This window comes from Mycobacterium simulans, from assembly GCF_900232995.1.
Lineage (GTDB): Bacteria > Actinomycetota > Actinomycetes > Mycobacteriales > Mycobacteriaceae > Mycobacterium > Mycobacterium simulans.
This window is the reverse complement of the sequence record NZ_OCVX01000003.1, coordinates 481,286-535,928: the sequence shown is the minus strand read 5'-3', so window position 1 is coordinate 535,928 and position 54,643 is coordinate 481,286. Positions and strand designations below refer to the sequence as shown.

Genomic DNA, 54,643 nt, shown 5'->3' with positions numbered 1-54,643 from the left:
AGCGAATTCAGCGGCAAGGTGCACTTCGTCGAGCAGGATCGTGACCAGCATCGCGCGATCATCGACGCCAAAGGCAAGGAGGCTCGCGGCACCGGCAACGCGGCCGCCACGGTCACTGCGCAGCTCCACGAGGCGGGGGAGTGCACTCACGTCACCGTCGACACCGACCTGAAAATCGTTGGCAAGCTGGCCCAATTCGGCAGCGGGATGCTGCAGCAGGTGTCGGAGAAGTTGTTGGGCCAATTCGTGGAGTCGCTGGAAGCCGAACTCAAAGCCCAAGGCCCCGAACCTGCTCCACCCGTGGCCGAGCCCGAGCCCATCGACCTGCTAGACCTCGCCGGTGGCGACCAGCTCAAGAAGTACGGCGCCGCGGTAGCGGCGGTGCTCGCCCTGTTGGTCCTGGTCTGGGTGCTGCGGCGCCGAGCTTGAACATGACCACCCCAGCGCTGCTGCGGGGCGTCGATCTCGCGGCGTTCGCCGCCGCGATGGTGACGCGCCTGCGCGGCGCGGGGGTACTGGTATCCGCCAGTGGCCCAGCGAGTTTCGTGCAGGCACTGCGGCAGCTGGTGCCGAAGACCCCGTCGGCACTGTACTGGGCCGCCCGGTTGACGCTGGTCAACCGGATGGAGGACCTCGGTGCGTTCGATGAGGTATTCGCTGCGGCGTTCGGCGACCTCGCTCCCGACCGCACCATGAGACTGCCGTTGCCCGGTCCCAGGACCCCCGCGACCGGCACCGTGCTCCGCGCGCCGAGCCGATCTTGCACCACCGACCAAACCCTGCCGTGGGCCACCCGTGCTGCCCCCGAGCAGGACGGCGCCGTGGCCGCCAGGCTCCAGCTCGCAGACGTGCTGCCCAGCCGTATCGCGGCCCTGGCCGAAGAACCGTTCGACCAATTCGATCCCGACGATCTGCGTCTGCTCGGCTCCTGGCTGGAGACCACCGTGGCGCGCTGGCCCCGGCGGCGCAGTCTACGGTTCGAGTCCAGCCCGCATGGCAAACGCATCGACCTGCGAAAGACGATGAGCGCGTCGCGGGCGACCGGCTGGGAGTCGGTGCGGTTGGCGCACACCCGGCCGCGGTTGCGCCCCCGACGCGTGGTCCTGGTCTGCGACGTGAGCCGCTCGATGCAGCCCTACGCCGCGATCTATCTGCATCTGATGCGCGCGGCGGTCCGGCGCCAGGCGGGGATGCGCCCCGAGGTCTTCGCGTTTTCGACATCGCTGACCCGGCTCACCTCGGTGTTGGCGCACCGCTCGGCCGAGGTGGCGATGGAACGGGCCAATGTCAAGGTGACCGACCGTTTCGGCGGCACCTCCATTGGCCGCAGCCTCGACGCGCTGCTGGCCCCGCCGCACGGCAACGCGCTGCGCGGTGCGGTGGTGATCGTCGCCTCTGACGGCTGGGACAGCGACCCGCCCGAGGTGCTGGACCGTGCGCTGGCCCGGCTGCGTCGCCGCGCTGAGACGCTGGTCTGGCTCAACCCTCGTGCGGCGCACTGCGAATACCAGCCACTGGCGGGTTCGATGGCGGCCGCGCTGCCCTATTGCGATCTGTTCCTGCCGGCGAACTCCCTGGCTGGTCTACGCGAGTTGGTCGAGGCGCTCGGTGGCGACCACCTGGCGGGAGATCGAATACCCCGGTGAATCAGTGATCGGGAGTTATTGGTGCGCAACATAAATCGGGCACGCTGCACCGTCACAACAGTCACATGTGTCGCTGCACCGGGGGACACCCGATGCGGGTTTCGAGGTGGCGTTGACCTGCAGAAGCCGACGGCACCCATGGCGCCGCTGCGCTTTCGCCATCACGTCGACCAGGCCAGCTCACGCCAACGGGCCACGGGGCGACCGGTCCCGAGTCCGCTCCGCAAGTCCTGCCAAGGTTGTTGCGGGCTGGATGAGGAGCCGGCGACGTTGATTCAGGAATCGAGGGAGAAGTAGAAAACCTGGTCTGCCCCGAATGAGGCAGGATCGGCAGGTATGGATCAGGTATGGGCCAACCGGGCGGCCAGCTCCGAAGCTGCGGGCACACAGCGGCACCTGAAACGGCTCTGGGTGCTGCCGGGCACCCAACTGGGAGTCGTGGCATATCCTCCGGATCGCAAAGACCGGCTGTTCGGCACCTGGCATTACTGGTGGCAGGCGCATCTACTGGACTGCTTGGTCGATGCGCAACTGCGGGACCCGCAGCCGCAACGGCGCACCCGGATCAATCGGCAGGTCCGCTCCCATCGGGTCCGCAACAGCTTCTCCTGGATCAACAACTACTACGACGACATGGCCTGGTTGGCGCTGGCCCTGGAACGTGCCACCCGGATAGCGGGCGTCGAGCGCAAACGTGCATTGCCGAAGCTCGCCGATGAGTTCGTCAAAGCATGGGTGCCCGAGGACGGCGGCGGCATCCCCTGGCGCAAGCAGGACCAATTCTTCAACGCGCCCGCCAACGGCCCGGCGGCGATCTTCCTGGCCCGCTATGGCGACCGGATGCGGCGGGCCCAGCAGATGGCTGACTGGATCGACGAAACCCTGATCGACCCCGTCACACACTTGGTGTTCGACGGGATCAAGGCCGGCTCGCTGGTCCGCGCGCAATACACCTACTGCCAGGGCGTGGTGCTCGGACTGGAAACCGAACTCGCCGCTCGCACCCATGACGACCGGCACGCTCCGCGCGTGCACCGACTGGTCGCCGCCGTCGGCGAACACATGGCGCCCTCGGGAGTGTTGCGGGGCGCCGGCGGCGGGGACGGCGGCCTATTCGCGGGCATCATCGCCCGATACCTCGCGCTGGTGGCGACGACGTTGCCGGGTGACTCCGCCGACGGCGTCACCACCCGCGACGCGGCCCGCGCAATAGTGCTGGCTAGCGCCAAGTCGGCGTGGGACTACCGGCAAACGCTGGACGGGTTACCGGTTTTCGGAGCGTTCTGGGACCGCGACGCCGAACTGCCCACCGCGGCCGGCAAGCAGGCGGAGTTCGTCGAGGGCGCGGTGATGAGCTCCGAAATCGCCGAGCGGGATCTCTCGGTACAGCTTTCCGGATGGATGCTGATGGAGGCCGCGCACGCGGTTTCCTGACTCAGTCGGGTAGGGCGGGCTCGGACGCGCTCCCGGCAGCGCGTCGTCGCGCCCGGTAGCCCCGCCAGGCCGCGATCAGCGCCGGCAGAATCGATAGGAACACGATGGCCAGGATGATCTTTTCCAGGTGCTGGTGTACGAACGGCACATTGCCCAGAAAGTAACCCGCCAGCGTCGCACCCGCCCCCCAGGCGATACCGCCGACGATGTCGAACCCCAGAAACACCGGATAGCGCATGTAGGACACCCCAGCGACCACCGGGGTAAACGTCCGCACGAACGGTATGAACCGGGCCAGAATGATCGCCTTTGACCCGTACTTCTCAAAAAACGCATGCGACTCGGTCACGTAACGCTTCTTGAAGAAGCGCGAGTCTTCCTTCTTGAACAGCGCCGGCCCGATACGGCGTCCGATGAAGTACGCGGTTTGGTCGCCCGCCACCGCAACCACCGCGACGGCGGGCGCCAGTACCCAAATGCTGGCCGGCGGATTGGGGTGCGCGGCCAGCAAACCCCCGGTGAACAACAGTGACTCGCCCGGTAGCAGCGGAAACAGCAAGCCGGTCTCGATGAAGACGATGATCAGGATCCCGGGCAGTACCGCGGAGCCGAAAACGCCGTCGGCGCCCAGCCAGTACATCGGGTCGAGGATGTCCCCTAGGGCCACCACCGCGGTGCTCATGACGCTTCAACATACCGGCGTTGTAATACTGATGTGACCCAGCCGTCAGGAGGAGAGTTTCATGCCCATCGCAACACCCGAGGTCTACGCCGAGATGCTGGGACGTGCCAAGGCCAACTCGTACGCCTTTCCGGCCATCAACTGCACCTCCTCGGAAACGATTAATGCCGCCATCAAGGGCTTTGCTGACGCCGGCAGCGACGGCATCATTCAGTTCTCCACCGGTGGTGCCGAATTCGGCTCCGGCCTGGGAGTCAAGGACATGGTGACCGGTGCCGTAGCGCTGGCCGAGTTCACCCACATCATCGCGGCCAAGTACCCGATCAACGTCGCGCTGCATACCGACCACTGCCCCAAAGACAAGCTCGACGGCTACGTACGGCCATTGCTGGCGATCTCGTCGGAAAGGGTGTCAAAGGGCAAGAACCCGCTGTTCCAGTCGCACATGTGGGACGGCTCGGCGGTGCCGATCGACGAGAACCTGGTGATCGCGCAGGAGCTGCTCAAGGCGGCGGCCGCCGCCAAGATCGTCTTGGAGATCGAGATCGGCGTGGTCGGCGGCGAAGAGGACGGCGTCGCCAACGAGATCAACGACAAGCTCTACACCACCCCGGATGACTTCGAGAAGACCATCGAGGCGCTGGGCGCCGGTGAGCACGGCAAGTACCTGCTGGCCGCGACGTTCGGCAACGTGCACGGCGTCTACAAGCCCGGCAACGTCAAGCTGCGCCCCGACATCCTTGCCCAGGGGCAGAAGGTTGCCGCGGCCAAGCTCGGCCTATCGGATGACGCGAAACCCTTCGACTTTGTCTTCCACGGCGGCTCAGGCTCGGAGAAGTCGGAGATCGAGGAGGCGCTGCGCTACGGCGTCGTGAAGATGAACGTCGACACCGACACCCAGTACGCGTTCACCCGCCCGATCGCCGGACACATGTTCAGCAACTACGACGGGGTGCTCAAGGTCGACGGTGAAGTGGGCGTCAAGAAGGTCTACGACCCGCGCAGCTATCTCAAGAAGGCCGAAGCCTCCATGACCGAACGGGTTATCGAAGCCTGCAACGACCTGCACTGCGCGGGCAAGTCCCTGAGCGGTTAGCTAGTTGCTGGGGGCTTGGCAGATCTTCCACTGATCGTCGCGGAACTGCAGGTCAAGGCTGCGTGTCGAGCGAACCTGTGGATCGAAGGCCATGAACGTGGTGATGTTGGCCTCGGCGTGCTGGCCGTTGACGACGATCTGATCGATGCTGGCGATGACCGGATACTGCTTGGCCGCCGAAACCCGGCTATAGGTTTCGGCCCAGGCCTTTTCGTCGTACTCCACGTAGCCATCGCGGGTGGTGCCGCAGGTGATGCTGCGCAGCGCGGTCAGGTCGCCGGTCTGGATCGCGATGTCAAAGCTCTGGATGGTGTGACGCACCTGGTCTTCCTGCGAAACCTTCGAATGCTTGGTGCGGGTCAGCAGGACGGTTCCCAGGATGGCGATCGCCGCCAACGCCAAGACGATCACCACGATCGCCAGTACCCAGCCCCACTTATGTTGCCTGGAGGTCGGCGGCTTCATCCCGCCTCGTGGTGGGATCGATTGTGGCACAGCTGTTTTCGGAGGCATTCCGGGCGGCGGTGGTGGTGGACCACCGGGCGCCGGGTGGGTTTGGAACACTTCGGTGGCGGCCTCCGGGGCCGTGGCGATGATCTGGGTCTCTTTTGCGTCGAAGCCCGGCGCGGTGAAGCGGCGTTCGCGCGGCCCCTCCGGATTGACGGGCTCGGGATCGCTCTGCGCATCGGGTTTGCTGATCACCACGGTCTCGGTTTCCGAGTCCGGCGGAATCAACGGAGCGTCTGTGCCGGGGTCCGTCGTCTGCTCGTCGTCCGGTTCGCCCGTGGATTCGGTGCCCTCGCGGTCGGGCTCGGGTGCGTTAGGCATGAGGCGAGCTTAGCGACCGCACAGCCGCTGCGCGGAACGGCACAATAGAGCCCATGACGCAGATGGGTGACCTCCTGGGACCTGATCCGATCCTGCTGCCTGGCGACAGCGACGCCGAAGCGGAGCTGCTCGCCAACAAAAACCCGAGCATCGTCGCCGCCGCGCATCCGGCGGCGTCGGTGGCCTGGGCGGCACTCGCCGAAGAGGCGCTAGCTGACGACAAGGCCATCACGGCCTATGCATATGCCCGTACCGGTTATCACCGCGGGCTGGACCAACTGCGCCGCAACGGGTGGCGGGGGTTTGGACCGGTGCCGTATTCCCACGAACCGAACCGGGGTTTCTTGCGCTGTGTTGCCGCGCTGGCGCGTGCGGCCGACGCTATCGGCGAGACCGATGAGGTGGGACGCTGCCTGGATCTGCTCGACGATTGCGACCCGGCAGCTCGCCCAGCTTTGGGTCTTTAAGGGCTCTAGAACGCTTCCGAACAGTGGGCGTCGCCGTCCGCGGAATCGACCTGCACGGTGGCGTGATCCAGGCCATGTGCGTGCAGCACCGCGCGCGCGTCCTGTAGCACCCTGGCGGAGTCGCCGTCACTGGTCAGGTGCGCGGTGACGATGTCTTTGCCCGGTGACAGCGTCCACACATGCAGGTCGTGCACGTCGGTCACGCCGGGAACGGCGTGCAACGCCGAACGCAGCTCAGCCACGTTGATGTGGCTCGGCGACGACTCGGAAAGGATCCGCAGCGCGGCGCGGGCCAGCAAGATGGCCCGGGGCAGCACCCAGAGCGCGACCAGCACGGCCACCACCACGTCGGCGTAGGGCCAGTGTGTCGTGATGGTCACCACACCGGCGATCAACACGCCTAAGCTGCCGACGGTATCGGCGACGACTTCCATGTAGGCGCCCTTGACCGCAAGGCTGCCCTCGGCGTGCGAGCGCAGCAGGAGGGCTACCACGAGGTTGGCGGACAGGCCGGCCAGGGCCACCACGACCATCGGCACGCCGGGGATCGACGGCGCATCGCTGAGCCGGTCGATCGCTTCGAAAAGGATGAACACCGAGACCCCGACCAGCAGCACCGCGTTGGCCACCGCGGTGAACACCTCGGCGCGATGCCAGCCGTACGTGCGGTCGGGCGACGAGCTGCCCCGCCTGGCCAGTACGACGGCGGCCAGCCCCATGAACACGGCAACCACGTCGGTGAGCATGTGCCCGGCGTCGGCCAGCAGCGCAATCGAATTGATCAGCAACGAGGTGGTCAGTTCGACGACGAAGAACGTCGCCAGAATCCCCGCGGCAATGATCATCCGCGGAATCATCCGAGACGCGTCCGCCTCGGCGGGTGTGTGACTGTGACCGGCGCCCATCGCGAGTAATATATGCGTGTTATCGCATATATTGCAATAGCGTGGTCAGAACCAGATGCTCCAGAAGCGGGTAAGGGGGCTACCCGCGGACGCCAGCCAGTGCGGAACGCCCGACAGCTCAAATAGCGAATACACAATCCCGAAGAACCAGCGGCTAAGTGCGGGTGCCAAGAACAGGAACAGCAGAAAAATCATGCCGAACTGCTTTGCCGGTGCCAGCGCGCGCTGCGTCTCAGGACTCAGATGGGGCTCTAGCGCGTCGTAGCCGTCGAGACCCGGGATCGGGAGCAGGTTCAACACCACCGCGGTGAGCTGAAGGAACCCCAGGAAGGCCACGCCAGCCCACAAGACCGCGTGCGCCGGGTCGTACAGCAACCGGGTGGCCACCAGCAGCAGCACCGCCAGCAGCAGATTGATCGTCGCTCCGGCCAAACTGACCAGGGTTCGGCGGGTAGCCGACATGAACCACGTCCGCACGTATACCGCGCCGCCGGGCAGGCCTATCCCGCCCAGCGCGATGAACAACATCGGCACTCCGAGCGAAAGCATCGGATGGCTATAGCGCCGCGGGTCCAGCGTCAGATAGCCGCGCACTGCGACATCGTGGTCGCCGAAGCGCCACGCGGTGAACGCGTGCCCGAACTCATGCAGGCACAGCGACACCAGCCAGCCCGCGATCACGAAGGTGAACACCCCGGCATAGGCCAGGGGCCGCACGCTCGCGCCAGCCACCCAAGCCAGCGCGCCCCCGACTGCCGTTAATACGACCAGGCCCAGAAAGATCGGGCTGGGTCGCACCGACTCGCGCGCACCCCTTTCTCTCACCTCTCGAAAACCTACCGGACCAGCAGCCAGCCCTCGACGTTGCGGTAGAACGTCGATCGGCGCGCTGTGCGGGGTGCGAGGAGGCCGTCACGTAGCACCGCGGCACCGGTGGTGCCCAGCTGGGCGGCGCGCCCGCTAGTCCACCGGCCGCCGTTGACGCGGGCTCGCAGGCCAGGGACAGCCAGCGTCGGCTCGATGCACACCCCGGCAACTTCACCATCGAACAGGACGGTGTCGTCAACGACCGCCTCCCCGCGGATCGCGGGCTGGTCACCGGCCGGCAGCCACCGTGCCCGACCCACGATCACCGACCCGGTCTCGTCGCGGATCAGCGGTACGCGCTGCGCGACGCCACGCCGCGCGCGCCGCGCAGCGCGGCGCCCGGCCGGCAACCGGTAGACCCGGGTAGCGGCGGTGCGCCGACACGGCGCATAAGCCACCTCGACGTCGAGTCGATCCGCTCGCAGCAGCCGGGTCAGCATCGTCGCCAGGTCCGTGTCGCAACCGACCACCACCACACGACGGTAGGGGCCAATAGCGCTGTCCGGGTCGTCTCGATGTGCCGGCAAACCGATCAACGGCCGCGGCGTGCAGGCGTCACCAAACAGCAACACCGCCACGCTCGGGGCGTTCTCACCCGTTTTCATGACACTCCTCGTTAACCGCTGGGTAGGGTAGGTCACCGGCTGGACCACAATAGGCGGCGTAATCCGCGAGAGCAGGTGGGAGCAAGGCATGCCGGCAGTCGTCCTCATCGGCGCCCAGTGGGGCGACGAGGGCAAGGGTAAGGCCACTGATCTCCTCGGTGGGCGGGTGCAATGGGTGGTCCGCTATCAGGGCGGCAACAACGCCGGGCACACCGTCGTCCTGCCCACCGGCGAGAACTTCGCGTTGCATCTCATCCCGTCGGGGGTGCTGACGCCCGGGGTCACCAACGTCATCGGCAACGGCGTGGTGATAGACCCCGGTGTCCTGCTCGATGAGCTGCAGGGGCTGGCCGACCGCGGCGTGGACACCTCCAAGCTGCTGATCTCCGCCGACGCGCACTTGCTCATGCCCTACCACGTCGCCATCGACAAGGTCACCGAGCGCTACATGGGCAGCAAGAAGATCGGCACCACCGGCCGTGGCATCGGGCCCTGCTATCAGGACAAGGTTGCGCGCATGGGAATCCGGGTAGCCGACGTGCTCAACCCGGAACAGCTGACCCATAAGGTGACGGCCGCGCTGGAATTCAAGAACCAAGTGCTGGTCAAGATCTACAACCGCAAGGCGCTGGAACCGGCGCAGGTCGTGGATGCGCTGCTGGAGCAGGCCGACGGCTTCCGGCACCGCATCGCCGACACCCGCCTGCTCCTCAACGCCGCCCTGGAGGCCGGCGAGACCGTGTTGCTGGAAGGCTCCCAAGGCACTCTGCTCGATGTGGATCACGGCACCTACCCGTACGTGACGTCGTCGAATCCGACGGCAGGCGGCGCAGCCGTCGGCTCCGGCATCGGCCCGACCCGGATCACCACGGTGCTCGGGATCCTCAAGGCCTACACCACCAGGGTGGGATCCGGCCCGTTCCCCACCGAGCTGTTCGACGAGCACGGCGAATATCTGTCCAAGACCGGTGGCGAATTCGGTGTCACAACCGGACGGCGTCGGCGCTGCGGCTGGTTCGACGCCGTCATCGCGCGCTACGCCACCCGGGTCAATGGCATCACCGACTACTTCCTGACCAAGCTCGATGTGCTGTCCAGCCTGGAAACGGTGCCGGTCTGCGTCGGGTACGAGATCGACGGCAAGCGCACCCACGACATGCCCATGACCCAGAGCGACCTTTGTCGTGCCCAGCCCGTGTATGAGGAGCTGCCGGGCTGGTGGGAGGACATCTCGACGGCAAGGGAATTCAACGACCTGCCGGCCAAGGCGCGTGATTATGTATTGCGACTGGAAGAGCTTGCCGGAGCACCGGTTTCGTGCATCGGTGTAGGTCCGGGACGGGATCAGACCATCGTGCGCCGCGACATCCTGCAGGCCCGCCCGTGACCCACTATTCTTCCTTCGGGTCCGAAGTGCGCCCAGAAGATGAAGATCCTGAATACGAACACCACGGCGGCTTCCCGGAATACGGCCCTGCCAGCCCCGGCGCGGGTTTTCGGCAATTCGTGGCGACCATGCGCCTGTTGCAGGACTTGGCGGTGTCGGCCGATCCCGGTGACGACGTCTGGGACGAAGCGGCCGAGCGCGCCGCCGCGCTCGTTGAGTTGCTCGGCCCATTTCAGGCCGAAGAAGGCAAGGCGCCCGCGGGGCGAACCCCCGACATGCCCGGTATGGGCAGCCTGCTGCTGCCGCCGTGGACGTTGACCCGCTACGAACCCGACGGCGTCGAGATGACCGGATCTTTCAGCAGGTTCCACGTCGGGGGTAACTCCGCGGTGCACGGCGGTGTGCTGCCGCTGCTGTTTGACCACATGTTCGGCATGATTTCGCATGCGGCCGGACGGCCGATCAGCCGGACGGCGTTTCTGCACGTCGATTACCGCAAGATCACCCCGATCGATGTGCCGTTGGTGATCCGCGGGCGGGTCACCAGGACCGAGGGTCGCAAGGCATTCGTGTCGGCGGAGTTGCTGGAATCGGTCGACAGCGACGAGACGGTGTTGGCCGAAGGCAACGGCCTAATGGTGCGGCTGCTGCCCGGCCAGCCCTAGCGTTGGCCGCTATTGCTGATTCGGGTTCGGCGGTACCACGATGATGGTCGCGCCGGGGATCGCCGCCAGCGTTGCGGCAAGGTTGGCGACGACGCCGGGCGGCAGTCCGGACGGTAGGCCCGGAAACTGCGCTGCGGTGGCCGCAGCCGGGACCGCGGGTGCGTTCGCGGCAGGCCGGGCGGCTGCCGCGCCGCCCCCCGATCCGCCCGCTGCCGGTGCAGCGGCAGCAGGCGTCGTCGGGGAGGCGCCGCCCCGCGCCGCAAGACCTGCCAGGCTGGTCCCGGCCAAACCTGCCGCCGCCACCCCCGCGTAGGAGCCGTCCGCGCCGCCCGTCAGGTACATCGGGGTTGCGCCGGGGAACATCGCCGCGACTTGGCGCACCGCCGGCGGCAGATGCCAGCTCTGGGGCACGGATAGCCCGCCGACGTTGGACGAATAGCCGGACAGCGCGGCGATCGGCGGCTGAACCGGGGTCGTCAGCCTTCCCCCGCCTTGGGACGTCGACTCTTCCCCTGCCGAACCGGGCATCGCTCCCAGTTCCACTTCCTTGTCGTACTCGTCGATGACGTCGTGCCGATAGACCTCGCCCAGCTGCGCTCCCGATACGGCTAAGGCACCTGCCGCGACTACCACGGCTCCAAGCACAAGAACGTCAAGATCCTCGAAGGGGTTCGGGATGGCGTTGAAGGGCGGGGGTAGGAACGATTGCAGCGTGGGTAGAACGCTTGTTTCAGCTGGTGCGGCTGCGGCTGCGGCTGCGGCAGCGGCTGCTGGTGCGGCTGCGGCCTGAGCTAGCGGCGCCGCGGCGTCGCTCACTGGCTCGGCCCCGGTGGTGGTCGCCGGTGGCGGAGCGAACGGCGTCAACTCCGACGCTGCTGCTGAGGTACCTGCGTAGCCGTCCATGGCGACGATGTCCTGGGCCCACATTTCCGCGTAGTCCGCTTCGCTGTTCGCGATGGCCGGCGTGTTTTGGCCGAAAATGTTCGTCTGGACCAGCGACATCATGGTGCTGCGGTTGGCCGCGATCGCCGCCGGGGGCACGGTAGCCGCGAATGCCGCCTCGTAGGCGTTGGCCGCGGCCACGGCCTGGGCTGCGGCTTGCTCGGCTTGGGCGGCCGTAGCTCTCATCCACGCCACGTAGGGGGCGGCCGCGGCTGCCATCGATAGCGAAGCGGAACCTTGCCACTCCACTCCGGTTAACCCGGAAATCACCGAAGAGTAGGAATCAGCCGTTGCGTTCAGTTCGTTGGCCAGTCGCTGCCAGGCCGCGGCCGCTTGTATTAACGGAGTCGAGCCCGGGCCGGAATACAGTCTGGCTGAATTGATTTCCGGAGGTAGCTCACCGAAGTCCATAGCTACCCCTGGACGCGCCACTCACTCGCCCCCACCTCCTCATGGGCAAATTACACAGGCACCGATTAGCAGAGTTACACAAAAATCAAGAAAATTAGCCCAGACGCGTAGTTCTCTTATGACGCCTCGGCGAAAGTGCCGGCGCAGGACTGCACGCTGCCTCACCATGCGCCCCTATCCTTGAGCGGCGGGACAACTATTTCAGCGAGAGGGTGAGCTGGTGACTGACGGCCTGACCGCAGGACAGGACGAGCCGACCCCCCCGGACAAGACGGGCCTTCATGGGCCGCGGGTGCTGCTGCTTGGTTCCGGTGAGCTCAGTCGCGAGCTGACGATCGCGCTGCAGCGTCTCGGAGCGGAAGTGATTGCCGTCGACGGGTACTCCGGTGCGCCTGCGCATCGAGTGGCAGACCAGTCGCTGGTGGTTACGATGACCGACGCCGACGAGCTGGCGGCACTTTTCGGACGGCTGCAGCCGGATTTCGTGGTTACGCTCACCGATGCGGTTTCGGTGGACGCCCTCGAAGCACTCAGCGCCAGTGAAGCCGAACAGGCCGGTTCTGAAGGCGGCTTCACCGAACTGGTGCCCAGTGCCCGCAGTGTCCGGCTGACGGCCGATCGGGAGGGTCTGCGCAAGTTGGCCGCCGACCAGCTCGGGCTGCCCACCGCGCCGTTCTGGTTCGTCGGATCACTGGCTGAACTCGAGGCAGTGGCCGTCCATGCAGGGTTTCCGTTGCTGGTCAAACCGGTGTCAGGAGTGGCGGGTCAGGGGCGGTCGGTGGTCGCCAGGCCCGACGAGATCGAGCGTGCCTGGCAGCAAGCGGGTGGTGGCGCGGACAACCGGGTATGGGCCGAGACGACGGTCGAGGTCGAGTTTTTAGTCACCATGATTGTTGTGCGCAGCGAGGGCCCAGCGGGTCCAGTAATCGAGTTTTGCGCACCCATCGGTCATACCGGAGCAGACGCCCGTGAGCTGGAATCCTGGCAACCGCAGACTATGAGCACGGCCGCGATGGATGCGGCCAAGTCAATCGCCGCACGCATCGTCAAGGCACTCGGCGGGCGTGGCGTTTTCAGCGTCGAATTGATGATCGACGGCGACGAGGTGTACTTCGCCGATGTCGCCGCGCATCCGACCGAGAGCACCTGGGTCACCATGCGCAGCCAGCGGCTTTCGGTGTTCGACCTGCAGGCCCGGGCGATCCTGGGACTGGCGGTGGACACCATGATGGTGTCGCCAGGTGCCGCCCGCGCAGCCGGGGGTGCAACGCCGAGCGCCGACGCGCTGACCGCCGCCCTTGCTGTGCCGGAAAGCGATGTCAGGGTGGACCACACCCTTGGGGTGGCGCTGGCCACCGCACCTGACGTGGCGACCGCCCGTGACCGCGCCCGCGACGTCGCGACTCGGCTGAATATGCGAGACTCACGCGGGTGAGCTATGCAGGAGATATAACGCCGCTTGAGGCATGGAAGATGCTCAGCGACAACCCCGAGGCAGTGTTAGTCGATGTGCGCACCGACGCCGAATGGCGCTTTGTCGGTGCGCCCGACTTGTCGAGCCTTGGCCGTCAGGTGGTCTTCATCGAATGGAACACGTTCGACGGGAAGCACAACGACAATTTCCTCGCCGACTTGCGGGGCCGGATTTCCGCGGGTGCAGAGGAGCGACCGGTGATCTTCCTGTGTCGCTCCGGTAACCGCTCGATCGGCGCCGCGGAAGTCGCGACGGCGGGCGGCATTGCGCCGTCCTACAACGTGCTGGACGGGTTCGAAGGACAGCTCGATGCCCATGGCCACCGCGGTGAGACGGGCTGGCGCGCGGTCGGCTTGCCTTGGAAACAGGGATGAAGCAAGGATGACCGACCAGCCCTCGGTTCGCACGCCCAAGGAACTACCCGAAGGCGTCGGCCAGGCCACGATCGGCGTGCGCGGCGGGCTGTTGCGGTCCGGGTTCGAAGAGACCGCCGAGGCGATGTATTTGACGTCTGGCTATGTCTACCCCACGGCCGAGGTTGCCGAGCAGTCGTTCAGCGGCGAGCTGGACCACTTTGTGTACTCACGCTACGGCAACCCGACGATCACCATGTTCGAGGAGAGACTGCGTCTGATCGAAGGCGCCCCGGCGGCGTTCGCCACTGCCAGCGGCATGGCCGCGGTGTTCACTTCACTGGGTGCTTTGCTGGCCGCCGGTGACCGGTTGGTCGCGGCGCGCAGCCTGTTCGGGTCGTGCTTCGTGGTGTGTAACGAGATCCTGCCGCGCTGGGGGGTAGAAACCGTCTTCGTCGACGGCGATGACCTTTCGCAATGGGAACGGGCGCTATCGGTACCCACCCAGGCGGTGTTCTTCGAGACACCATCGAATCCGATGCAATCGCTGGTGGACATCGCCGCGGTGACCGAATTGGCTCATGCGGCGGGCGCAAAGGTGGTGCTGGACAACGTTTTTGCGACACCTTTGTTGCAGCAGGGCTTTCCGCTCGGGGTGGACGTGGTGGTGTATTCGGGTACCAAGCACATCGACGGTCAGGGCCGCGTGCTCGGCGGCGCCATCCTCGGGGATAAGGAGTACATCGACGGTCCGGTGCAGAAGTTGATGCGTCACACCGGCCCGGCGATGAGCGCTTTCAATGCCTGGGTGCTGTTGAAAGGCCTTGAGACGCTTGCGGTTCGGGTCGAGCACAGCAATTCCTCCGCGCATCGGATCGCGGAGTTTCTCGAGGGACATCCCGCGGTTCGGTGGGTGCGCTACCCGTTTCTGCCGTCACACCCGCAGTACGACCTGGCCAAGCGTCAGATGACCGGCGGCGGAACCGTTGTCACCTTTGAGCTCGACGCTCCCGCCGGCTCCAACAGCACCGCCAAGCAACGGGCCTTCGAGGTTCTCGGCAAGTTGCGGCTGATCGACATTTCCAACAACCTCGGCGACGCCAAATCGCTTGTCACGCATCCGGCGACGACGACTCACCGGGCGATGGGCCCCGAGGGTCGCGCCGCGATCGGGCTCGGCGACGGTGTGGTCCGCATTTCCGTCGGGCTCGAAGGTACCGACGACCTGATCGCGGATATCGACCAAGCTCTCCGCTAGCCGGCGGCCTTCCGTTCGGCCGCTTCGGCGCGTTCGGCAGCGGCCAACGCCCCCTCTTCCGCCCGCGCCTGCACAAAGCGCATCGCCAATCTGGCATAGACCATCTGGCTGGTGATGGCCATCTGGCCGCGAGTGCGGCCCAGGAAGGAGATCCCCCAGGAGAACATGGCGGCGATGCGGTTCCGGTGGCCGACCAGGTAATAGAGATGCAGTACCAACCATGCCAACCACGCAATGAAACCCCCGAACTCGAGCTTGCCGACCTGCGCGACGGCGCTGTACCGGGAGATGAGGGCCATGCTGCCCTTGTTGAAGTACTTGAACGGCTTGCGATTGGCCGGGTCGTCGTGTCCCTTCACGGCATGTTTGATCACTGTGGTGGCGTAGTGCGCCCCCTGGATCGCGCCTTGCGCCATCCCTGGCACGCCGGGCACAGACATCAGATCGCCAACGACAAAGACGTCCGGGTGACCCTTGACGGTGAGGTCGGGTTCTACGATTACCCTTCCGGCACGGTCGGTTTCGGTGCCGTCGGATTGTTCTGCGATCATCTTGCCCAGCGGGCTGGCCGCAACGCCGGCCGCCCATACCTTGCATGCGCAGTCGATCCGGCGTTCACCGCCGTCCTTCTCCTTGATTGTGATGCCCTTGTAGTCGACGGCCGTCACCATCGCGTTGAGCTGGACCTCGACGTCCATCTTTTCCAGTCGCTTTTGCGCCTTGAGACCCAATTTCGGGCCCATCGGCGGCAAGACCTGGGGTGCCGCGTCGAGCAGGATCACCCGGCACTCACTCGGTGTGATGGTCCGAAATGCGCCGGCCAGCGTGCGCTCGGCGAGTTGCACGATCTCGCCGGCCACTTCGACGCCGGTCGGCCCGGCCCCGACCACGACGAAGGTAAGCCGGCGTTCCCGTTCGGCGTGGTCAGTGGCGACTTCGGCGGCTTCGAATGCGCCCAGGATGCGGCCGCGCAGTTCCAGTGCGTCGTCGATGGTCTTCATGCCCGGGGCGAAAATGGCGAACTCGTCGTTGCCGAAGTATGACTGCTGCGCACCGGCGGCCACGATGAGACTGTCGTACCGAGTCACAGTCTCCATGTCCATCAATTTCGAAGTGACCGTCTTCGTCTGCAGGTCTATCGCGTTCACTTCACCCAGTAACACCCTCACGTTTTTTTGCTTACGCAGAATCAGCCTGGTGGTCGGGGCGATGTCGCCTTCGGACAAGATTCCGGTTGCCACTTGATACAGCAGCGGCTGGAACAGGTGGCTGGTTGTCTTCGAGATCAGGGTGATATCGACGTCGGCTCGCTTGAGCGCCCTGGCTGCATTCAGGCCACCGAATCCACTTCCGATGATGACGACTTGGTGGCGTCTGCCTTCGCCGGATGGGGGCGTCATGGTCCTCCTTCAGTCTGGTCAATGCAGCGCATGTACACCGTACGACTCCACCAGCTCCGACACCACAAGCGTCTCATTTACGGCATACAGGTAGGGGGTATCCGCTGGTCTGGTGCTAGCGAGGCTGTGTGAGGCCCACCTGGCGTGGATGAATGCCACTGCGACACGAGCTCAACACACGGCGGCCCAAATACGCTCGGCTGCTGGGGCATTCGAAATCGCGTTCGCGGCGACGGTGCCTCCGCCGGTCGCCGGCCAGCTCACTGGCCACCTTAGCCGCGCACATTATCAGCGAAGTGAAGACACTTGACTTGGTGCTGGGCGGATCGATATCCGTGGTATCGGTTGACGTGGGCAAGGCGGCGTCGCTGGGGCCGTTGTCGGTGCCGCAGAGCCTGGCCTCGACCGCGTCGGCAGCCAGGTCGGTTGCCGTCCCGTTAGCGAGTAGTGGCCGCCTTGCAACCGGGACGGCGCTCCCAAGTGGCGCCGGAAACATGTTGGGCCGCCTACCGATCGCCGGAATGGCGCCGCGCGGCGGGGGGCGGTCTGAGCACCGCCCCGACGCGGGCGGGCGTACCGCGGGCGCGTCATCGGGCCACTGCGCGATCGCAAGACGGACACGAGGATCGATCGGTTCATTGACAGCCACCGCCCGAGCTTCGGGGCGCAAGTGTCACCACCAAAACCACCGGAACTGTCACCGATGTCCTGATGCAGAACTGTCACCGATGTCCTGAGAGATGACAGTCAACGCGTCGGTGGAGTGCGGCATAATCGAACCTATGTTCGAAGAGATCCGCGCTCGGTTCGATGAGTACTTCGAGCGCCATCATCCTTCGACGACGGCGGAGTCGGCGGCGATGGTGGATCGGATCTGTGCGTCGGCGCGGGCGGAGAACCGGGCGGCGGCCGCGCAGTTGGTGGCGATCGGGGAGTTGTTCGCCTACCGGTTGTCGCGGTGTTCGGACACCGAAGCGTGGGCGGTGGACACCGAGGCGGCAGTCAGCGCTGAGGTGGGTGCGGCGTTGCGGATCGGTCAGGGCCTTGCTGGCAGCCAGTTGCGCTACGCGCGGGCGATGCGCGAGCGGCTGCCGCAGACCGGTGAGGTGTTCAAGGCCGGGGATATCGACTATCGGATGTTTCGCACGATCGTGTATCGCACGGATCTGATTATTGACCCCGATGTGCTGGCCGGTGTGGATGCCCGGTGTGCAGGGCGGGTGGGGGAATGGCGGGCGTATCCGAGTTGGCGGTTGCCGTCAAGCCCAGCGGCGCAAGGACCTTCTTCTGCAGCAGCGCGGCCATGTCCTGGCCGGTGGCCTTCTCCAGCGCCAGGCCAAGCAGGATGTAATTGGTGTGCGCGTAGTTCCAGTTTGTCCCTGGCTCATACAGCAGTGGCCGCGACGCGATGTGGTCAAGTATGTCCTGAGTTGTCCACTGCCGGAACGGGTTGGCATAAAACAAGTTATCGAATGCATCATTGCCCAGGACGTAATCGGGATAGCCCGATGTCATCTGAGCCAGCTGACCCAGCGTGACGCGATCGGCGTGCGGAAAATCGGGCAACCACTTGGACAACTTGTCGTCGAGGCTCACCTTCTTCTCGTCGACCAGCTTGAGCAACAAGGTCGACACGTAGGAGATCGCGACCGCGCCATTGCGAAAGTGCATGTCGGTGGTGGCGGGCACGCCGGTCATGGAGTCGCCGACGGCCTGCGTGACGATCCCTTTGCCGGCCGCGGTAACCCGGACGATCACCGCCTTCAGATGCGCCTGCGCCATGAAGTCACGGACGACCCGCATCACCGCATCGGCCTTGGCGTCGGAGCCATTCGGCGATGAGATCGGCGGTGTAGTGGGCGGCGAGCTGCAGCCGGACACCATCGTGACAGCGACCAGCACACAACCAACACGTCGCAAGATTTGCATGCGTGCGTTCTACCGGAAAGCGGCCAAGCCCGTGAAGGCCTGGCCCAGAACCAGCTGATGCATCTCGGGAGTGCCCTCATAGGTCAGCACCGACTCGAGGTTGACCATATGCCGGATCACCGGATACTCGAGCGATATTCCGTTGCCGCCCAATATGGTTCGCGCGGCGCGGCAGATCTTGATCGCCTCGCGGGTGTTATTGAGCTTGCCAAAGCTGACCTGTTCGGGACGCAGGCCCACGCTGTCTTTGAGACGGCCCAGGTGCAGCGAAAGCAGCTGACCCTTGTGTAGTTCGACCGCCATGTCGACGAGTTTGGCTTGCGTCAGTTGAAAGCCGGCTATCGGACGGCCGAATTGGGTGCGTTGTGTCGCGTAGTCGAGCGCGGACTGCCAGGCGGACCGCGCGGCACCCATGGCTCCCCACACGATTCCGTACCGTGCCTCCGACAGACACGCCAGCGGCCCCTTGAGACCGACGGCGCGGGGCAGCATCGCGTCGGCGGGCAGTCGTACATCGTCGAGGACCAGCTCGCTGGTGATCGACGCTCGCAGGGATAGCTTGTGGTGGATGGTGTTGGCGGAAAAGCCTGGAGTCTCCGTCGGGACGATAAACCCCCGAATGACCCCGCTACCTTCGTCGGTGGCGGCCCAAACGATCGCGACGTCGGCGACCGAGCCGTTGGTGATCCACATCTTGCGGCCGTTGAGCACCCAATCGGAACCATCCCGTCGCGCACGGGTTTTCATCGCGGCCGGGTCGGAGCCGACGTCGGGTTCGGTCAACCCAAAGCAGCCGACCAGCTCACCGGCGGCCATGCCGGGCAGCCATTGCTGCTTCTGCTCTTCGGAGCCGTTATTCCAGATCGCGAACATCGCCAGCGAGCCCTGTACGGAGACCAGTGAACGGATGCCGGAGTCGGCGGCTTCGAGTTCCAGACAGGCCAGACCGTAGTGGACCGCCGACGCGCCACCACATCCGTAGCCGTGCAAATGCATGCCCAGCAAGCCGAGTTCCCCGAACTGTTTGGCCAGTTCGCGTGCGACGGGCAGGTCACCGTCCTCGAACCAACCGGAGACGTGTGGGGTGATGTGTTCGGCGCAGAATCTTCTGACGGTGTCGCGAACCGCGAGCTCGTCGTCGGATAGCGACGCGTCGAGCCCAAGCGGGTCGTATGGGTCGAAGGCGGGGTGTGTATCGGTGCTCATGCCCCAATCCTGCCTGGGCCCGGTAATCTCGCTGCATGCAACCGCGGCGCGGACCGGCCTGGCTGGCCTTAGACGTCGTCGCGGTGCTGCTGTTCTGCGCTTTGGGACGCCGCAGCCACGACGAAGGAATCACCATCACCGGCGTCGCGACCACGGCATGGCCGTTTCTCAGCGGGACCCTCGTCGGGTGGCTGGCTTCGCGCGCCTGGCAGCGATCCACGGCCGTGGTCCCCACCGGGCTGGTTGTCTGGGTGTGCACCGTGGCGGTTGGCATGCTGCTGCGCAAAGCGACTTCGGCGGGCGTGGCCGCGAGTTTCATCCTGGTTGCGGCGTCGGTTACCGCGGTGCTGCTGCTCGGTTGGCGAGCCGCCGTCGGCTTGGCTGGGGCTGGAATGCACCCGAGGCGCAGACGTTAGACATGTAGGTGATACCCCTCCGCTTTGTCCCGGCCTCCCTCGCCGACCCACTGGCGCAGCCGCTGCTGACCGAGCTGGCCGCGGAGTATGCGCAGCGATACGGACCCACACAGGAAACGGTGCTCGCGTGGTTGAAGAGCAGCTCGGACTCCGAGTTCGCGCCCCCTGGCGGCGGTATGTTGATCGGGTTGCTGGACGGTCGTCCGGTCACCGGGGGCGCGTTCTGCCGGTATGACGCCGATACCGCCGAACTCAAGAGGATCTGGACGGACCGTGAGCACCGCCGTCGTGGCTACGCTAGGGCACTGTTGGCCGAGCTGGAGGCCGAGATCGCGGCCCGCGGCTACCGGAAGGTTTACCTGATGACCGGTGACCGCCAGCCCGAGGCCGAGGAGCTGTACCGGACGGGTGGCTATACCCGGCTTTCCGAGCCGCTGCCCGCCTTGGGCCCGGTCTTTCCCATCGCCTTCCTCAAAGCACTGCCATGACCGGTCAGCTGCATCTGGCGGTCGCGCTTGACGGATACGGCTGGCATCCGCAGGCGTGGCGGGCCACACTGGCGTCCAACCCGGACACCCCGTCGGTGCTCAGCGGCCGCTACTGGGCCGATTTGGCGGCCACCGCCGAACGCGGGCTGCTCGACTTTCTCACCATCGACGACACATTGATGCCGCAAATCGGACGGGGCGAGCGCATCCACCCCGAGCGTCTGGCCGGTCGCGGCGACGCCGCGTTGGTCGCGGCCCGCATCGCCCCGGTGGCCCGGCATATCGGGCTGATTCCGGTAGCGACGGTCACCCACACTGAGCCTTTTCATGTCTCGAAATCCGTTGCCACCCTTGACTATGTGTCTCATGGCCGGGCGGGCTGGCAGCCACGGGTTAGTGTGACGGCGCACGAGGCCGCTCTGTTTGGTCGCGGGTCGGTGAACCCTGACGAGTTGTTCAGCGAAGCGGCCGATTACGTCGAGGTGGTGCGCAGGTTATGGGACAGCTGGGAGGACGACGCGGTAATCCGCGATGTAGCCACCGGGCGCTACATCGACAGGGAAAAACTGCATTACATCGATTTCAAGGGAAAGCATTTCTCGGTCAAGGGACCGTCGATCACCCCGCGCCCACCTCAGGGGCAGCCGGTGGTTGCCGCGTTGGCGCACGCCGGCCCGGCGTATGAGTTCGCGGCGGCCAGCGCCGATCTGGTCTTCATTACGCCCAGCGATACTGCCTCGGTGCGTGGCATCCTCGACGAGCTGGCCGATGGTCAGTTGAAAGTGTTTGCGGATGTGGTGGTTTCGTTCCAGGGCCAGAGCGATTACCGATCCGACGCGCTGGTATGGGCCGGCACCCCAACGGAGTTGGTAGACCTGCTACTGGAGTGGCAACGGCTTGGCGTCGACGGCGCGCGGTTGCGGCCGGCCGTAAACGCCGCCGATCTTGCGGTGATTGTCGAGGAGGTGGTGCCATTGTTGCAGGGGGCCGGGCATTTTCGCACCCGCTACCGCGAGGACGAAACGCTGCGCGAGCGGCTTGGGCTGCCGGTAGCGGCCAACCGGTACACGGCGGTGACCCAGTGATCCCGCTGTCGATCCTGGACCTGGCTCCGATCAGCGCCGGCAGCGACGCCGCGACAGCGCTACGCAACACCATCGAATTGGCCCAGCACGCGGAGCGGTGGGGCTATCGCCGGTTCTGGATTGCCGAACATCACTTTGTCGCCGTCGCCAGTGCCGCACCGGCCGTGCTGATCGGCCAAATCGCCGCCGCCACCAACACGATTCGCGTCGGCTCGGCCGCCGTCCAGCTGAGTCACACCACCGCCGCCGCTGCGGTGGAGAGTTTCGGCATGCTCGACGCCTTCTATCCCGGCCGCATCGATCTTGGCCTGGGCCGGTCCGGGCAGCGCCGTCTCACGAAGAAGAAAGCGGGCTCGTCGAAGCGGCGAAAGCCCCGGGAACCGAAGCCACCGCGGGAATGGCGCGAGGTCGACGGCGTCGTGATCCCGCCACCCTTCGACCTACGTAGCCTGCTGCGCAGCGGCCGGGTACAGGCCACCATGGCGATCCTGCAGCAGCCGGAGGCGGTGGCGCCCGAATTCGCGGAACAGGTCGGCGACATCGTCGCCATGCTGGCCGGCACCTATCAGGTCGACGGCTTCGACGTGCACGCCGTGCCCGGCGAAGGCGCCAACCTGACGCCTTGGATCTTCGGCAGTAGCAAAGGGCCCAGCGCGCAGGTGGCCGGAACAATGGGGTTGCCGTTCGTCGCCAGCTACCACATCACTCCGGCCACCGCGCTGGAAGCCATCGACGCCTACCGCGACGCCTTCGTCCCTTCGGCGGCGCTACAGCGGCCCTACGTCGTGGTGTCGGCCGACATCGTGGTGGCCGACGACACCGAAACCGCCCGGCGCCTGGCGTCCAGCTACGGCCACTGGGTGTATTCCATCCGGGCCGGCGGCGGCGCTGTACCTTACCCCGATCCGAACGATTGCGAGCCACTGACCGACGAGCAGCAAGCCGTCGTAAAAGACCGGACCGCAACGCAATTCGTCGGAAACCCCGACGAAGTCGCCGAACGGTTACAGGCGCTGCAGCGTGCGGCAGGCGCCGATGAGATTGTCATCACTTCGGTGACCCATCGGCAACAGGACCGGCTGCGGTCACACGAGTTGATCGCCAAGCGCTGGGGGATAAGCGCATGAGCCGCAAGCCAATTCACCTGGCTGCTCACTTTCCGGGCGTTAACAACACCACCGTGTGGACCGACCCGACTGCGGGCAGCCAGATCGAGTTCGAGTCGTTCGTACACCTGGCGCGTACCGCCGAACGGGGCTTGTTCGACTTCTTCTTCTTGGCCGAAGGGCTGCGGCTGCGCGAGCACCGCGGTCAGATCTACGATCTCGATGTGGTGGGCCGGCCCGACACGTTCACCGTGCTGGCGGGGCTGGCCGGGGTCACCGACCGGATCGGTCTGACCGGAACCATCAACACCACCTTCAACGAACCATTCGAAGTGGCACGGCAATTCGCGACACTCGACCATCTGTCCGGCGGCCGCGCCGGCTGGAACATCGTCACTTCTTCCGACGCATTCACCGGTGCAAACTTTCGGCGCGGTGGGTTTCTGGCCCATGCCGATCGCTATGTGCGGGCCGAGGAATTTCTCAGGGTGGCCCGCGAGTTCTGGGGCAGTTGGGCACCGGACGCCGTGGTGGCGGACGTAGCGGCCGGGGTATATGTCGATCCGGAGCGAATCCGGAGCGTCGAATTCTCGGGTTCTCAATTCGATGTGCGGGGCTTCGCGACCTTGCCTGCGGGGCCGCAGGGCCAGCCGGTGTTGCTGCAGGCCGGCGACTCCGACGAGGGCCGTTCCTTCGGTGCGCGGCACGCCGACGCGTTGTTCACGCTGCACGGTTCCCTGGAGGACGGCCAGCGCTACTACGCCGACGTGAAGAGCCGCGCCGCCGCCGCCGGTCGAGACCGCGACGAGCTCAAGGTGTTTCCGGCAGCGACGTTCGTCCTCGGTGACTCCGAGGACGAGGCCCAGGACAAGGCACGCCACATCCGTTATCAACAGGTCAGCGGTGCGACTGCGATCGCGATGCTCGAGCAGGTATGGGGCCGCGACCTGTCAAGCTATGACCCTGGTGGTCCGCTACCCGATTTCGATCCGATCGTTGACAGCAGTATCACCCAGGGCCGTGTCCGCCACGGCGACCCGATCGCGCTAGCCCGCAAATATCGCGAACGTGCGGAATCGGAGAACCTGTCGATCCGCGAACTGGTTATCGCCGTCACCAGCCGGCAGCAATTCGTCGGCACGCCAATGCATATCGCCGATGAGATCGATCGCTACATCCAAGCCGACGCCTGCGACGGGTTCATCTTGGTACCGCACCTGACCCCACACGGGCTCGACGAATTCGTCGACCGGGTGGTCCCGTTACTGCAGGAACGCGGAGCGTTCCGCACCGAGTACACCGGCGAGACGCTGCGCGAGCACCTGGGCGCGTGCCACTAGCACGAACGGGCCCACCTACCCTGGGTGCTCGCAGCTGTGTTCACCGCCTTGTCGGTCACGCGGTCGTAGCGATGTCCTCGGGTGTCCGGAGCGCGATTACACCCGGTGGGTGGGTGCCGGTGGTGACGAGCCGGCTGACACCTCGGCACGGCGAGCCCCGCATCGTGGCTCGGCAACCCCGCGGTCAACCTATTAGCACTCCCACGACTCAACCAGTGCGGCCAGCTTATCGAGAGGCATCCGGGTGCCAATATTGTTGTCCTCGACCGAAACTCCCGATGGTAAGTGCGACAAAATGGCCCTGCCCGGTCTGTGAGTCGTATACGAGGGAAACCCGAAATCGGCCTCCGACGCGTGCGTCGAATGTGTGCACCACCGCGGTCATCCCATTCGGGGCACGCCAGGCGGCCACTGCGTCGGGGGAGACGAGCGCCCGGTACACCGCGGCACGAGGCGCGCGGATGTGGCGGACGGTACGCGTTTGCGTCATCGGCCGATTGCGAGTGAGGCAGCTGCTTCCGTGGCTTCACGGATCCGGCCGCGCCATAGGTCGCCGTGGCCGGGTGCCAGGATCTCGGTTTCCAACAGGGCCAGTGCTGACAGGCTGCGGATGCAGTTCTGCTGGCTGTGGCTGAACACCTCGGGTAGCAGCTGCGGGCCCCGATGCCGCAACAGGGGATGGCCGGTGATCAGCGCGTCGCCGCTGGCTAGCACGCCATCGACGAGATACGAGCAATGACCGCCGGTATGCCCCGGGGTGAACACGGGCATCGGGTGGCCGGGCAACCCCGCGGCCGTCTCGTTGGTCAGCGGCTGGGCGGTCGGGATGCCGTCGCGGATCAGGCCGCCGCTGCGGACTACGTGAGCTCCCCAGACCGCCCACCGGGGCCGCCAAATACGCAGTGCGACATCGAGAATCGACGCCTGCTCGAGGTACTCCCGCTTGGCGTGACCGACCTCCTCGGCGTGGCAGTACACGGGCGTGCCGTGCTCGCTGGCAAACCAGATTGCCGAGCCAAGATGGTCGATATGGGCGTGGGTGAGCAGGATGGCGCGCACATCTGCCGGCTGATGGCCCAGCTGTCGCAGCGACGCCAGCACCTCTGCGCGGTCGCCGGGATAGCCGGCGTCGATCAGCATGACACCGCTTTCGTCGGTGACCAGCACCCAGTTGACGGCATGGCCCTGGGCGAGGTGAACCTTGTCGGTGACCTGAACAAGCTCCGCCATGCCCGCGAGTCTAGAAGCCAGGCGCGGCGGGTCGCGAACATCAGCGCAGGAGTAGAAATAACTGGTGGCTGAACTGAAACTCGGGTACAAAGCATCCGCTGAACAATTTGCACCGCGTGAGCTCGTCGAACTGGCCGTCGCCGCCGAGGAACATGGCATGTACAGCGCCACCGTCAGTGACCATTTCCAACCGTGGCGGCACAAAGGCGGGCACGCTCCGTTTTCGTTGTCCTGGATGACCGCCGTCGGAGAGCGCACCAAGCGATTACTGCTGGGGACCTCGGTGCTTACCCCAACCTTCCGCTACAACCCCGCCGTCATCGCACAGGCTTTCGCCACGATGGGCTGCCTGTATCCGAATCGCGTGTTCCTCGGCGTGGGCACCGGTGAGGCGCTGAACGAGATCGCCACCGGATATGAGGGCGCCTGGCCGGAGTTCAAGGAGCGGTTCGCCCGGCTGCGCGAATCCGTGCGGCTGATGCGGGAATTATGGAACCGCGGCCGTGTTGATTTCGACGGCGACTACTACCGGCTCAAGGGCGCCTCCATCTACGACGTCCCGGAGGGCGGAGTGCCCGTCTATATCGCCGCCGGCGGTCCCGCGGTGGCCAAGTACGCCGGCCGTGCCGGCGACGGCTTCATCTGCACGTCCGGCAAGGGCGAGGAGCTGTATGCCGAAAAGCTGATGCCCGCGGTCCGGGAGGGCGCGGCTGCCGCCGATCGCAATGTCGATGACATCGACAAGATGATCGAAATCAAAATCTCCTACGACACCGACCCCGAGCGTGCCCTGAACAACACCCGGTTCTGGGCGCCGCTGTCGCTGACCGCCGAACAGAAGCACAGCATCGACGACCCGATCGAGATGGAGAAGGCCGCCGACGCCCTGCCCATTGAGCAGATCGCCAAGCGCTGGATCGTGGCGTCGGACCCCGACGAGGCGGTGGAAAAGGTCGGCCAGTATGTGACGTGGGGTCTTAACCACTTGGTGTTCCACGCGCCCGGGCATGACCAGCGCCGGTTCCTGCAGCTCTTCCAAACGGACCTGGCGCCTAGGTTGCGGCGACTTGGCTGACACCTCGGCGATCTACATAGCCGCGCCCGAATCGGAGACCGGCAAGTCGACGATCGCGCTGGGGCTTTTGCATCGCTTGACCGCCATGGTGGCCAAAGTAGGTGTGTTCCGGCCGATTACGCGGTTCGGCGAGGACCGCGACTACATCCTCGAACTGCTCCTGGAGCACACCACCGCGGGTCTGTCCTATGAGCAGTGCGTCGGTGTGACCTATCAGCAGCTGCACGATGACAGCGACGCCGCGATAACCAGCGTCGTTGACTCATATCACGCGATGGCCGATAAGTGCGATGCGGTGGTGATCGTCGGCAGCGACTACACGGACGTCACCAGCCCCACAGAGCTCTCGGTGAACGCCAGGATAGCCGTCAACCTCGGTGCGCCAGTGTTGTTGACGGTGCGAGCGAAGGGCCGCACACCCGGTGAGGTCGCCAGTGTGGTCGCGGTCTGTTTGGCCGAGCTGTCCGCCCAGCGTGCGCACACCGCAGCGGTGGTGGCCAACCGATGCGCTCCCGGCGAGCTGGACGCCATGCGCGACGGGTTGGCGGCGCTTCCGCCACCTGTCCCGCGCAGCTATGTGCTGCCCGAGGAGCCGCTGCTCGCCGCGCCCACGGTGGCCGAACTAACCGCGGCCGTGAATGGGACGCCGATCCGCGGTGACGCACAGCTGGCCCAGCGCGAGGTAATGGGCGTGATGGTAGCCGGGATGACCGCTGACCACGTGCTGGAGCGGTTGCGCGACGGCATGGCGGTCATCACCCCCGGCGATCGTTCGGACGTGGTGCTTGCCGTCGCCAGCGCCCATGCGGCCGAAGGGTTTCCGTCGCTGTCCTGCATCGTCCTCAACGGCGGGTTTGAGCTGCACCCGTCGATCGCGGCTCTGGTGTCGGGGCTGCGGCTGAGGTTGCCGATCATCGGCACCACGCTGGGAACCTACGACACCGCCAGCGCGGCCGCCGCGGCGCGCGGCCGGGTCACGGCGGCGTCCCAGCGCAAGATCGACACCGCGTTGGAACTAATGGATCGCCACGTCGACATCGCAGACCTGTTGGCGCAGCTGGCCATTCCGATCCCGGCCATCACCACCCCGCAGATGTTCACGCGTCGGCTCCAGGAACAAGCGCGTTCGGACCGCAAGCACATCGTTCTTCCCGAGGGGGACGACGACCGCATCCTCAAATCCGCCGGGCGCCTCCTGCAGCGTGGCGTCGCCGACCTGACCATTCTTGGTGACGAAGCCCAAGTCCGGTTGCGGGCAGCAGAACTCGGCGTCAATCTGGACGAGACGAAAGTGATCGATCCGCGCACCAGCGAATTGCATGACGAGTTCGCCCACCAGTACGCGGAATTGCGCAAGACAAAGGGAATCACCGTAGAGCAAGCTCGCGAAATCATGAACGACGCCACCTATTTCGGCACCATGCTGGTGTACAACAGCATGGTCGACGGTATGGTTTCCGGCGCGGCGCACACCACGGCGCACACCGTGCGTCCGGCGCTGGAGATCATCAGAACCGTTCCGGACGTCTCCACGGTGTCCAGCATTTTCCTGATGTGTCTGTCGGATCGGGTGCTCGCCTACGGAGACTGCGCGATCGTCCCCAACCCGACGCCCGAGCAGCTGGCCGACATCGCCATCTGCTCCGCCCGCACCGCCGCACGGTTCGGCATCGAACCGCGGGTGGCCATGTTGTCCTACTCGACCGGCGATTCCGGCAAGGGAGCTGACGTCGACAAGGTCAGGGCGGCAACGGAGTTGGTACGCGGCAGGGATCCGGAACTGTTGGTCGAGGGGCCCATTCAGTACGACGCCGCGGTAGAGCCCTCCGTCGCCGCCACCAAGTTGCGTGATTCGCCGGTGGCGGGGCGCGCGACGGTGCTGATTTTCCCCGACCTCAACACCGGCAACAACACCTACAAGGCGGTGCAGCGTTCCGCCGGGGCGATCGCGATCGGCCCGGTGCTGCAAGGTCTACGCAAGCCGGTCAATGACCTATCCCGGGGAGCGCTGGTCGAAGACATCGTCAACACCGTTGCCATCACTGCGATTCAGGCGCAGGATGTCCATGGTTAGCACGGTGCTGGTGATCAATTCCGGCTCGTCGTCGCTGAAGTTCCAGCTGGTCGAGCCCGGCTCCGGCGAGTCCCTGGCACGCGGCAGTGTCGAGCAAATCGGAGAGCCATCGTCTTCGGTCACCGACCACGACGCGGCATTGCGTCGCGTGTTCGACATGTTGGCCGCCGACGGTATCGACCTGCAGACCTGCGGGCTGGTCGCGGTCGGACATCGGGTAGTCCACGGCGGCAACGAGTTTTACCAGCCGACGGTGCTGGACGACACGGTGATCGGCAAGCTCGGCGAGCTTTCCCCACTGGCCCCCTTGCACAACCCGCCCGCGCTGTTAGGCATCTCGGTGGCGCGCAAGTTGTTGCCCGAAGTTCCGCATGTCGCAGTGTTTGACACGGCCTTTTTTCATGACCTGCCGCCCGCGGCGGCGACCTACGCGATTGACCGTGGGCTCGCCGAGCAATGGCAGATCCGGCGTTACGGGTTCCACGGCACGTCGCATCGGTATGTCGGTGAGCAAGCCGCCTTGTTCGTGGACAGGCCTTTTAGTGAGTTGAATCAGATTGTGCTGCATCTAGGTAACGGCGCATCGGCTTCGGCGATTGCCGGCGGCCGGCCGGTGGAAACGTCGATGGGCCTCACACCGCTGGAGGGCCTGGTGATGGGCACCCGTAGCGGTGACGTGGATCCGGGTGTTTTCAGCTACCTGTGGCGCACGGCGAAGATGGGGGTGGACGATATCGAGTCGATGCTCAACCATGAGTCCGGAGTGTTGGGGCTGGCTGGTGAGCGCGACTTTCGGCGGCTGCGGTCAATGATCGAATCCGGCGATGGCTCGGCACAATTGGCGTATGACGTATTCATTCACCGGCTGCGTAAGTACATCGGCGCCTACCTGGCCGTGCTGGGCCATACCGATGTGGTGAGCTTCACCGCCGGAATCGGCGAACACGACGCCGCAGTACGCCGGGACGCGTTGGCCGGGATGACTGAGCTCGGTATTGAACTCGACGTGGACCTTAATGCTGGCTCGTCGGGGGACACGCGGCGGATTTCGTCGGACGCTTCACGCATTGAGGTGTTAGTAGTTCCGACCGACGAAGAGCTAGCGATCGCACGGGATTGCGTGAGCGTGCTATAGGAAACCCAAGCTGGTTCGGCCGTTGCCGACCGAGGGCGTCGGGTCGGTTGCAGTCCTGTGGATAGAGGGACTCGCGGTCGGCTGTTGACGTGCGATTGTTCTCGCCATGGAGGTGGAACCGTTCATCGGCAGCGAGGCACTGGCGTCTGGGGCGCTGAGCCGGCATCAACTGAGGACGCGCTACCGTGCGGTCTTTCCGAACGTCTACCTATCCAAAGACGTCCAGCCATCATTGGGGCAGCGCAGCGTCGCGGCCTGGCTCTGGTCTAGCCGGCAGGGCGTCATCGCGGGCGCGGCGGCCGCCGCATTGCACGGCGCCAAGTGGATTCCCGACACTGTCCCGGTTGAGCTGATACATCCCACCACTCGCCCGCCACACGGTGTGTTGACCCGGCGCGACACACTTGGCGACCGCGAAACGCAGCTGGTGGACGGTCGCAGAGTGACCACGCCAGAACGCACCGCCTTCGATATCGGCCGGCGCGGTGCGATTCGCTCGGCGGTTGCGCGGCTTGACTCCTTGTCGCGTGCAACGGGTTACAAAATCGAAGACGTGCTGGACATAGCGAAGGGTCATCCAGGAGCACGCGGAGTGCGGCGACTGGAGACTGCTTTGGAGCTCGTCGATCCAGGCGCGCAATCGCCCCGCGAGAGTTATCTACGGCTGTTGCTCATCGATGCTGGCCTGCCACGGCCGCAGACCCAGATACCAGTGCTGGATATGGACGGGGTTCCGGTCGCTTACCTTGACTTGGGCTGGGAGGAATATCTGGTCGCCGTCGAATATGACGGCGACCACCATCGGGTCGACCGAGGTCAGTACGTCAGGGACATTCGGCGGTACGAGATGCTCGAGCGGATGGGCTGGATCATCGTCCGGGTTGTCGCCGAAGACCGCTCTGCGGGTGTTCTGCGGCGGGTGCGGGATGCGATCGCGGAATCGAGTGTGCGCTTGCGTCTTTGAGTGTGTACCGAGGGCGGAGAAATCGCGATTCGACCACCCTGGACGCACACCCGAAGCCAAGAACGCACACTCAGAACGTGCTCGTGGGCCGCACCTTGTTTGCCATGTCCACCAGGGTGTAGCGATGCCGCTGGGTGGGCGCGACCCGGGCGAGGCTGCGCAGCGAGGCCTCAACGCCCAGCCGCAGCCCATGCTTGGTGAAGGGAAACCCGAGGATGTGATTGGTGCTGGCCTCGTTGTCCGCCAGCCAGTCCATCGCGCCACCGAGCACCAGGGCGCGAATCTGCAGCACGCGCGGTTCGGTCGGCGGCAACGCCTCCACCCGACGGGCGGCGTCGCGGATCTGCTCTTCGGTGATTTCGTTCGTCGACCGGCCGGACAGCAAGGTCACCGCGCTGGTCAGTCGTGCGGTCGTGAAATGCCTTGACGTGGGCGGCACCTCATCGAGAGTCCGCACCGCCCCGGTCCGATTGCCTTCGGCCGACTGGGCTCGGGCCAATCCGAAAGCCGCCGAGATTACACCGTCGTTGGTCCGCCACACCGTCTGGTAGAACTTCTGCTCGTCGGTGGCGCCGGCCAATTCGGCGGTCGCCGCTAGCGCGAGCTTGGGCGCCAGTTCACCGGGGAACGTATCCAGCACCTCGGTGAAATGTTTTGTGGCAGAGTCGTAGTCGCCGGTGAGCAACTCTGCGACGGCGCGGTACCAGACCAGCCGCCATTGCCAGCCGACCCGCTCGTAAAGGTCGTCGAGCTTGCGAGTGGCCTTGCTTACATCGCCCAGGTCCAGCAAGGCCCGCACTTCCATGAGCGGCAGCTCTATCGACTCCGACAGGTCGAGGCCTTCGGCGTCCAGTGCGCCGTGACGGGCCGCGCGCAGCGAGTCCAGTGTCTGCACCGGCTGCGAAAGCACCGTCGCCTGCAGCACCGAAGCGGCGACGTCGGCTGGATCGACCAGCGGCACCTGCAGGGCGGTCACGATCTCCTTGGCGGTCAGCTTCTCGGAATGCACCTGCCCGTCCAAGTACACGTCGGTGTGGGCGACGGAGAGGTCCACGCCGAACGTCGAGCGGCTGGGGCTGAAGATCGTCGAGAGGCCAGGCCTCGGAATACCGGTGTCTTGGGCGACCACTTCCCGCAGCACACCCATCAACTGCGCGGACATCTCCTCGGCGCTGGCGAACCGTCGCCGCGGGTCGGGTTCGATGGCGCGGCGCAGCAACCGGCCGAAAGCGTCGTACGTCTTGAGCACCGGGTCGTCTTCGGGCAGCCCGTCGACATAGCGGCCGTTGCGGGTGCGCAGATTCAACGTGAGTGCCGCCAGCGTGCGTCCCACTGTGTAGATGTCGGTGGCCACGGTCGGACCGGTCCGTACGATCTCCGGTGCCTGGAAGCCGGGGGTGCCATAGAGATATCCGAACGAGTTGATCCGGGACACCGCGCCCAAATCGATCAGCTTGAGCTGCTCCTCGGTGAGCATGATGTTTTCCGGCTTCAGGTCGTTGTAGACCAGGCCGATGGAATGCAAGTAGCCCAGCGCGGGCAGGATTTCCAGCACGTACGCAATCGCCTCGGCAACGGGAAATGTCTCGGCTTTGCCTTCTTTGCGGCCCCGCTTGAGCGATTGCCCGCCGATGTACTCCATGACGATGTAGCCGACCGGATCGCCATGCTTGTCGGTGTGCTCGACAAAGTTGAAGATCTGCACGATCGACGGGTGCACCACCTCGGCCAGGAACTGCCGTTCGGCCATCGCGATCGCCTGCGCCTCCGCATCGCCCGAGTGCACCAGGCCCTTGAGCACAACCGGGCGATCGTTGACGTTGTGGTCGACCGCAAGGTAGACCCAGCCCAGCCCACCGTGCGCGATGCAGCCCTTGACTTCGTACTGGCCCGCGATGATGTCTCCGGGACTCAGCTGCGGCAGGAAGGAATACGGACTGCCGCAGTATGGGCACCAGCCCTCCGACGCCCCCTTGCCTTCCGGGCTCGACCGACCGACCGGTCGTCCGCAGTTCCAGCAGAACCGCTTGGACTCCGGGACCACCGGATTGGTCATCAGGGCCTTGAGCGGATCGATATCGCGCACCCGCGGGATTTCCACCAGGCCGCCGCCGAGCTTTCGGACCGGCTGGAGTACCCGGTGAGTCGCGGTGATCCGGTCCTGCGGCTGGGTATCTATGGTGCCGAACGAGATCGGGAAGTCGTCGTCTTCGTCGTCGAAATCGGGGCGGAAGAGGGCCTGGGTGGCCAGCGGCCGCTCCGATGACCCCGTGGTCTGCGTGTCCGCGGGTTGTGTGCCAGGACTTACGTCCTCGGAATCGGGCTTGCCCATCAGTCCACATACCTCGGCGTGGGGGGGAGGGGCGCCGGGCCAAGCACCGTTAGCCACTTGCGGTACAACGCGTTCCAGGTGCCGTCGGTGCGGATGCGTTCGAGCGTGCCGTTGACGAACCGAACCAACCCGGTGTTGTCCAGGTTGATCCCGATCCCGTAGGGCTGGGTGGCCATGTTCGGGCCGACGATGTGCAGGTAGGGGTCTTCTTCCACCAGCCCAGCCAGGATCGAGTCATCGGTGCTGACGGCGTCGATCTCCCGCTGCTGCATTGCCACCAAGCAGTCGGCCCAATTCACTACCGACACGATGATGGGTGGCGGTGCGATTTCCCGGATGCGGCGCAGCGAGGTGGTGCCCCTTGCCACACAGACTCGCTTACCAGAGAGGTCCGACACTTTTGCGATCGTCGAGTCCCGAGGGGCGAGGATGCGTTGGTTGGCGTCGAGGTAGACGGTGGAGAAATTCACCAGCTTGCGCCGCTCGCAGGTGATGGTCATGGTCTTGACGACGACATCGACCTGTGATTTCTGCAGCGCGGTAATGCGCTCGTCGGCCGACAGGATCCGGTACTCGACATGATTCGGGCTACCGAAGATGTCGCGCGCCACCTCGCCGGCGATGTCGACGTCGAAGCCGGTGATCTCGCCGGTGATCGGGTCGCGGAAGCTGAACAGGTTGCTGCCGATGTCGAGCCCGACGATCAACCGCCCCCGGTTGCGGATGTTGGCCACCGCTGCGTCGGCGTCGGCCTTGTTGGAGAAGGGACGGAGGCTAGCGGTGGGATTGCAGTCCTGGGTCGTGTTATCCGGGGGCAGTGGCGGCTGCAGCGGCATTACCTGCATCCCTACCGGCGTGGGCAGCGGCAGCGTCGGAGTCGCCTCGACCTTCAGCGGCTCGGAATGGCCGCAACCGGCCAACACTATCGCTACGACGAGCGGAGTGACTGCCCGCCGGACGACTCTGCTGGGCAGGCGCCGCATCACCGATACTCTTTCAGCCTCGGCCACAGGCCCAGGGCCACGGCAATAGCGGCACCCAGGCTGAGCACCACGCCGCCCACCTGCGCGCCGGCCAGTCCTCGATGCGCATTGAGGACGTCGTGGCGTAGGTGGTTGCGGCTTTGATCCATGGCTTTGGTGAGCGCTTCGTCGAGCTTGTCGAATGCCGGGGTGGAATCGTCTTCACCCTTGCCGAGCGCAACCTGGGTGGCTGCCCGATAGTTGCCGACCGAAATGTAGGAGTTGATCCGGTCGTTGGCCTGCTGCCAGCGGACCAGCAGCTGGTCGGCGCCCTGCAGGTCGGGTTTGTCTACGGCGTCGGGACGGGCCATGTAGGCCTCAAGTTGGTGGTGCATGGCGTCGATGCGCTGATAGAAGGATTGCTTACGGACTTCCTCGTCGCCGCGCCGGATCAGTGACAACGTCTCGTCGGCCCGCGCCTGCTGGGCGGTGATCGCCAGGTTGGTGACGGTCTTGAGCGACTCGGCCGCGGTATCTTTCGCACTGCGGCTGGCCGCTGTGGAGATTGTCAGCGCAGTTCCGACCCACACCACCATCACGAGAATACCGAGTGCGCCCACGACAAGGCCTGGGTTAATGCGCCTTCTGGTGCGCCGGGCTAGCCAGCGATGCGAGAACGCGCCGAAGGCGACCGTGGTGGCGACGACGAGGATCACCGGCGCTGGGATCTGGGTGGACGCGGTGGTTTCGGTGTCTACCCGCGCTGACGTCGCCTGGTACAGCTGTTGCGCGTCGGGCAGGATCGTCGACTGCATCAGCCCCGATGCCTCCGACAGGTATGACGATCCGACGGGATTACCCGCCCGGTTGTTGGTCCGCGCGATCTCGATCAGCCCGGTATAGACGGCCAGTTCGGCGTTGATCCGGCCCAGCAATTGCACCAACGGCTCATCGGTGAGGCCGCTGGCCGCCCGAGTCACGGCCACCGCGGCGTCGGTGATGGCCTGCTCGTAGCGCATCCGGACGCCGCGCGGTTCAGCCTGCGCGATGAACGCGGTGGCAGCCGCGGCATCGGCTACTGACAGCGTGGTGTAGAGCCGTCCCGCCGCGAATGACAGCGGCTCGGTGTGGTCGAGAACGGTAGTCAGCACTTGCTGGCGATGGTTGATCGTCGTCGAGGTGGCGAATGCGCTGGATACGCCCAGGGCCGCCAACACGATGCCGATGGTCAGGATGCGGCCGGGGGTCGTCGAGACGAACCACCAGCGGGGATGGGCCGGTTCGGCGGGCGAGCGCAATCCCAGCGGCTCGGTCGACGGGTGCGCCAGCTCAACCGTCACGTCTGCTTCGACCTCATCTTTCGGCCATCCTACGAACCTCTATAAGCGAATCTTAAGAGAATGTGCCGACAGATGTGTGGAGGCTGGGGCAATTGAGCAGGCCGGCGCCGAATTATCCTGTCTTCGTGCGGGGCGACGGCGACGGATGGGTGATCTCCGACAGCGGCGTCCACTACTGGGGCCGATATGGCTCCGCAGGCCTGCTGCTTCGGGCGCCCCGGGCCGACGGAACCCCCGCGGTGCTGCTGCAGCATCGAGCAGTGTGGAGCCATCAGGGTGGCACCTGGGGTCTGCCGGGTGGTGCTCGCGACAGCCATGAGACGCCCGAGCAGACCGCGGTTCGCGAAGCGAACGAAGAGGCTGGCCTGGACGCCGAGCTACTGACGGTGCGGGCGATAGTAGTGACTGCCTGCCCGGGCGGCACCTCCTGGACCTACACGACGGTCGTCGCCGATGCCAGCGAGTTGCTTGACACCGTGCCCAATCGGGAAAGCGCCGAGCTGCGCTGGGTCGGCGAGGACGAGGTGGCCGACCTGCCGTTGCATCCCGGCTTCGCCGCCAGCTGGCACCGGCTACGCACGGCTCCGGCGACCGTGCCGCTGGGTCACGCCGACGAACGGCGGCAGCGCCTGCCGCGGACCATGGAGATCGAGGCCGGAGTCTTCGTCTGGTGCATGCCCGGTGATGCGGATCACGCGCCGCTGAGTCCCCAAATCAGCTCGCTGCTGCAAGCGCTGACTTGAGCTGCGCGGCCGCCGCCTGTGGGTCGTCGGCGGCGGTGATTGCCCGCACCACCACGATCCGGCGGGCACCGGCCGCAAGGACTTCGGGCAGCCGTTGGGCGTCGATCCCGCCGATGGCGAACCATGGCTTGTCGCCGCCGAGTTGAGCCGCGGCGCGAACCAGGTCCAGGCCCGGCGCTGTGCGGCCCGGTTTGGTTGGCGTGGGCCAGCAAGGTCCGACGCAGAAATAATCGGCTTGCCCGGCTGCCGAGGCAGCTTGTTCAGTGTTGTGACTGGACAGCCCGATGACGACATCGGGGCCGACGATGTCGCGAGCTATCTCCAGGGGCAGGTCATGCTGGCCAAGGTGCAGCACGTCGGCGCCGGCGGCGCGGGCGATATCGGCGCGGTCGTTGACCGCGAACAGGGCGCCGTGCCGGCGGGCGGCGTCCGCCAGGATCTCGCAGGCGGCCAGCTCGTCGCCCGCCCCCAGCTGGCCGAACCGCCGCTCTCCGGCCAAACCATTGTCGCGCAGCTGGATGATGTCGACACCGCCGACCAGGGCCGCGTCGGCGAACTCGGCCAAGTCGCCACGCTCGCGACGGGCGTCGGTGCACAGGTACAGCCTTGCGGTGCAGAGACGGCTGGCAGGTTGGTGCACATCACTGACGTTATCCGGGTTAGCGCGCTAGCGTGGACGCTGAGAAACACACGGGAGTCCCGGGAGCGGGGCTGAGAGTGGGCACACATCCTGCCCTGACCGTCACACCTGATCCGGGTCATGCCGGCGAAGGGAGCGGACGATGTCGAATGCGCTGGCCGTCATAGGCGGCGGCATCATCGGGCTGTCGGTGGCGCGCCGAGCGGCCCAAGCCGGTTGGTCGGTGCGGGTGCACCGAAGCAACGAGCGGGGCGCGTCCTGGGTCGCGGGCGGCATGCTGGCACCGCACAGCGAAGCCTGGCCGGGTGAGGAACGGTTGTTGCGGCTGGGTCTGGAGTCGCTGCGGCTGTGGCGCGAGGGTGGCTATCTGGATGGTCTGCCACCGCAGGTGGTCACCGCACGTGAGTCGTTGGCGGTGGCCGTCGATGCGGCCGACGTAAACGACCTGCGTACCGTCGCGGATTGGTTGTCCGATCAGGGCCACCCGGTGGTCTGGGAGTCGGCTGCGCGCGATGTCGAACCCCTGCTGGCACAGGGCATTCGGCACGGCTTCCGGGCGCCCACCGAACTGGCTGTCGACAACCGCGCCGTGCTCGACGCGTTGAGCCTGGAGTGCGAACGGCTGGGCATTCAGTGGGCGGCGCAGGTGGCCGACCTGGCAGGGATCGAAGGCGACGCGGTGGTAATCGCCAACGGCATTGACGCGCCAGCGTTGTGGCCCGGCCTACCGGTGCGCCCGGTGAAAGGCGAAGTGCTGCGGCTGCGCTGGCGGAAGGGGTGTATGCCGTTGCTGCAGCGGGTCATTCGAGCCCGGGTGCATGGACGGCAGGTGTACCTGGTGCCGCGATCCGACGGCGTGGTCGTCGGCGCCACCCAGTACGAACATGGCCGCGACACTACGCCCGTCGTATCGGGAGTCCGTGACCTGCTCGACGATGCGTGCGCAGTGGTGCCGGCGCTGGGTGAGTACGAACTGGCCGAGTGCGCCGCCGGGCTGCGCCCGATGACACCCGATAACCTGCCGTTTGTGCAGCGCCTGGACGCACGGACGTTGGTGGCCGCGGGCCACGGCCGATCGGGTTTTCTGTTGGCGCCGTGGACCGCCGAACAGATCGTGTCCGAACTCGTTCCGGTGGGAGTGCACTCATGATCGTGGTTGTCAATGACAAACGGATCGAGGTCGACGAGCGGACCACCGTAGCCGCCCTGCTGGCGTCGCTGGGTTTCCCGGACCGGGGTGTCGCGGTGGCACTGGACGCGGCGGTGCTCCCGCGATCTAATTGGGCGACAAAGCTTTCCGAAGGTGCACAACTCGAGGTAGTAACGGCGGTGCAGGGTGGTTGATTCCAAACTAACAATCGGCGACCGCAGCTTCGCGTCACGGCTCATCATGGGCACCGGGGGAGCGACCAATCTGGCGGTACTGGAGGGGGCGCTGATAGCGTCAGGTACCGAGCTGACCACTGTCGCGATACGCCGGGTAGACGCCGAGGGTGGAACCGGACTGCTCGACCTGCTCAACCGGCTCGGCATTACGCCGCTGCCCAACACCGCGGGCTGCCGCAGTGCCGCCGAGGCCGTGCTGACAGCGCAATTGGCCCGGGAGGCGCTGAACACCAACTGGGTCAAGCTCGAGGTGATTGCCGACGAACGCACGCTGCTGCCCGACGGCGTCGAATTAGTTCGGGCCGCAGAGCAATTGGTGGACGACGGGTTTGTGGTCCTGCCGTACACCAACGACGACCCGGCGCTGGCCCGTCGACTGGAGGACACCGGGTGCGCGGCCGTGATGCCGCTCGGGGCACCGATCGGCACCGGTCTTGGCATTACCAATCCACACAATATCGAGATGATCGTCGCTCGCGCCGGCGTTCCCGTGGTGCTCGATGCGGGTATCGGTACCGCGAGTGACGCCGCGCTGGCGATGGAATTGGGTTGTGACGCCGTACTGTTGGCCACTGCGGTGACCCGAGCCGCCGACCCGCCGGCGATGGCCGCCGCGATGGCCGCCGCCGTCACCGCCGGCTATCTGGCGCGTCGGGCCGGGCGGATCCCGAAACGCTTCTGGGCACAGGCGTCTAGCCCGGCGTTATGACCAAACGTTATGTCGCGCTGGGCAGTTCGATGGCCGCCGGTCCGGGTATCAAGCCTCACGCGGCGGGAGCGCCTTGGCGGGCAGGCCGATCCGCCCGCAACTACCCACATCTGGTCGCCGAACGGCTGAACCTTGATCTGGTTGACGTCACCTATTCTGGCGCGACCACCGCGCATGTGCTCGCCGATCACCAGCATGGCGCGCCGCCCCAAATCACCGCTCTGGACGGCTCGGAGGACTTGGTCACGGTCACCATCGGGGGCAATGACGTCGGCTACATACCGCTGCTCATGGCCGCGTCGTTGCCGCTCATTGCACGGCGGGTGCCGGTGCTCGGGGGGCGCATGCGTGAATTGTTGGACCGCGACGCACGGGATGGCGCGCTGGCCGAGGCTTTTGATGCGTTGTGCGCGGTGGGCAAGACGCTACGAGAACGCGCACCACAAGCCCGAGTGCTTTTCGTCGACTACCTCACGGTGCTGCCGCCGGCGGGTGCGCCGGCTCCGCCACTGTCCGAGGTGGATGCCGCGCTGGGGCGCCACGTTGCCGGCACACTCGAACGGCTCACGGCTGACGCCGCTGCGGCGACCGGGTGTGGGCTCGTGTGCGCCGGTGCCGCCAGCCGCGACCATCACGCATGGTCGGATGCGCCTTGGACAGTGAAGCTGACGAAATTCGGTGTGCCACTACCGGGTCGGCCGGCACCGCTGCATCCCAACGACGCCGGGATGCGCGCGGTGGCGGAGCTTGTTTTAAAGGCGCTTTAAAGGCGTTGTAGCCTTCAAGTCGATCTGGCGTGAATCCTGGGTTCTGAGCGTGAACTGTGGGCGCGAAAACCGGCCGGATCCGGCCCTGGATACACGCTGAAAGCCCTGAGCTCACACTCGATCTCGAGGACTACGAGTGACTTCAGCCGTTAGTACGCCACCACTGGTAGAGCGCGGGGACGTCGGTGTTGGATGCGCGGATGTAGCTGAGGACGTTCTTAGCGTCGGTGGTCCAGATGATCTCGGCGGCACCCTGATAGGTCCCGCACGCCACCTGTCCGGCGGTGGAACCGGCGCTGCCCTGGTGCCAGGTGGTCGGTGATTGGCCGCTGTCGCCGCATGCGGTCAGGGTTTCGTCCTTGATGCTGGCTTTGAATGAGCCGTTCATGTCGTCGGCGTTGGCGAAGAGGATGTACTTGGCTTGAACTGGTCCGGCTGAGTCCGGGCTCTGTCCGCACGAAAGCGCGGCGAGTTCACCAGCGCTGATTGACTGTGCGGTGCAATTGTTGAGGCCGTAGCCCTTCGACAGCGACGCGGCGAGTGTGTTGACATCCGACGAGTTGCCGGTGGGGTCCGCGATTGCGGTGGCTGTACCTAGGCAGGCAAAGCTGCCCATTAGCGCTGCAGCCGTCGCGGCTCGCAACGCGTTGGTGAGGTGAGACATCCTTACTCCTTACGGTTGTCGGACCGACGGTGCAGCAGCGCTGACATCCAGGAGTCTATTTCTGTCATTCGCCAGAAAACTAGAGCTACTTACTAATAAAGGTGCTACAGCGCTATTTGTCGGATATGCAACATATTCCGCTAGAAATTGTCTGTCTATGCAGCAATGCGTCTTTAATGGGCCGCTAGGCGTCGGCGCATCATAGACGTGGTGATCGCGTAAGTGATGGTTAACATGCACAAGTGCGATTTTCCGGTTGGTGATGCCGTCGCGACGCCGCTCCGGTATGGTAAGCACCGCTTCACGCCAGCTAACTTCATTTGACTGGAGAATCCATGACACAACCACCACCTCCCGGTTACCCGCCGCAGCAGCCGCCCGCCGGCCAACAACCTGACAATTACTTGGTCTGGTCAATTCTGGTGACGTTGTTCTGCTGCCTTCCCCTTGGCATCGTTGCGATTGTCAAGTCCACCCAGGTCAACGGGTTGTGGGCGCAGGGTCGTTATGCGGAAGCTCAGGCTTCGGCCGATTCCGCCAAGAAGTTCGTGATCTGGTCGGCCGTCGCAGGCGTGATCGTATTCGTCATCTACGGCATTTTGTTGGCGGTGGGTGCCCTCAACGCCGGGACTGAGAGCGCGGCGATGATGCTCACCACGATGTACTAAGCCTGGGTGAGCTGATGGTGACCCGCCAAGGGTCGGCGCCGCTGAGTTTGGGTGCGCCACTGCTGGTGGCCGCGTCCACGACATTGGTATGCGCCGCCATCTGGGTGGGTGATCCGACAACCCCGAACGGCCCACTGCCGGTATGTCCCACCAAGGCTCTGCTGGGAATCGATTGCCCTGGGTGTGGCAGCCTTCGAATGCTGTACAGCCTTATGCACGGCAACCTTTTGGCGGCTGTCAGGTTTAACGCTCTTGGCCTGGCGGCGGTGGCGCTGTTGGTGTGGGCCTACCTGGCTTGGACCTATGGGCGTTTGGTAGGCCGACGAATCGGGAGTTGGCAGCATCGCCGCTGGGCGGCAGTAGTGGCCCTGGCGCTGGTGCTGGCTTGGTTTGTGGTGCGCAACATCCCCGTTGCGCCATTCACCACGCTGTTTGTCTGAATTTGGTCGCTGTGATGCGAAAGCCGCATTCGCTTGTGCGGATGCGGCTTTCGCTACTTCAGGAGCCCGCTTCTAATCTGAGCTAGTCTGAGCGCGATGGTGCACAAATCAAAGATGTTCCCGGCGGTGCTTGCCGTGGCCGTGGTCGTTGCGTTCCTGGCAACGGGGTGTGTTCATTGGCGGACTCAGTCGAAGCCGGCTTCCAGCAACCCCGCCGCGGCTGAGTTCGCCATGACGTTGCGCAATAAGGTGAGCGCAGACGCGATGATGGCGCACTTGTCGAAGCTTCAAGACATCGCCAACGCGAACAACGGGACCCGGGCGGTTGGCACTCCCGGCTATGAAGCCAGTGTGGACTATGTGGTAAACACATTGCGCAACAATGGTTTTGACGTCCAAACCCCTGAGTTTTCGGCCCGCGTGTTTCACGCCGAAAAGGGTTCGGTGGCCGTTGGCGGTCTGACTGCCGAGGCGCGCGCCCTGGAGTACAGCCTCGGTACCCCGCCGGACGGCGTGACCGGGCAGTTGGTGGTCGCACCCGCCGACGACAGCCCGGGCTGCACGCCCAGCGACTACGACAATCTGCCAGTGCAAGGCGCGGTGGTGCTGGTTGATCGTGGCAACTGCCAGTTCGCTCAGAAAGAGGATGCTGCGGCGCAGCGCGGTGTCGCGGCGTTGATCATCGCCGACAATGTCGACGAGCAATCGATGGGCGGCACGCTGGGGGCAAACACCGACGTCAAGATCCCGGTGGTCAGTGTCACCAAGTCTGTCGGTATTCAGCTCCGGGGCAAGTCCGGACCAACCACCATCAAGCTCACGGCGAGCACCCAGAGTTTCAAGGCCCGCAACGTGATCGCGCAAACCAAGACGGGGTCACCCACAGACGTGGTGATGGCGGGCGCACATTTGGACAGTGTTCCAGAAGGACCGGGCATCAACGACAATGGCTCCGGGGTGGCCGCGATTCTGGAAACCGCAGTGCAGCTGGGTAACTCACCGCACGTGCGTAACGCGGTGCGGTTCGGCTTCTGGGGCGCCGAGGAACTCGGGCTAATCGGTTCGCGCAACTACGTCGAGTCGCTGAATCTCGACGCTCTCAAGAACATCGCCCTGTATCTGAACTTCGACATGCTGGCATCGCCAAATCCCGGCTACTTCACCTATGACGGTGATCAGTCGTTGCCAATGGATGCGCGCGGCCAACCGGTGGTGCCCGAAGGCTCCGCCGGCATCGAACGCACGCTGGCCGCCTATCTGAAGATGGCCGGCAAGACCCCGCAGGACACGTCGTTCGACGGTCGTTCCGATTACGACGGGTTCACCCTGGCGGGAATCCCGTCGGGTGGGCTGTTCTCCGGCGCGGAGGTCAAAATGACCGACGAGCAGGCCAAGCTGTGGGGCGGGACCGCGGATCAGCCGTTCGATCCGAACTATCACCAGAAGGGCGACACCCTCGAACACATCGACCGCACCTCGCTGGCCATCCAAGGAAGCGGCGTCGCCTACGCGGTTGGCCTGTACGCGCAGGACCTGAGTGGCCGCAATGGTGTTCCGATCATGGAGGACCGCACCCGCCACGTGCTCACCAAACCATGACGCCCGCCATGGTTCGGGGGCTGGGGGCGGCGCTGCTGACCTGCCTGTTGGTGGGATGCTCAACGACGCATCAGCCGGCACCGCCGGCAGCGGCGCCGGACTTCGGCCGAACGCTCTCGGTAAAGGTGACCGCGGACGGCATGTTCACACATCTGCGTGCGCTGCAGGCGATCGCCAACGGCAACAAGGGGAATCGGGCCGACGGCACGCCTGGCTACGACGCCACCGTTGAGTACGTGGCGAAAGCGCTGCGCAGCAGGGGATTTGATGTGACGACGCAGGAGTTCGAACGGCTGTACCCGGGGTCGCCGGGTAAGCCGACGCTGACGGTCGCCGGACGCGGCTATTCCGTTGACCAGGCGTCGCTGCTGGTCCGAACACCTCCCGGGGGCCTGACGGGCCAGGTGGTCCGGCCCGCACGGCCAGCCGGATGCACTGCGGGCGATTACCAGTCCGTGCTACCAACGGGTGCCATAGCGGTCGTCGATGACACCCGCTGCTCGGTGGTCGACAAACAGAACAGCGCGGTTGCCAAGGGCGCGGCGGCGCTGATCGTGGTCAGCCAGGCCAGCAATCAGGGAGCCCCACCCACGTTGTTCAACCCTGGCTACTACAACCAGCTGACCGTGCCGGTCGCGGTGGTCGGCGCCAACGCGGCAGCCGCGCTGGGGCGCGCTACCGCGCCGGTGCGCCTGGTGCTGGACGCCGAGAACGTCAAGATCACATCGCGAAACGTGCTGGCGCAGACCAAGACCGGCGCCCCCCATGAGGTGATTACGGTGGGCGCGCATCTCGCCAGCCCACGTGAGAGCCCCGGCATCAACGACGGCGGGTCCGGCGTGGCCGCGGTGCTGGAAACGGCTCTGCAGTTGGGTCCGTTGCCGCCGGTGGCCAATGCGGTGCGGTTCGCGTTCTGGGGAGGCCAGGAGAACGGGCTCAACGGTTCCATGGACTACGTGTTCGGCCTGGACAACAAACAGCTCAACGACATCGCGCTGTACCTGAACTTCGACATGCTCGGGTCGGCGAACGCGGGCTTTTTCACCGACGACGGCGACCAATCCGGTCCGGCCGGACCGGGTGTGGCTGCTGCGGACGTGCCGGAAGGTTCGGCCGGCATCGAGCGCACCCTGGCCGGCTATTTGAACCTGGCCGGCAAGCGCCCCGCCGACATGCCGCTGAACTCCAGGGTCGCCTACCATCCCTTTCTCGTCGCCGGTGTGCCGATCGGGGGCCTGACCACCGGCGCTTCGCAACCGAAAACCGTTGTGCAGGCGCGGCTCTGGGGCGGTCAGACTGGCGTTTGGTTCGACCCCAACTACCAGAGCGTTCGTGACACCATCGAAAACATCAACCGGGAAGCATTGGCCGTAATGGGCTCAGGAGTGGCGTTCGCGGTGGGCAGCTACGCGGAGTCAATCGGAGGCGCCAACGGCGTCACACCCCATGACAAGCGCCATCGCACCCGGGTGTCGTAGCCCGGGGGTACCGGGACTAACGCTCTGGCGTCGCGATTAGCCTGAACTGCATATTGTTGACGTCAGTGAGCGACTGGATGTCGACTTGCCGAAGCCGATCGCTCAAGTTCGTCTTGCGCAAGCTGGTTATCAGACCCGGAGCCGCCCAGCCATCAGCCAAGTCCACTCCAAAACCGGCGTCAGGCTCGGAATCGAATACAGGCACGACGATAACGGTTGGCTCGCTGGGAATCTCGTTGTACACCGCTGACGAAATCACCAGCACGGTAACGCCGGTGTCCGTTCGCCAAATGTCGCCCCGGCGTGGGGGTGGGTTCAACGATTAGCCAGCATGCCGAGGTTGCGATCGGCCCAAGCCTCGCTGAAAGCAGCAGCCTCCGGGTGTGCTCGCATCCACTGGTCATGCTCCGCGCAGCGCCGCCTCATGTCGTTTATGTCGAGCAAGCCCGCGCTCCACGAGTCCATCGACAGTTTGTCCAGGCCGCTATAGCGCTTGAGGACTTGGTACGCGCTGTCAAAAAGGCGCAACGCAATCATCCTGGCCATCGCTCGATGCTAGCAAGCGAGCTGGTTGAAGGGCGGTAGAGCCACGGGGCTTCGCCGACGGCGCTCTCAGTAGGGGTACGTTGTGCGGCAGGAAACTAGGGGAGGTGAATCGATGGCTGGCGCCCAATCGTCGGACCTGCGATTCGACGTGCCCCTTTACACACTCGCCGAGGCTTCCAAGTATCTGGTGGTTCCGCGCCCAACGTTGACGACCTGGACGGATGGGTACGAACGACGGCCTGCCACCGGGCCGACGGTCAAGACCTAACCGATTATCACGGCGTTTCCCTAGCCGACCCGTGGATACCCCCATGCATTGGCATCCCAAGATCTGTTCACCGACGGCGCCGAAGTGCTATGGCGATTCGCCCAAGAGTCCGGGGAAGGAAGCCCGGACGAGGACGTGGTCAAGGGGCTGATCGTCCCGAGATCCGGCCAGTACGTGTTCAAGGAGATCGTTGAGCATTACCTCAAGCAGATCAGTTTTGCCGACGACAAATTCGCCTCAGTTATCCGATTGCCTCAGTACGGTGACGCAAATGTCGTACTGGATCCTCGCCGCGGGTACGGGCAGCCGGTGTTCGATGTCAGCGGTGCCCGGGTGGCTGACGCGTTAGGGCCGTTGCGTGCCGGCGCCAGTTTCCAAGCGGTGGCCGACGACTATGGCGTGACGGAGTCCTAACTGCTCGACGCACTTGACGCCATTGCGGCCTGATCCGCGCCTCATAGTGGGTCTCGATCACATCTTTGTCGACAGGACGCCTGGGGGGGCGGTACAAGTTCCCCAACTCCTGCGGGCTGCTGGGTTCGCCCTAACAACGATGCGGGAGCATTACGGCGAGCAGCGAGCCCAAGGCGTCAGTGATCATGAGTGGATCGCCTTGACAGCCGAACGTGGCTGGATCGGCTTCCATAAGGACGACAATATTCGGAGAAACCAACTCGAGCGCCAGACGGTACTGGACATCGGTGCCCGATTATTCTGCGTGCCTCGAGTTGACCTGCTGGCAGAAGATGCCGCGGCACGGTTCATCACCAATGTGGCCGCGATTTCACGTGCCGCGCGATCGCCGGGCCATTCATCCATACCGTCTAGACGGGCAAGATCACGCGACAGCATTAGCGCTATCCCGGCCGGTTCTCGTCATGTGAGTAGGTCGACGATCTTTATGGTCTCAACGCTGACCGTGGTCACCCTCTTAATGAGGTCGACGATGTAGGCCGGCTTCTTGTGTCGTCGCGCCAATCATTGGGGTCGTTGACGATTCCCGACGATCGCCGAATGATCTTTCTTGGAGCGCCATTTCATCTTCTGTACGCGCCAGGTTTCTCGGTCGGCCGGATCTACGCCCGGTTTCAGTTGCACCTCAAGGGGGTACGGCTCGACGGACTCGTAGTTGACATGCAACTCGGCGAGTTTGCGGCCGGCTTCAGCGAGCCGGTCAAATCGCTCCCGTGTTTCGGGAGTTGGGATGTGCGGCAGCATCTTCTTCAGGTCGTGCTGGCCGATTGCATCGCGGTAGAGCTTGTGGATGCCGTTGGTCACGTTGTCGAGGCGGCGGTAGCCGTGTTCGTCAATGCCGGTGTCGTTGGTGGATGCGAAATCTAGTGTGCTGCCGTATGATTCGGACTTCTCGTAGGTCCGCTGCCGCCATTCTCGGCGGCCGTGCGCTCGGCGACTTTCAGCGCTGTGAACGTCTTGCCGGTACCGCATGCCATGATTAGCTTGCCGCGCTCGTTGCCGAGACGATAACCGCGGAACACCGCGTCGATCGCCTGTTGTTGGTGCGGTCGTGGCGCGTGCCGTGTCGCCTGAGCCAAGTTTCGGCCATGCCGATGCGCTGCACCGGGATCAGCTGATCGGCCAGCGCGTCCTCCGCGTTCTTACCCCAGCGATCCGTGGTCGAGATGATCACTCGGTTGGTGAAGCCCGTCTTGCCCGACGCGGTGAAGAATGAGTCGATATCGGCCTTGGAGAGCATGTGCGTCGGCTCGTAGAACTTGCACTGAACTGCGGTGTAGTTTCCGGTGTCGCGCTCGCGGGCCACCAGGTCGATGCCGGTGTCGGGCTTGCCTTGCCGTCCCGGCCAATCGATCCAGCGCCACACCGCGTCGCAATGCTGCGACATCATCGGGTCAGCTCGAAGTAGCGCACCATCAACTTCTAGAACTTCGTTCCCCGTTCCGAGTTCGACGGAGCCTTCCGGAAACGCCTCGATGACCTCGTGTACCGACCCGATGCCGCACGACGATACTGCGCAGCTCCGACATCGCGGCAGCTTCGTTTGGGTACTGATGGCAAATCAACCGATCTAAGATGGGATTCCTTATAGTGCAGGCCGGTTGGGACGGGGTTGGTCAAATGAAGTTGCGGTGTGGTCGCTCTCGCAGGCTGATCGCGTCGGTGCGGGCCGCTATCGCCTGCCTGGGGGCGATACTGGTGGTGGCCGGCTGCACGACGGTAGTTGGAGGTCGCGCGCTGTCGATCCTCAACGACCCATTTCGGGTGGGGGGACTGCCCGCGACCAATGGTCCCAGCGGCGCTCGCCCGAACGCACCCGCGGCGACGGGCACGGTGATCAACACCAACAACGGAGCGATCGACAAGCTGTCGTTGCTCTCGATCAACGACATCGAGCAGTACTGGAGAGCCAACTACACCGACCCGCTGAAGGGAACGTTCAAACCCGTCGACAAGCTCGTCTCCTACGACTCCAACGATCCGAACAGTCCAATCGTCTGCCACAACGAGACATACGAGCTCGTCAACGCATTTTTCACCTCGCGCTGCAATCTGATCGCCTGGGACCGTGGGGTGTTCATGGCGATAGCGCAAAAGTACTTCGGCGACATGTCCGTGAATGGCGTCCTGGCACACGAGTTCGGACACGCTCTGCAGAGCATGGCGAAATTGGTGACCAGAAGAGACCCAACGATCGTCCGTGAGCAGCAGGCGGACTGTTTCGCAGGGGTCTACCTGTATTGGGTGGCCGACGGTAAGTCACCGCGCTTCACGCTGAGCACCGCCGACGGGCTCGACCATGTGATCGCCGGGATCATCACGACCCGCGACCCGGTTATGGACGCCGATACGGAAAACGACGACGAACATGGGTCGGCGTTGGATCGGGTCAGCGCGTTCCAGATGGGTTTCATCAACGGCACCCCGGCGTGCGCGGCAATCAACAAGGCCGAGATCGAGCAGCGCCGCGGTGACCTGCCGAAGACCCTGCGGGTCGATGACTACGGGGATCCGGAGACCGGTGAAGTCCCGATCAACGAAGACACCCTGTCGACGTTGATGGAGCTCATGGGCAAGATCTTCGCGCCCAAGAACCCGCCGACGCTGTCCTACAAGGCGACCGGTTGCCCCGATGCGAAGCCCAGCCCACCGGCGTCCTACTGCCCAGCCACCAACACCATCGTGGTCGACCTGCCCGGACTGGCCACGATGGGCAAGGTTGCCAGCGAAAAGGAACACAGCCTGCCGCAGGGTGACGACACCGCCCTGTCGATCGTGATGTCGCGGTACGCGCTAGCGGTGCAGCATGAACGGGGCCTCGCGATGCAGAGCCCGTGGACCGCGCTGCGGACGGCATGCCTGACTGGTGTTGCGCACCGCAAGATGGCCGAGCCGATTGATCTGCCCTCCGGCAAGCAACTCATCCTGACCGCCGGTGACCTCGACGAAGCCGTGGCCGGGCTGCTCACAAATCACATGGTGGCCAGTGACGCCGACGGTGTCAGCGTGCCTGCCGGATTCACCCGCATCGCTGCGTTCCGTGGCGGCGTGGGCGGCGATATGGACGGCTGCTACGCGCGCTATCCGGTATAGGTGACTTCCTGCTTCTTGTTCTGGTCGTTATGCACCCAGATCACCAGGAAGCCGGTGATCAACACCCACCCGGCGGCAACGGTCGGGATCGCCCAGGCGCGACGCACCAACAGTGCGGTGTCGCACTGCGACGCGAGGGCGTCGCTGTTGGCCTGGTGAGCCTGGGTGAGGTCGGAGCTGAAGCCGTTGCCACACGTGATCTTGACGCCGTACGAATCGAATTGATTCAGGTAGACCGGAAGGTAGAGGGCGAACAACCCGACCACCCCGAGTAGCAGGCCGGCGATACCTAGGTACAACTGACGACGACTCACAACTTCCCCATGCTACCTATGTAATTCACGATTCGGTTCTTGCGCTCATGTCATGCATACGTCGGAGAACAGCAGTACTGGCCACGACGCGATCGACCCCAAAAACGACACCGCCAGATCGGCCCCATGGAGCCGATGCAAATGCTCGGTGTGCGTCATCGACCAGACCGTTCCTACCAGCAGATATGGTGTCCCGACGATCAGTCCGAGGACTATCAGTTGGCCGACGGTGACCTGGACGTTCAGCACTTGGCGAACTCTCTCCAGCATGTCGGTTCCTCCGAAAGCACCTCGGACAATTCCCCTAAACCAGGATTATGTTAATGCAGATTCTGCAAAGGCGATACAGTTGGGCGGTGTCCACCGGTGCCAGCGCCATTCGGAGGCGGCCAAAAGACCGCAAGGCACAAATAGCCCGCGCGTCCGCCGAGGCGTTCAGCGCGCACGGCTATCACGCCGTCAGCATGGAAACCATCGCGGCCAAGGTCGGGGTCTCGGCGCCCGCGCTGTACCGGCACTACGCAGGCAAGTACGACCTGTTCCGGGGCGCGGTGCTGGCCTTGAGTCAGCAACTTGTCGACTGCACGGACTTAAAACCGGGCCCAGCAGGGGACCCAGAACCAGGTCCGGACCCGGCCGCGATGCTGGACCGGCTCGTTGCGGCGCTCATCGACGCTACTCTGGACAACCGCGATTCCGGCGGTCTGTACCGCTGGCAGGCGCGCTATCTGCGCGCTGAGGACCAGTCCACACTGACCGGTCAACTGCGCCTAGTGAATCGTCGGATTCAGAAGCCGCTCATCGTGATTCGGCCGTCATTGACTTCCGCGCAGCGGTGGATGCTGTCGGCCGGGGTGCTGAGTGTGATCGGCAGTATCGTGGATCACCGCGCACGGCTGCCGGCCGACGAGATCCGTGCGCTGCTGGCCGCGGCGGCCGCGGCGATCTTATCCGCGGAGCTTCCGCAACCAGGGGATGTCTTTCCTCGGCCAGCGTCCTGGCGGATCTTCGCCGAGGATGCTGGTGTCTACGAAGCGTTGCTGTACGCGGCGATGGCGTTGTTCAAAGACCGGGGCTATACGGAAACCAGCATGGCGCAGATCGCCGCGGCCGCCGGCATACCGGTGTCGGGGATCTATCGTTACTTCTCCGGCAAGTGCGAGATTCTGGCAACCGGATTGCGCCGGGCGACCGACCGAGTCTCCGGGCAGCTGTCGCCGATCTTCGGCGCTATCACCGACCCACGGCAGGCATTGCTGCTCTTGATCGAGGCCTATGTAGCAACGTCGTTCGCCAACCCAGAGCTGGTCGCGGTCTACTACACCGAGCGGGTCAACCTGACGCCCGCCGACCAGATGTTGCTGCACAACGTGCAGCTGTCGACAGTCGACTCTTGGGTGCGGCTGCTGACGGCTTCGCGACCGGCGCTCACCCCGATGCAGGCGCGATTCTTGGTGCAGGCCGCTATGGCACTGGTGGTCGATCTAGGGCGGATGGCGAGCCCGGACGATACGGCTTATGCGCAGGCGTGTGTGCGAAAGCTGATGGAGGTCACGTTGTTTGGTCCGGGAGCTGACCCCCCAGCAGGCCCAGTGTCGCCGCGACCGCCAAAGCGCCTACGTCGAGGGTCTTCGAGCCCAAGTCGTGTCGCGCGCCGGTGATTTCGACGATCTCGGTCGGCGCGGGGATTAGCGCCGCGGCGGCCCGCAGCTCCGCGATCGTGCCGAACGGATCCGACGTGCCGTGGGTGAACACGGTAGGCACCGCGATGTCGGGCAGGTGCTCGGTGCGGGTTCGCTCCGGTTTGCCCGGTGGGTGGACCGGATAGGAGAACAACGTCAGTGCGTTGACTGGCGCTTGCTTGGCGGCGGCCACCACCATGGACGTTTGCCGACCACCGTAGGAATGCCCGCCGGCGATCAGCGGACCATCGGCAAGGCCGCGGCACAACGCGATCGCTTCGGCGATCCCTTCGCGGTCCGTGGCTGCCGAGCCCGACGGCGGACCCTTGGGCCGGCGTCGGCGGTAGGGGAGGTTATACCTGACCGCCAGCCAGCCGCGCCGCGACCATTCCTCGCAAACCCGTTGCAACAGTGCGGATTCCCGGTTGCCGCCGGCGCCGTGGGTCAATACGACTACCCCGTTTGGAGTGCCCTCGGGCTCGTGTGCGACACCCGCTATCTCGTTGAGGTTCATGTGAGCCTGAAAAAGGGAGATACGGGGCCATGGCCCCCGCCCAGCGGATAGGCGGCGCGCAGGCATTCGGTAACCCACTCCTTGCCGAAGGTGACCGCGTCCGGCACCGTGAGGCCGTGGGTGAGTGCACAGGCGATCGCGGCGGCCAGTGTGTCACCACCGCCGTGGTCGTTGCCGGTGGACAGCCGCGGTGTGTCGAACTCGTAGCAGGAGGTGCCATCGTAGAGCAGGTCGCAGCTGGTGTCCGAGGAGCGCAGGTGTCCACCCTTGACCAGTACCCACCGCGGACCCAGCGCGTGGAGGGCCTTGGCGGCTGAGCGCTGCGTGTCGGCGTCGGTGACCTCGATATCGACCAGTAGGCGCACCTCGTCGAGATTAGGTGTTACCAGCGTGGCCAACGGAAACAGTTGAGTGCGAAGCGAATCCAGGGCCGACGCTGCCAGCAGCGCGTCTCCGTGCATCGACGCGCACACCGGGTCGACCACGAGCGGAACTGACAGTTCAAGGCGGCGCCAGGCGTCGGCCACCGCGGCGATGATGGCCGACGACGCCAACATCCCGGTCTTGACGGCCTGCACGCCGATGTCGGTGACGACGGCTTCGATCTGGCCGGCCACCACATCGCCAGGAATCTCGTGAAAGCTCTTGACGCCCAACGTGTTTTGCACGGTAACCGCGGTCACTGCCACGCATGCGTGCACGCCCAACAAGGCCATGGTGCGCATATCGGCCTGGATGCCGGCGCCGCCCCCGGAGTCCGATCCGGCGATGGTCAGCACCCGCGGCGGCGTCGCGCCGGGCGGCGGTATCGGCAGGTAGCTCACTGCGTGATCGGGAGATACACCCGGTTGCCGTGCTCGGCGAACTCTCGTGACTTCTCGGCCATGCCCTCGCTCAAGGCAGCCTCGATCGCTTCCTCGCTGTCCAGCCCGTGCGCGGCCGCGTAGTCGCGGACATCCTGCGTGATTCGCATCGAGCAGAACTTCGGCCCGCACATCGAGCAGAAGTGCGCGGTCTTGGCCGGTTCGGCCGGTAGCGTCTCGTCGTGGAATTCCCGTGCGGTGTCGGGATCCAGCGACAGGGCAAACTGGTCGTTCCAGCGGAACTCGAACCGCGCCGTGCTCAGTGCGTCGTCACGCTCCTGCGCGCGGGGATGACCCTTGGCCAGATCCGCCGAGTGCGCGGCGATTTTGTAGGCGATCACGCCGTCCTTAACGTCCTTGCGGTCCGGCAGCCCGAGGTGCTCCTTCGGGGTGACATAGCACAGCATCGCGGTGCCGGCCTGGGCGATGATGGCAGCGCCGATCGCCGACGTGATGTGGTCGTAGGCCGGCGCGATGTCGGTGGCCAGCGGGCCCAGCGTGTAGAACGGGGCCTCCTCGCACAGCTCCTCTTCGAGCCGCACGTTTTCCACGATCTTGTGCATCGGGATATGCCCGGGACCCTCGATCATCACCTGTGCGCCATGGGCTTTCGCGATCTTGGTTAGCTCGCCCAGGGTGCGCAGTTCGGCGAACTGCGCGGCGTCGTTGGCGTCGGCGATCGACCCCGGACGCAGCCCGTCGCCCAGTGAGAAGGTGACGTCGTAGCGCGCGAAGATGTCGCAGAGCTCGGCAAAGTTGGTGTACAGGAACGACTCTCGATGATGTGCCAGGCACCAGGCGGCCATGATCGAGCCACCGCGGGAGACGATGCCGGTGACCCGCTTGGCTGTCAACGGCACGTAGCGCAACAGCACGCCGGCGTGCACCGTCATGTAGTCCACGCCCTGCTCGCACTGCTCAATCACGGTGTCGCGGTAGATCTCCCAGGTCAGTTCGGTCGGATCGCCTTTGACCTTCTCCAGCGCCTGATAGATCGGCACCGTGCCGACCGGCACCGGCGAATTGCGCAGGATCCATTCACGGGTTTCGTGAATGTTCTTGCCGGTGGACAGATCCATGATGGTGTCCGCGCCCCAGCGGGTGGCCCACACCATCTTGTCGACCTCCTCGGCGATCGACGAGGTGACCGCCGAGTTGCCGATGTTCGCATTGACCTTCACCGCGAACGCCTTGCCGATGATCATCGGTTCGCTCTCGGGATGGTTGTGGTTGGCCGGGATCACCGCGCGCCCACGGGCAACCTCGTCGCGCACCAATTCGACGGGCATGTCCTCGCGGGCGGCGATGAACGCCATCTCCGCGGTGATCTCACCGGCACGTGCGCGCTGTAGTTGGGTGCCGCGGTCTCGGACCACTCCGGGCCGGGGCGGCAGACCGGCCGGCAGGTCGATCACCGCGTCCGGGTCGGTGTAAGGCCCCGAAGTGTCGTACAGGTCGAAGTGATCGCCGGTGGATAGGTGGACCCGTCGGAACGGGACCCGCGCGTCTGGAAAGCCATCAACCGAGCGGTACACCTTGCTGCTGCCGGCAATGGGGCCGGTGGTCACAGACGGCTCGACGGTAACGGTCATCTTTCATCTCCCTACGCCGGCATTACCCGGTCAGGTTCGTACGGTCGACGGCCCCAGCCGTCCTCTCAGCGCACTCGGCGTGCGCTCCCGCGTGGTTAGTTATGCCGCCTCTCACGCTAGCGCAGCGCGGCAAGGGTGTGCAGCTGTGTCTTGGGGTCAGCCGTTGGGGCCGGGTGTGCCAGGGGCGCCGAGAAGCAGCCCGCGGCTGCCGCCGGCGCCGCCGTTGCCGATCAGCCCAAGGGCGTTCCCGCCCGCCCCGCCGCTGCCACCTGGACCGCCGCCGGCGGCTAAACACGATTTGGGTGGGGGCGTTGATCGCGTCCAGCACTGCCTGCTGGACATTGGCGGCCTCAGCGCTGGCATACGATCCGGCACCGGCGTTCAAGGTCAGCACCAGCTGCTCATGAAACGCCGAGGCCTTCGCACTCAGCAGCTGATAGGACTGGGCATGCGCGCCGAACAGCGCCGCGACGGCCGTCGATACCTCATCGGCGCCCGCGGTCAGCACACTCGTCGTCGAGCCTGCCGCGGCGGTGTTGGCCGCGCTGATCGCCGAACCGATGCTCGCCAGATCCGTTGCCGCCGCCGCCAGCATCTCCGGCGCCGCAATCACGTACGACATGGGTCACCTCATCGGTGTTTGTTACAGGCTCTGTTGGGCACTGTCTCGCAGAGGTGTTTGGATAGTCGTGGAATGCGCTGGTCTGGCGCTACGCAGCGGAGGTGTGCGGGCGCGGCCCGACGTCTTGGTGTCAGCCGTGCGAGCCGGGTGCGCCGGAGGCGCCGAGCAGCTGACCACGAACGCCGCCGTCGCCGCCGGCCCCGCCGGCACCGGTCGGCGTGCCGGACCCACCGGCACCGCCGGCCCCGCCGAGACCGCCGTTGCCGATCAGGACGGCGTCACCGCCGTCACCGCCGCGACCGCCGGTGCCACCATTGAAGCCCGGGAGGAGGGTGTTCCCGCCACGTCCGCCGGTCCCGCCCGCCCCGCCGTCACCGTAAAGCAGCCCGCCACGGCCGCCGTTGCCGCCGTCGGCCCCGCCGGCTCCCCCGACGCCGCCGTCACCGCCGGCGCCGCCGACCCCACCGTTGCCGATCATC

The 54,643-nt window shown here is 65.2% G+C and carries 53 protein-coding genes, 10 pseudogenes and 2 riboswitches (1 of these 65 only partly in view); of the genes and pseudogenes, 36 read left to right on the top strand and 27 right to left on the bottom strand.

The window, feature by feature from the left end; all coding sequences use genetic code 11:
- The 3 genes from MSIMFI_RS03285 to MSIMFI_RS03275 all read left to right on the top strand — a co-directional run.
- Nucleotides 1–429, top strand: the 3' portion of a protein-coding gene (locus MSIMFI_RS03285; RefSeq protein ID WP_191496112.1) for an SRPBCC family protein. The gene continues 165 nt to the left of window position 1, outside the view; 429 of the gene's 594 nt are visible here — the last part of the coding sequence; its start codon lies off the left edge, out of view; it ends in the stop codon at nucleotides 427–429.
- Between the two features lie 2 nt (nucleotides 430–431).
- On the top strand, nucleotides 432–1,646 hold the full coding sequence (locus MSIMFI_RS03280) for a vWA domain-containing protein (protein ID WP_191496111.1): 1,215 nt from the start codon (nucleotides 432–434) through the stop codon (nucleotides 1,644–1,646).
- A gap of 336 nt (nucleotides 1,647–1,982) precedes the next feature.
- Nucleotides 1,983–3,080, top strand: a complete 1,098-nt coding sequence (locus MSIMFI_RS03275) for a glycoside hydrolase family 76 protein (protein ID WP_191496110.1) — start codon at nucleotides 1,983–1,985, stop codon at nucleotides 3,078–3,080.
- A 1-nt stretch (nucleotide 3,081) separates the two neighbouring features.
- Here the strand turns inward: MSIMFI_RS03275 and MSIMFI_RS03270 are convergent, their stop codons facing one another.
- A complete protein-coding gene (locus MSIMFI_RS03270; RefSeq protein WP_191496109.1) occupies nucleotides 3,082–3,762 on the bottom strand; it encodes a VTT domain-containing protein in 681 nt (226 codons plus the stop codon).
- A 61-nt stretch (nucleotides 3,763–3,823) separates the two neighbouring features.
- Here MSIMFI_RS03270 and fbaA point away from each other — a divergent pair, with 61 nt between their 5' ends.
- A complete protein-coding gene (fbaA, locus tag MSIMFI_RS03265) occupies nucleotides 3,824–4,858 on the top strand; it encodes a class II fructose-bisphosphate aldolase (protein ID WP_191496108.1) in 1,035 nt (344 codons plus the stop codon).
- Here the strand turns inward: fbaA and MSIMFI_RS03260 are convergent, their stop codons facing one another.
- On the bottom strand, nucleotides 4,859–5,686 hold the full coding sequence (locus tag MSIMFI_RS03260) for an Rv0361 family membrane protein (RefSeq protein WP_191496107.1): 828 nt from the start codon (nucleotides 5,684–5,686) through the stop codon (nucleotides 4,859–4,861). It abuts the gene before it with no gap.
- Nucleotides 5,687–5,739: 53 nt separating this feature from the next.
- Here MSIMFI_RS03260 and MSIMFI_RS03255 point away from each other — a divergent pair, with 53 nt between their 5' ends.
- Nucleotides 5,740–6,153, top strand: coding sequence for a DUF3151 domain-containing protein (locus MSIMFI_RS03255; protein WP_191496106.1), 414 nt, complete (start codon nucleotides 5,740–5,742; stop codon nucleotides 6,151–6,153).
- Between the two features lie 5 nt (nucleotides 6,154–6,158).
- Here MSIMFI_RS03255 and MSIMFI_RS03250 read toward each other — a convergent pair whose 3' ends face one another.
- The 3 genes from MSIMFI_RS03250 to MSIMFI_RS03240 are packed head-to-tail and all read right to left on the bottom strand — an operon-like array spanning nucleotide 6,159 to nucleotide 8,530.
- On the bottom strand, nucleotides 6,159–7,058 hold the full coding sequence (locus MSIMFI_RS03250) for a cation diffusion facilitator family transporter (protein WP_191496105.1): 900 nt from the start codon (nucleotides 7,056–7,058) through the stop codon (nucleotides 6,159–6,161).
- Between the two features lie 45 nt (nucleotides 7,059–7,103).
- A complete protein-coding gene (locus tag MSIMFI_RS03245; protein ID WP_191496104.1) occupies nucleotides 7,104–7,883 on the bottom strand; it encodes a site-2 protease family protein in 780 nt (259 codons plus the stop codon).
- An 11-nt stretch (nucleotides 7,884–7,894) separates the two neighbouring features.
- On the bottom strand, nucleotides 7,895–8,530 hold the full coding sequence (locus MSIMFI_RS03240; RefSeq protein ID WP_191496103.1) for a peptidase M50: 636 nt from the start codon (nucleotides 8,528–8,530) through the stop codon (nucleotides 7,895–7,897).
- An 88-nt stretch (nucleotides 8,531–8,618) separates the two neighbouring features.
- Between MSIMFI_RS03240 and MSIMFI_RS03235 the strand changes: the two genes are divergently transcribed.
- Both MSIMFI_RS03235 and MSIMFI_RS03230 read left to right on the top strand, forming a co-directional pair.
- Nucleotides 8,619–9,917, top strand: a complete 1,299-nt coding sequence (locus MSIMFI_RS03235) for an adenylosuccinate synthase (protein WP_191496102.1) — start codon at nucleotides 8,619–8,621, stop codon at nucleotides 9,915–9,917.
- A gap of 26 nt (nucleotides 9,918–9,943) precedes the next feature.
- Nucleotides 9,944–10,582 (top strand): PaaI family thioesterase, encoded by a 639-nt coding sequence (locus MSIMFI_RS03230; protein WP_191497997.1) that lies wholly within the window; start codon nucleotides 9,944–9,946, stop codon nucleotides 10,580–10,582.
- A 9-nt stretch (nucleotides 10,583–10,591) separates the two neighbouring features.
- On the opposite strand, the gene MSIMFI_RS03225 is transcribed toward MSIMFI_RS03230, so the two are convergent.
- A complete protein-coding gene (locus MSIMFI_RS03225; RefSeq protein WP_191496101.1) occupies nucleotides 10,592–11,935 on the bottom strand; it encodes a PPE family protein in 1,344 nt (447 codons plus the stop codon).
- A 220-nt stretch (nucleotides 11,936–12,155) separates the two neighbouring features.
- On the opposite strand from MSIMFI_RS03225, the gene purT reads away from it, so the two are divergent.
- From purT to MSIMFI_RS03210, 3 genes are read left to right on the top strand one after another with little or no spacing between them, the layout of a single operon-like run.
- Entirely contained in the window at nucleotides 12,156–13,370 is a 1,215-nt protein-coding gene (gene purT / locus MSIMFI_RS03220) for a formate-dependent phosphoribosylglycinamide formyltransferase (protein ID WP_191496100.1), read from the top strand.
- Nucleotides 13,367–13,783 carry a rhodanese-like domain-containing protein gene (locus MSIMFI_RS03215; protein WP_191496099.1) on the top strand — a complete coding sequence of 139 codons (417 nt, stop codon included), beginning with the start codon at nucleotides 13,367–13,369 and terminating at the stop codon, nucleotides 13,781–13,783. Before purT ends, MSIMFI_RS03215 begins: the two co-directional genes overlap by 4 nt.
- A 7-nt stretch (nucleotides 13,784–13,790) precedes the next feature.
- Nucleotides 13,791–15,020, top strand: a complete 1,230-nt coding sequence (locus tag MSIMFI_RS03210; protein ID WP_191496098.1) for an O-succinylhomoserine sulfhydrylase — start codon at nucleotides 13,791–13,793, stop codon at nucleotides 15,018–15,020.
- On the opposite strand, the gene MSIMFI_RS03205 is transcribed toward MSIMFI_RS03210, so the two are convergent.
- Nucleotides 15,017–16,420: an NAD(P)/FAD-dependent oxidoreductase gene (locus MSIMFI_RS03205; protein WP_186241413.1), complete on the bottom strand. Its 1,404-nt coding sequence runs from the start codon at nucleotides 16,418–16,420 to the stop codon at nucleotides 15,017–15,019. The genes MSIMFI_RS03210 and MSIMFI_RS03205 overlap by 4 nt on opposite strands.
- 112 nt (nucleotides 16,421–16,532) lie before the next feature.
- On the opposite strand from MSIMFI_RS03205, the gene MSIMFI_RS29545 reads away from it, so the two are divergent.
- The 3 genes and pseudogenes from MSIMFI_RS29545 to MSIMFI_RS03190 all read left to right on the top strand — a co-directional run.
- A complete protein-coding gene (locus MSIMFI_RS29545; RefSeq protein ID WP_396819355.1) occupies nucleotides 16,533–16,730 on the top strand; it encodes a PPE domain-containing protein in 198 nt (65 codons plus the stop codon).
- Nucleotides 16,717–16,965: pseudogene (locus MSIMFI_RS29955) on the top strand (PE/PPE C-terminal domain-containing protein); the annotation flags it as partial. The gene MSIMFI_RS29545 and the pseudogene MSIMFI_RS29955, both read left to right, overlap by 14 nt.
- 237 nt (nucleotides 16,966–17,202) lie before the next feature.
- A pseudogene (locus tag MSIMFI_RS03190) lies at nucleotides 17,203–17,676 on the top strand (DUF222 domain-containing protein); the annotation flags it as partial.
- Here MSIMFI_RS03190 and MSIMFI_RS03185 read toward each other — a convergent pair.
- Together MSIMFI_RS03185 and MSIMFI_RS03180 are read right to left on the bottom strand one after the other, a co-directional pair.
- Nucleotides 17,606–18,349: pseudogene (locus tag MSIMFI_RS03185) on the bottom strand (serine hydrolase domain-containing protein); the annotation flags it as partial. The pseudogenes MSIMFI_RS03190 and MSIMFI_RS03185 sit on opposite strands and share 71 nt — an antisense overlap.
- Nucleotides 18,350–18,358: 9 nt before the next feature.
- Nucleotides 18,359–19,555, bottom strand: a complete 1,197-nt coding sequence (locus tag MSIMFI_RS03180) for an acyl-CoA dehydrogenase (RefSeq protein ID WP_186241418.1) — start codon at nucleotides 19,553–19,555, stop codon at nucleotides 18,359–18,361.
- Between the two features lie 35 nt (nucleotides 19,556–19,590).
- On the opposite strand from MSIMFI_RS03180, the gene MSIMFI_RS03175 reads away from it, so the two are divergent.
- From MSIMFI_RS03175 to MSIMFI_RS03155, 5 genes are read left to right on the top strand one after another with little or no spacing between them, the layout of a single operon-like run.
- Nucleotides 19,591–19,971, top strand: coding sequence for a DUF3054 domain-containing protein (locus tag MSIMFI_RS03175; RefSeq protein WP_191496094.1), 381 nt, complete (start codon nucleotides 19,591–19,593; stop codon nucleotides 19,969–19,971).
- 8 nt (nucleotides 19,972–19,979) lie between these two features.
- Nucleotides 19,980–20,459 (top strand): GNAT family N-acetyltransferase, encoded by a 480-nt coding sequence (locus MSIMFI_RS03170; protein ID WP_191496093.1) that lies wholly within the window; start codon nucleotides 19,980–19,982, stop codon nucleotides 20,457–20,459.
- Entirely contained in the window at nucleotides 20,456–21,544 is a 1,089-nt protein-coding gene (locus tag MSIMFI_RS03165; RefSeq protein ID WP_191496092.1) for an LLM class flavin-dependent oxidoreductase, read from the top strand. Before MSIMFI_RS03170 ends, MSIMFI_RS03165 begins: the two co-directional genes overlap by 4 nt.
- Nucleotides 21,541–22,671: an LLM class flavin-dependent oxidoreductase gene (locus MSIMFI_RS03160; RefSeq protein WP_191496091.1), complete on the top strand. Its 1,131-nt coding sequence runs from the start codon at nucleotides 21,541–21,543 to the stop codon at nucleotides 22,669–22,671. The genes MSIMFI_RS03165 and MSIMFI_RS03160 overlap by 4 nt, the downstream gene beginning before the upstream one ends.
- The gene (locus MSIMFI_RS03155) at nucleotides 22,668–23,990 is read left to right on the top strand and encodes an NtaA/DmoA family FMN-dependent monooxygenase (protein ID WP_191496090.1); all 1,323 of its coding nucleotides are present in this window, start codon (nucleotides 22,668–22,670) and stop codon (nucleotides 23,988–23,990) included. The genes MSIMFI_RS03160 and MSIMFI_RS03155 overlap by 4 nt, the downstream gene beginning before the upstream one ends.
- Nucleotides 23,991–24,216: 226 nt before the next feature.
- Here MSIMFI_RS03155 and MSIMFI_RS29535 read toward each other — a convergent pair whose 3' ends face one another.
- Together MSIMFI_RS29535 and MSIMFI_RS03145 are read right to left on the bottom strand one after the other, a co-directional pair.
- Nucleotides 24,217–24,480 (bottom strand): SRPBCC domain-containing protein, encoded by a 264-nt coding sequence (locus tag MSIMFI_RS29535; RefSeq protein WP_224770049.1) that lies wholly within the window; start codon nucleotides 24,478–24,480, stop codon nucleotides 24,217–24,219.
- The gene (locus MSIMFI_RS03145; protein ID WP_186241424.1) at nucleotides 24,477–25,220 is read right to left on the bottom strand and encodes an MBL fold metallo-hydrolase; all 744 of its coding nucleotides are present in this window, start codon (nucleotides 25,218–25,220) and stop codon (nucleotides 24,477–24,479) included. Before MSIMFI_RS03145 ends, MSIMFI_RS29535 begins: the two co-directional genes overlap by 4 nt.
- A gap of 64 nt (nucleotides 25,221–25,284) precedes the next feature.
- Here MSIMFI_RS03145 and fgd point away from each other — a divergent pair, with 64 nt between their 5' ends.
- The 4 genes from fgd (at nucleotide 25,285) to MSIMFI_RS03125 (ending at nucleotide 30,468) form a co-directional block, all read left to right on the top strand.
- Complete coding sequence (gene fgd / locus MSIMFI_RS03140; protein ID WP_191496089.1) at nucleotides 25,285–26,295, top strand: glucose-6-phosphate dehydrogenase (coenzyme-F420); 1,011 nt, start codon at nucleotides 25,285–25,287, stop codon at nucleotides 26,293–26,295.
- On the top strand, nucleotides 26,288–28,369 hold the full coding sequence (gene pta, locus MSIMFI_RS03135) for a phosphate acetyltransferase (RefSeq protein WP_191496088.1): 2,082 nt from the start codon (nucleotides 26,288–26,290) through the stop codon (nucleotides 28,367–28,369). Before fgd ends, pta begins: the two co-directional genes overlap by 8 nt.
- The gene (locus tag MSIMFI_RS03130) at nucleotides 28,362–29,504 is read left to right on the top strand and encodes an acetate kinase (protein WP_191496087.1); all 1,143 of its coding nucleotides are present in this window, start codon (nucleotides 28,362–28,364) and stop codon (nucleotides 29,502–29,504) included. Before pta ends, MSIMFI_RS03130 begins: the two co-directional genes overlap by 8 nt.
- Nucleotides 29,505–29,610: 106 nt before the next feature.
- Nucleotides 29,611–30,468 carry a hypothetical protein gene (locus MSIMFI_RS03125; RefSeq protein ID WP_191496086.1) on the top strand — a complete coding sequence of 286 codons (858 nt, stop codon included), beginning with the start codon at nucleotides 29,611–29,613 and terminating at the stop codon, nucleotides 30,466–30,468.
- 70 nt (nucleotides 30,469–30,538) lie between these two features.
- On the opposite strand, the gene MSIMFI_RS03120 is transcribed toward MSIMFI_RS03125, so the two are convergent.
- The 3 genes from MSIMFI_RS03120 to glnX are packed head-to-tail and all read right to left on the bottom strand — an operon-like array spanning nucleotide 30,539 to nucleotide 35,102.
- Entirely contained in the window at nucleotides 30,539–32,800 is a 2,262-nt protein-coding gene (locus tag MSIMFI_RS03120) for a serine/threonine-protein kinase PknG (RefSeq protein WP_191496085.1), read from the bottom strand.
- Entirely contained in the window at nucleotides 32,800–33,783 is a 984-nt protein-coding gene (locus MSIMFI_RS03115) for a glutamate ABC transporter substrate-binding protein (protein WP_191496084.1), read from the bottom strand. Before MSIMFI_RS03115 ends, MSIMFI_RS03120 begins: the two co-directional genes overlap by 1 nt.
- Nucleotides 33,783–35,102 (bottom strand): protein kinase G-activating protein GlnX, encoded by a 1,320-nt coding sequence (glnX, locus tag MSIMFI_RS03110; protein WP_191496083.1) that lies wholly within the window; start codon nucleotides 35,100–35,102, stop codon nucleotides 33,783–33,785. Before glnX ends, MSIMFI_RS03115 begins: the two co-directional genes overlap by 1 nt.
- A 125-nt stretch (nucleotides 35,103–35,227) precedes the next feature.
- Between glnX and MSIMFI_RS03105 the strand changes: the two genes are divergently transcribed.
- Nucleotides 35,228–35,845, top strand: coding sequence for an NUDIX hydrolase (locus MSIMFI_RS03105; RefSeq protein WP_191496082.1), 618 nt, complete (start codon nucleotides 35,228–35,230; stop codon nucleotides 35,843–35,845).
- Here the strand turns inward: MSIMFI_RS03105 and thiE are convergent.
- Nucleotides 35,817–36,485, bottom strand: coding sequence for a thiamine phosphate synthase (thiE, locus tag MSIMFI_RS03100; RefSeq protein WP_191496081.1), 669 nt, complete (start codon nucleotides 36,483–36,485; stop codon nucleotides 35,817–35,819). The two genes, MSIMFI_RS03105 and thiE, sit on opposite strands and share 29 nt — an antisense overlap.
- Before the next feature lie 40 nt (nucleotides 36,486–36,525).
- Nucleotides 36,526–36,637: riboswitch (TPP riboswitch) on the top strand.
- Between thiE and thiO the strand changes: the two genes are divergently transcribed.
- From thiO to MSIMFI_RS03080, 4 genes are all read left to right on the top strand, one after another.
- A complete protein-coding gene (gene thiO, locus MSIMFI_RS03095; protein WP_191496080.1) occupies nucleotides 36,628–37,635 on the top strand; it encodes a glycine oxidase ThiO in 1,008 nt (335 codons plus the stop codon). (Overlaps the previous riboswitch by 10 nt.)
- Nucleotides 37,632–37,829, top strand: a complete 198-nt coding sequence (gene thiS / locus MSIMFI_RS03090; RefSeq protein ID WP_191496079.1) for a sulfur carrier protein ThiS — start codon at nucleotides 37,632–37,634, stop codon at nucleotides 37,827–37,829. The genes thiO and thiS overlap by 4 nt, the downstream gene beginning before the upstream one ends.
- Entirely contained in the window at nucleotides 37,822–38,580 is a 759-nt protein-coding gene (gene thiG, locus MSIMFI_RS03085) for a thiazole synthase (protein ID WP_191496078.1), read from the top strand. The genes thiS and thiG overlap by 8 nt, the downstream gene beginning before the upstream one ends.
- On the top strand, nucleotides 38,577–39,347 hold the full coding sequence (locus MSIMFI_RS03080; RefSeq protein ID WP_224770048.1) for an SGNH/GDSL hydrolase family protein: 771 nt from the start codon (nucleotides 38,577–38,579) through the stop codon (nucleotides 39,345–39,347). The genes thiG and MSIMFI_RS03080 overlap by 4 nt, the downstream gene beginning before the upstream one ends.
- A 142-nt stretch (nucleotides 39,348–39,489) precedes the next feature.
- Here MSIMFI_RS03080 and MSIMFI_RS03075 read toward each other — a convergent pair whose 3' ends face one another.
- Nucleotides 39,490–40,011, bottom strand: a complete 522-nt coding sequence (locus MSIMFI_RS03075; RefSeq protein ID WP_191496077.1) for a serine/threonine protein kinase — start codon at nucleotides 40,009–40,011, stop codon at nucleotides 39,490–39,492.
- 335 nt (nucleotides 40,012–40,346) lie between these two features.
- Here MSIMFI_RS03075 and MSIMFI_RS03070 point away from each other — a divergent pair, with 335 nt between their 5' ends.
- The 4 genes from MSIMFI_RS03070 to MSIMFI_RS03055 all read left to right on the top strand — a co-directional run bounded on the left by MSIMFI_RS03070 (nucleotide 40,347) and on the right by MSIMFI_RS03055 (nucleotide 44,196).
- Complete coding sequence (locus MSIMFI_RS03070; protein ID WP_191496076.1) at nucleotides 40,347–40,679, top strand: CD225/dispanin family protein; 333 nt, start codon at nucleotides 40,347–40,349, stop codon at nucleotides 40,677–40,679.
- Between the two features lie 14 nt (nucleotides 40,680–40,693).
- The gene (locus MSIMFI_RS03065) at nucleotides 40,694–41,119 is read left to right on the top strand and encodes a DUF2752 domain-containing protein (protein WP_186241439.1); all 426 of its coding nucleotides are present in this window, start codon (nucleotides 40,694–40,696) and stop codon (nucleotides 41,117–41,119) included.
- A 96-nt stretch (nucleotides 41,120–41,215) separates the two neighbouring features.
- Nucleotides 41,216–42,718: a M28 family metallopeptidase gene (locus MSIMFI_RS03060; RefSeq protein WP_191496075.1), complete on the top strand. Its 1,503-nt coding sequence runs from the start codon at nucleotides 41,216–41,218 to the stop codon at nucleotides 42,716–42,718.
- Nucleotides 42,715–44,196: a M28 family peptidase gene (locus tag MSIMFI_RS03055; RefSeq protein ID WP_396819347.1), complete on the top strand. Its 1,482-nt coding sequence runs from the start codon at nucleotides 42,715–42,717 to the stop codon at nucleotides 44,194–44,196. The genes MSIMFI_RS03060 and MSIMFI_RS03055 overlap by 4 nt, the downstream gene beginning before the upstream one ends.
- 315 nt (nucleotides 44,197–44,511) lie before the next feature.
- Here the strand turns inward: MSIMFI_RS03055 and MSIMFI_RS03050 are convergent, their stop codons facing one another.
- Nucleotides 44,512–44,742 carry a hypothetical protein gene (locus MSIMFI_RS03050; RefSeq protein WP_191496073.1) on the bottom strand — a complete coding sequence of 77 codons (231 nt, stop codon included), beginning with the start codon at nucleotides 44,740–44,742 and terminating at the stop codon, nucleotides 44,512–44,514.
- Nucleotides 44,743–44,854: 112 nt separating this feature from the next.
- Between MSIMFI_RS03050 and MSIMFI_RS29530 the strand changes: the two are divergent.
- The 3 pseudogenes from MSIMFI_RS29530 to MSIMFI_RS03040 form a co-directional block, all read left to right on the top strand.
- Nucleotides 44,855–45,007: pseudogene (locus MSIMFI_RS29530) on the top strand (DUF433 domain-containing protein); the annotation flags it as partial.
- A gap of 42 nt (nucleotides 45,008–45,049) precedes the next feature.
- Nucleotides 45,050–45,424, top strand: a pseudogene (locus MSIMFI_RS03045) (Rv2018 family toxin-antitoxin system antitoxin); the annotation flags it as partial.
- 22 nt (nucleotides 45,425–45,446) lie between these two features.
- Nucleotides 45,447–45,818 (top strand): annotated as a pseudogene (locus tag MSIMFI_RS03040) (Rv2019 family toxin-antitoxin system toxin ribonuclease); the annotation flags it as partial.
- A 68-nt stretch (nucleotides 45,819–45,886) separates the two neighbouring features.
- On the opposite strand, the pseudogene MSIMFI_RS29950 reads toward MSIMFI_RS03040, so the two are convergent.
- The 3 genes and pseudogenes from MSIMFI_RS29950 to MSIMFI_RS29520 form a co-directional block, all read right to left on the bottom strand.
- A pseudogene (locus tag MSIMFI_RS29950) lies at nucleotides 45,887–46,020 on the bottom strand (type ISP restriction/modification enzyme); the annotation flags it as partial.
- Nucleotides 45,989–46,228, bottom strand: coding sequence for a type ISP restriction/modification enzyme (locus MSIMFI_RS29525; protein WP_396820131.1), 240 nt, complete (start codon nucleotides 46,226–46,228; stop codon nucleotides 45,989–45,991). The pseudogene MSIMFI_RS29950 and the gene MSIMFI_RS29525, both read right to left, overlap by 32 nt.
- Nucleotides 46,229–46,386: 158 nt before the next feature.
- Nucleotides 46,387–46,982 (bottom strand): annotated as a pseudogene (locus tag MSIMFI_RS29520) (restriction endonuclease); the annotation flags it as partial.
- A 122-nt stretch (nucleotides 46,983–47,104) separates the two neighbouring features.
- Between MSIMFI_RS29520 and MSIMFI_RS03025 the strand changes: the two are divergent.
- Nucleotides 47,105–48,577 (top strand): peptidase, encoded by a 1,473-nt coding sequence (locus MSIMFI_RS03025; protein WP_396819346.1) that lies wholly within the window; start codon nucleotides 47,105–47,107, stop codon nucleotides 48,575–48,577.
- Here MSIMFI_RS03025 and MSIMFI_RS03020 read toward each other — a convergent pair.
- On the bottom strand, nucleotides 48,565–48,891 hold the full coding sequence (locus tag MSIMFI_RS03020; RefSeq protein WP_186241444.1) for a hypothetical protein: 327 nt from the start codon (nucleotides 48,889–48,891) through the stop codon (nucleotides 48,565–48,567). The two genes, MSIMFI_RS03025 and MSIMFI_RS03020, sit on opposite strands and share 13 nt — an antisense overlap.
- A 45-nt stretch (nucleotides 48,892–48,936) precedes the next feature.
- On the bottom strand, nucleotides 48,937–49,161 hold the full coding sequence (locus tag MSIMFI_RS03015; protein WP_191496070.1) for a hypothetical protein: 225 nt from the start codon (nucleotides 49,159–49,161) through the stop codon (nucleotides 48,937–48,939).
- A 107-nt stretch (nucleotides 49,162–49,268) separates the two neighbouring features.
- Between MSIMFI_RS03015 and MSIMFI_RS03010 the strand changes: the two genes are divergently transcribed.
- On the top strand, nucleotides 49,269–50,552 hold the full coding sequence (locus tag MSIMFI_RS03010) for a TetR/AcrR family transcriptional regulator (RefSeq protein WP_224770225.1): 1,284 nt from the start codon (nucleotides 49,269–49,271) through the stop codon (nucleotides 50,550–50,552).
- On the opposite strand, the gene MSIMFI_RS03005 is transcribed toward MSIMFI_RS03010, so the two are convergent.
- The 5 genes and pseudogenes from MSIMFI_RS03005 to MSIMFI_RS27725 form a co-directional block, all read right to left on the bottom strand.
- The gene (locus tag MSIMFI_RS03005) at nucleotides 50,443–51,087 is read right to left on the bottom strand and encodes an alpha/beta hydrolase family protein (RefSeq protein WP_191496068.1); all 645 of its coding nucleotides are present in this window, start codon (nucleotides 51,085–51,087) and stop codon (nucleotides 50,443–50,445) included. The two genes, MSIMFI_RS03010 and MSIMFI_RS03005, sit on opposite strands and share 110 nt — an antisense overlap.
- Entirely contained in the window at nucleotides 51,084–51,911 is an 828-nt protein-coding gene (thiD, locus tag MSIMFI_RS03000) for a bifunctional hydroxymethylpyrimidine kinase/phosphomethylpyrimidine kinase (RefSeq protein WP_191496067.1), read from the bottom strand. The genes MSIMFI_RS03005 and thiD overlap by 4 nt, the downstream gene beginning before the upstream one ends.
- On the bottom strand, nucleotides 51,908–53,542 hold the full coding sequence (gene thiC, locus MSIMFI_RS02995; protein WP_191496066.1) for a phosphomethylpyrimidine synthase ThiC: 1,635 nt from the start codon (nucleotides 53,540–53,542) through the stop codon (nucleotides 51,908–51,910). Before thiC ends, thiD begins: the two co-directional genes overlap by 4 nt.
- A riboswitch (TPP riboswitch) is annotated at nucleotides 53,533–53,643 on the bottom strand. It overlaps the preceding gene by 10 nt.
- 58 nt (nucleotides 53,644–53,701) lie before the next feature.
- Nucleotides 53,702–54,164, bottom strand: a pseudogene (locus MSIMFI_RS02990) (PE family protein); the annotation flags it as partial.
- A 130-nt stretch (nucleotides 54,165–54,294) separates the two neighbouring features.
- A pseudogene (locus MSIMFI_RS27725) lies at nucleotides 54,295–54,643 on the bottom strand (PE family protein); the annotation flags it as partial.

Coding starts and splice junctions, on each gene's coding strand:
- MSIMFI_RS03060 (WP_191496075.1), top strand. CDS start 41,216: ATGGTGCACAAATCAAAGATGTTCCCGGCGGTGCTTGCCGTGGCCGTG.
- MSIMFI_RS03280 (WP_191496111.1), top strand. CDS start 432: ATGACCACCCCAGCGCTGCTGCGGGGCGTCGATCTCGCGGCGTTCGCC.
- MSIMFI_RS03260 (WP_191496107.1), bottom strand. CDS start 5,686: ATGCCTAACGCACCCGAGCCCGACCGCGAGGGCACCGAATCCACGGGC.
- MSIMFI_RS03145 (WP_186241424.1), bottom strand. CDS start 25,220: ATGGCGGAGCTTGTTCAGGTCACCGACAAGGTTCACCTCGCCCAGGGC.
- MSIMFI_RS03015 (WP_191496070.1), bottom strand. CDS start 49,161: ATGCTGGAGAGAGTTCGCCAAGTGCTGAACGTCCAGGTCACCGTCGGC.
- MSIMFI_RS03130 (WP_191496087.1), top strand. CDS start 28,362: ATGGTTAGCACGGTGCTGGTGATCAATTCCGGCTCGTCGTCGCTGAAG.
- MSIMFI_RS03005 (WP_191496068.1), bottom strand. CDS start 51,087: ATGAACCTCAACGAGATAGCGGGTGTCGCACACGAGCCCGAGGGCACT.
- MSIMFI_RS03155 (WP_191496090.1), top strand. CDS start 22,668: ATGAGCCGCAAGCCAATTCACCTGGCTGCTCACTTTCCGGGCGTTAAC.
- MSIMFI_RS03205 (WP_186241413.1), bottom strand. CDS start 16,420: ATGACGCCCCCATCCGGCGAAGGCAGACGCCACCAAGTCGTCATCATC.
- MSIMFI_RS03250 (WP_191496105.1), bottom strand. CDS start 7,058: ATGGGCGCCGGTCACAGTCACACACCCGCCGAGGCGGACGCGTCTCGG.
- MSIMFI_RS03165 (WP_191496092.1), top strand. CDS start 20,456: ATGACCGGTCAGCTGCATCTGGCGGTCGCGCTTGACGGATACGGCTGG.
- MSIMFI_RS03225 (WP_191496101.1), bottom strand. CDS start 11,935: ATGGACTTCGGTGAGCTACCTCCGGAAATCAATTCAGCCAGACTGTAT.
- MSIMFI_RS03240 (WP_191496103.1), bottom strand. CDS start 8,530: ATGAAAACGGGTGAGAACGCCCCGAGCGTGGCGGTGTTGCTGTTTGGT.
- MSIMFI_RS03270 (WP_191496109.1), bottom strand. CDS start 3,762: ATGAGCACCGCGGTGGTGGCCCTAGGGGACATCCTCGACCCGATGTAC.
- MSIMFI_RS03235 (WP_191496102.1), top strand. CDS start 8,619: ATGCCGGCAGTCGTCCTCATCGGCGCCCAGTGGGGCGACGAGGGCAAG.
- MSIMFI_RS29535 (WP_224770049.1), bottom strand. CDS start 24,480: ATGACGCAAACGCGTACCGTCCGCCACATCCGCGCGCCTCGTGCCGCG.
- MSIMFI_RS03065 (WP_186241439.1), top strand. CDS start 40,694: ATGGTGACCCGCCAAGGGTCGGCGCCGCTGAGTTTGGGTGCGCCACTG.
- MSIMFI_RS29525 (WP_396820131.1), bottom strand. CDS start 46,228: ATGCTGCCGCACATCCCAACTCCCGAAACACGGGAGCGATTTGACCGG.
- MSIMFI_RS03120 (WP_191496085.1), bottom strand. CDS start 32,800: ATGGGCAAGCCCGATTCCGAGGACGTAAGTCCTGGCACACAACCCGCG.
- MSIMFI_RS03050 (WP_191496073.1), bottom strand. CDS start 44,742: ATGGCCAGGATGATTGCGTTGCGCCTTTTTGACAGCGCGTACCAAGTC.
- MSIMFI_RS03115 (WP_191496084.1), bottom strand. CDS start 33,783: ATGCGGCGCCTGCCCAGCAGAGTCGTCCGGCGGGCAGTCACTCCGCTC.
- MSIMFI_RS03275 (WP_191496110.1), top strand. CDS start 1,983: ATGGATCAGGTATGGGCCAACCGGGCGGCCAGCTCCGAAGCTGCGGGC.
- MSIMFI_RS03210 (WP_191496098.1), top strand. CDS start 13,791: ATGACCGACCAGCCCTCGGTTCGCACGCCCAAGGAACTACCCGAAGGC.
- thiC (WP_191496066.1), bottom strand. CDS start 53,542: ATGACCGTTACCGTCGAGCCGTCTGTGACCACCGGCCCCATTGCCGGC.
- MSIMFI_RS03255 (WP_191496106.1), top strand. CDS start 5,740: ATGACGCAGATGGGTGACCTCCTGGGACCTGATCCGATCCTGCTGCCT.
- thiO (WP_191496080.1), top strand. CDS start 36,628: ATGTCGAATGCGCTGGCCGTCATAGGCGGCGGCATCATCGGGCTGTCG.
- MSIMFI_RS03075 (WP_191496077.1), bottom strand. CDS start 40,011: ATGTCTCACCTCACCAACGCGTTGCGAGCCGCGACGGCTGCAGCGCTA.
- fbaA (WP_191496108.1), top strand. CDS start 3,824: ATGCCCATCGCAACACCCGAGGTCTACGCCGAGATGCTGGGACGTGCC.
- MSIMFI_RS03125 (WP_191496086.1), top strand. CDS start 29,611: ATGGAGGTGGAACCGTTCATCGGCAGCGAGGCACTGGCGTCTGGGGCG.
- thiS (WP_191496079.1), top strand. CDS start 37,632: ATGATCGTGGTTGTCAATGACAAACGGATCGAGGTCGACGAGCGGACC.
- MSIMFI_RS03070 (WP_191496076.1), top strand. CDS start 40,347: ATGACACAACCACCACCTCCCGGTTACCCGCCGCAGCAGCCGCCCGCC.
- MSIMFI_RS03175 (WP_191496094.1), top strand. CDS start 19,591: ATGCAACCGCGGCGCGGACCGGCCTGGCTGGCCTTAGACGTCGTCGCG.
- MSIMFI_RS03025 (WP_396819346.1), top strand. CDS start 47,105: ATGAAGTTGCGGTGTGGTCGCTCTCGCAGGCTGATCGCGTCGGTGCGG.
- MSIMFI_RS03055 (WP_396819347.1), top strand. CDS start 42,715: ATGACGCCCGCCATGGTTCGGGGGCTGGGGGCGGCGCTGCTGACCTGC.
- MSIMFI_RS03080 (WP_224770048.1), top strand. CDS start 38,577: ATGACCAAACGTTATGTCGCGCTGGGCAGTTCGATGGCCGCCGGTCCG.
- MSIMFI_RS03180 (WP_186241418.1), bottom strand. CDS start 19,555: ATGAGCACCGATACACACCCCGCCTTCGACCCATACGACCCGCTTGGG.